Raw genomic sequence first — 50,873 nt, forward strand, 5'->3', positions numbered from 1 at the left:
GCGAGATGCACGAACGCGAGCGGATGGAGCGTCGCGAACACGAACAACGCGAGCGTGATCAACATCTGCAAGCGATGGAGCATGAAATGCGAGAGCTCGAATTGCACCGCAATCGCCTGGAACTTCGCATCGCCGAAATGGAACTTGAAAATCGCTTGTCGCAATCGGTGTCCAAGGCCGATGAGGCGGCATTGGAAGCGATCAAGATGGCGTCGCGATTCATGGAACCCGAGGCGGCCGCCGAGTTTCTCACCGACACGCTCGACCATGTGCGTTCACCGATCGTGCAGCATCAGATGCGTTTGCAACTGGCTGAGCTGCACTTCCGAGTCGAGCAACCCGATCGAGCAGCCGAGCACCTGCGCGCCCTGATCGCGCCCGTTCACCGCGGCGGCCATTGACATTCAGGGTATGGGTCGAGAAACAACCCTCCCGTGTGCGGGAGGGTCGAGCGCAGCGAGGGGAGGGTTTCCGCTGGCCCGCAGCCACCGATGCCAAAAACGACGCCAAAGCACCCTCCCCGCTCCAGGCGCAAACGCCTCCGCGACCGTCCCAAAGGGCATCGGTATCTACACATCTTTCACATATCTGGTCTGGTTTGAGTGGACGGTTTCGGGCAACGGCCGTTTACATCCATAGCCTGGGCAAAAGGCGATTCACCCGGCATGCACAGCCTGCCCTACTATTTCACCAATCGCGTGGCCGCCGCCTTCACGACGTCCTCGAGTTCCACGAACCGGCTGACGTTCAACAGATCCGGTGCGTCGCGATTTCGCTGGGGCAGGTTTTCAAGATTCAGTTGATCGATCCCGTCGACGAACAATGAGGCATAGAGGCCCCAAACGGCAGCGTCTCCCTCGGCCTGGATCGAGACCACCGACTTTTCCAATCCTGGCGTTTGCCGCAACGCTTCCAGACCGCGAATGACATCGTAGATCTGCATGCCCGCCAGGGTTTGACCGAGCAGCATGAAGCGTCGACGGATGTGCGTCTGCGTTCGTTCATCATCGGTCCAGCGGGTCGGTCCGACACCGCGGGGGACGATGACGACCGTGTTGCGGTCCTCGGTCATCCGCCGCAGTGCCGCGGCGACTTCCGGGTCGGGTTTCACGCCGGGCACATGATCGGGAAACAACACGGACAAGCCCGCCGCCCATTGCTTCCAGCCATCCTGGTCCAGGATCAAGACGTTGAGCGGGGCGTTCGCGTCTCGGTCCGGTCGCAGCACATAGATCGGCAATCGGAACGGCGGCTGACTGGTGAACTCGATCACCTGGGCCTGCGAGGGTCCACCTTCGAGTGCAATCGAGTGGACGTCCAACGGTTCAGGCGAATCCGGCCAGCCGCGAAACGTTCGTTGCCTCAGTCGATCGATCAATGCCCGGACCGCTTCGGGAGAGTCCGCATCGAGGTCGCCCGACTCCGCTTTAGGCACAAAGCTCTCGTGGATCGTCGTCACGCGCTGTTCCTCCGGCAGTTCCTCAAAGACTTTCAAGTCTCGCTTTTCAAATAGCGGCTCGGCGGCCATCTCGATCAACGTCTGGTCCTCGCGTAGGAACCGGTTCATCCAACGAAATGCGGCGATGCGAAGTTCTTGCGTGTCCTTGTGTGGACCTTCGGAGATTTGCAGTCCCAGTTTGTCGCGGGCGTCGTACAGGTCGTAAATCTTTTGCACTTTTGCGTAGACGTCCACGACACCATCGAGCGGAAAGATGCGGTCTTTGTCAGAATTGGCGATCAACAGCGGACGCGGCGCGACCAACGCGGCGACCATCGGAAAATCCCAGCGATAGGTGTTGACCATGTACATGCAATCGCAATGTCCCTCGACACAACCGTCGACGACATGGTTTTTCAGGCTGGTGATCCCGGCCACCGGAACCGCCGCGGTGATCCGTTCGTCAATCGCCGCGATCCACCACGAATAAGCCCCTCCGCCGCTTCGTCCGGTGACACCGATTCGATCTCCATCGACCTCGTCGCGAGACTGCAGGTAGTCCAGGGACCGAATGCAATTGAACGCCTCGACGCCCGCCGACGAATACCCGCGATTGTTCCACCACCACATCTCCTCACGATAGGTCCCGTGGTGAATGCCTTCGATTTCCCCCAGTTGGACCGTGTCGATGGTCAGACAGACGTAGCCGTTTCGCGCGAACCACGCTCCGTGGTGTTGATAGTGAGTCTTGTTGCCCAAACTCTTGCCCTCGTGCCGTTCGCCACCGTGACCACAGACATACAGGATGGCCGGCAGCTTTTCGTTTTGCACGCTCGGCCGATACAAATTGGCGGTCACGTACAATCCCGGCATCGATTGAAAATGCAATCGCTCGGCGATCACCCCCGATTCTTCCAGCGTGCCTGTCACGACGGGTTCCAGCGGGGTCTTGGGTGGCATTGGATCCAAACCGAGCATCTCCAACATCTGGCGGCGGTACTCGGGGCGTTTACGGGTCCAATCTTCCAGCGTCTCGATGTCGGCGAACGTTCGGTTGGTCAGCTTTTGTGTCTCGGCGCGAAAATACTCCGCGATCCGTTGATCGCCTGTCGGCCTCGGCGATTCCACCGGTTGGGTAAAACCTGTCTTTGCAAACACGAGCACAACAAGCAGGGCAGGAAAAAGGTAGCGCATCAGACTCGTTCTCAATGTGATTCAATGAGTGGTGCATTTCAGAGAATGCGGGCAGGATGATCGGTTTGATCCACGGCTGGCAAGGCGTCGCCCCGAATCGCACAGTGGATGATTGCGATCCGCGACTCCGTCCTCGCCGGCGAGCTACAATAGCGACTCCAATTTCATTCTGGAGAATCACCATGCGACTCGCGGCCCTATTGTATCTTCTGCTGGCCGGCACGATGTGCTCGGCCGAGACGCTTGTCTATTTCGGCACCTACACACGCGGAAACGCTTCGAGCGAAGGGATCTATGTTGCGACGCTGGACGAGACCACCGGCGCACTCTCCCGGCCGCGGTTGGCGGCCAAAGCGGATAACCCGTCGTTCGTCGCGATTGCTCCTGACGGCAAGTCGCTGTATGCCGTCTCGGAAACGCCTTGGACCGACGAGAGCTCTGTCGGCATCGTCGCGTATTCTATCGGCGACGACGGCGCACTAAAGCAACTTAATCAGCGATCGACGCGTGGCGGGGCTGCCTGCCATGTGGCGGTGCATCCGTCTGGTAAGTCGCTCGGCGTTGCCAACTACAGCGGCGGCAGTTGTGCGTCGTTTCCGATCAATGACGACGGCTCGCTCGGGGAAATCGCATCCTTTCACCAGCACAGCGGCAGCAGCGTGAACCCTCGTCGCCAGCAGGAAGCGCACGCCCACTCGATCAATTACGACGCCGACGGGTCACAAGCCTTCGTCGCCGACCTCGGCATGGACCAGATTGTGATCTACGACGTCGATTCCGAATCGGGAACGCTGACGCCTTCGAAGCAGCCGTCGCTGAAGCTGCCAGCCGGAGGAGGCCCCCGCCATTTCTGTTTCGCTCCCGCGGGAAACGTCGCACTGGCCAACTTGGAACTGACCTCTGAAGTCGCGTTGCTGCGTTACGACGATGCGGCGGGAACCTTGTCGGTGTTAAAAGTCGCCTCGACGCTTCCCGGTGGTCAGGCGGTGCGGGGCAACAGCACGGCGGAATGTTTGGTGCATCCCAACGGACGAACGGCGTACGTTTCCAACCGAGGTCACAACTCGATCGCCGTCTTTCGCATCGACGCGTCCAGCGGTGACATCGAGTGGATCGAAAACGAATCGACCCGGGGTGAAATCCCGCGCGGATTCGGAATCGATCCCAGCGGGAAGTTTGTCGTCGTTGCCAACCAGAATTCCGACAACGTGGTGTCGCTGAAAATCGATCCCGAAACAGGAGCCCTGTCACCGACCGGCAGCGAAATCACCGTCGGCACGCCCGTGAACGTGCGGCTCCTCAAGCGTTAGGGTCTGACGCAAAAACCCCAAACCCCCCATTCCACCAAAAAGGTGTCGGACACCTTTTCCGACGCTTCGGTGCCTTTGACCGCTGCGTCTGGGGTCAGTTGGTTATCGCCTGGTACCCAACATCAGATACGCGAACAGGTCGATGATCTGTTGGTCGGTCATGTCTTTGAAGACCTGTTCGGGCATCAGCGACGTCTTGATCGCTTTGAATTCTTCCAGGTCATCGCGGACGAGAACGACGGTCTGGTCATCGGCGGTGCGGAGGGTGACGGTCTTGGGATCTTGGGCGGCCATCATCCCGGTGGCGACGCGGCCATCGAGTGTCAGCGCCATGTACGACTGAAAGCCTTCGCGGATTTCAAGACTCGGTTCAATGATCGCCGGCAACCAAAACTTCAAACTGCCGCGTTCGTAACCGTCCAATGGCGGACCGATCGTCTTGCCTTCGCCGAACAACTTGTGGCACGTCCCGCACTTGGTCATGAAGTGCTTTTTGCCTGCTTCGGGATCGCCGGCGGAGTGACTCAGCAACTCCGTCAGCCGCTCGATCTCCGCAACTTTCTCGGCCGAGGATACCGTCACGGCCTTGCCGAAGGCTTGCTCGACCCTGGCGATGAAAGCCGGGTCCTCGTACGTCCGCAATCGCTGGATGACGTCTTCTGGGACTTCGGGGACACGAACCCGCCACTGAATCACCTCTTCGAGTAATCGGTCGGCCCAGGCGGCGCGGCTAGCCAGCGTCCGGCAGGCGGCGGCTCGCAGACCATGTTCGCGTGAAATTTTTCCGTAAAACGCGCCGATCAACCCGGCAGCGATTCGGGCATCGTCAAAATTGGCCAGCGTGCTGATCGCGACTCGTTGAAGCGCCGGTTCGCTCGTTTCACGACCGGTCGCCAATCGCAACAGGGCATCCACACTTTTGGGCTCGCGGAGCTCGCCGAGTGTGTAGGCGAGTTCGATCCGCAGTCCGAGGTCGGTCGACGCGTCACGCAACAATTTGATCGCAGCATCCGCGGCGCCCTCGCGGCCGCTGCGAAGTGCCAGCACCGCGCCGGATTCACCGCGTGATTCTTGATAGGCGGACAGCGCGCGGTCGAGACGCTTGGGCAACTCCGGGATCGACCTGCCTTGGAACGCTTTGGTCAACCCGACCAACAAGATGTCGCGAGTTGCGTCGTCCGGGGCAAGGGCAACCAAGTTGTCGCAGTGGTCCATGTCGGCGGCTGTTCCAGCAGCCGCATAGCGTTGGGCCAGACGGCCGAGAATGTGTTGGCGGACCAACGGGCGGTCCCATGACGTGTCGTCAGAGAAGAATGCGTTGACCACATCCCAATCGTCGGCGTGGGCTTCGACCGCCCACCAATACAACAGCGGCAAATGCGGATCGTTTCCGTCTTCGTCGCGTCGCGTCAGGCGGTCGATGATTGCCAACCCCGTCTGGCTGTCGATCCGCTTGGCCGTCGATGCGAGTTGGGCGCGGACTTGTAAATTGGGTTCGTTCTCCGCCAGCGATACCAGCTGCTGATGGCCTTCATGCCGATCTCCCAACAACCGAACGGTCCAACGTCGTATGTGGGGATTGTCGTGCCGCAACCAACCGGCGGCCCGCTCGGTCGAAAGTTGCCCCATCAGATTCAGTGTCCAGAGCGATTCCAACGACCCCGATTGATCGACAAGCTTGACAAGCGTCTCCGTCGCATCGCTGTCGTTGCGCCAACCGAGGACCAACGCGGCGCGACGGCGGAGCCATTTGTTGGGCGAGTCAAACAGTTTGATCAGGTCATCGCTGGACAGTACGGTGAGATCGCCGAAGCGGTAGACGGGCGTGGATCCTTTGGGGCGAATGCGGTAGATCCGTCCGCTGTTCTTGTGCCAGTCGTCGACCGGATTGACGTGGGACAAACGGGTGTCATACCAGTCCGCGATGTAGATCGCGCCGTCGGGGCCGGCGCCGGCGTACACCGGTCGAAACCAGCGATCGTCGGTTTCGATCAGGTTTTCAACGTCTTCGGTACGATAGGTCGATCCATCCGGAATCAGACGACTGTTCCAAACCAGATTGTGCAACGAATTCGGTGCGACAATGGATCGATCAAAGTCGTTTGAAAATAACCCGCCTTCATAGATCATGAATGCTTGAGCAAACCGTCGCGTGTCGCCTTTCATCGGCATGCCGGTGAAATAGCCGAACGCATAGGGATTGATCAACGGACCGTGCTTGCCCCAGTTCTTGTCCGAATAACTGCCTTGCGGATAGTGATAACCGCGTCTACTACCGCCGTTGGTTCCCGAAAAAACTTGTCCATACGAATCGATCTCCAGACTAAACGTGTTCCCGCCACCCTCGGCATAGATTTCGAAGACTTTCGATTCGGGGTGATACCGCCAAATACACTGGCCTTCGAATCGAACGCCCTTGGTCACTTGTGAACTGACCGTTCCTGCCGTGGTGCTGCCGTTGGCACCATACAGCCAACCGTCCGGTCCCCACAACAAGCTGTTGGCCACCGAATGCGTGTCTTGCAGCCCGAATCCCGACAGATGGACTTCCGGATCGCCGTCGGGAACGTCATCACCGTCGGCATCGGGATAGTGCAGCAAATACGGCGGGTTCAACACCCAGATGCCTTTCGGACCGACTTGAACCGAGGTGGCGACGTTGAGTCCCGTGATGACGTCCTTGCTGGAGTCATACAAACCGTCGCCGTCGGTATCGCTGAAGACCGTGATCTTGTCCGCACCCGCGGCGCCGTGCGGCGGCGGTTCGGGCACCTTGTCGTAGACGGCCCGCAGGTATTGATCGAAACGCTCGACCTTCAGCCCGGCAGGGTACTGATACTGGCGGTACTGCACCGCCCACATGCGACCGCGTGAATCCCAGGACAGAAACAGCGGCTGCGAAAGCTCGGGTTCATGGGCGATCAAGTCGGCTTCGACATCGCTGCGGAGCCGAAGCCGGTCGATCATCTGATCCGGCGGCGTCAGCTGGGACGCGTCGCGTTGGGCGCCTTTGGCGGAAAACGTACGAAAGATCTCCGCGACCTTTTCGTTGCCGGCGGGGCTGTCCGTTGAAGTCGTTTGCGCGGCGGCGTGCCGGATCGAAGGGAAGGCCGTGCCCCAAACGGCCATCATCAAAACAACGAATCGCATCAAATTCCCTACGAAAAAAGGTGACAGACGACCGAATGGGCGGTCCCAACAAGCCTTCACGATCATAGCCGACCGCCCCCCGCTTTGCTCGACTTTCGGGAGGTCGGACGCGAGGCACCAAGTTAAGCGATCCGTTCATCAACGAAGTTGTTGTCACCCTCCCCCTGAGCGGGTCGCGGAGGAGTGTGCGCTCGAAGCGGGGAGGGTTGTTGCAACGCCAAAGTTGCTAGCCACGATGGAGCAGCCATGCCGGAAGCCCTCCCCTCGCTCCGCTCGACCCTCCCGCACACGGGAGGGTTGCGGGAGAGTCGAGCGTAGCGAAGGGAAGAGCGATGGGTCTCGCCGGTTGCTATCAATCGGTGCCGTGAAACTGACCTTCCGCTGAGCGGACGGGCTGACGTATGTTTCACGCGCAATGAAACCGCGGGTGTGGACGTCGACACGGCTCTTTCGATCTCGCGGCGCGAAACACTTTCCCAGGGATGGGATCATTCGATGGACGATCGCCGGCGCACCCATTACACCACCGCTCCGCAGGCCTACGACACGCATCCGCTCGGCATGCCCCCCGACGTGATGCATGACGCGGCACGGCTTGGTCTGCCCAGTTGGCCGGCAGCGGATTTCCGTTTGTATCATGCCGAGATCGCGCGTCTGCGTCAGCTGCTCGCGTCCACTCATGCTGCCAACAACCGGCAAGCCGCCGAGATCCGCCGACGGGCCGAGCAAGCGTTCGCGCAACAAAAACAGTTCTTGGTGGGGAAAATCGAAACGCTGCAACAACAGCTCGCAGTGTTGCAACATGAAACGCGGAGCGAGCAGGACAACCATGAACAAGAAATCGCAGCGATCAAGAACCAACTTGCCGAAGCTCGCAGCGCCGCCCAAGCCCTCAACCGGCACGTCGCGACGTTGAAGCATGAATTGAAGCACGTGGCGCTGGCCGCGTCGGCCGAACAACAATCGCTCAAACGCGGCCACGACTCCATCGTCAATCGGCACAACGCTGCGATCGCGGACAAGCTGGCGACGATCAAAGCCTTGCAACAGCAGATGGATGACCAGGACGAGATCCTGGAACATTGGAAAACCGCTCAAGAACAAGCTGTCCAGCTGAGCGAATGGTATGAAAGCGAGCACGAACGAGAACGTCTCCGGTACACGCAACTGGTCGACGAATTCGGCCGATTTCGATCCAAAACTTCTGAAGCGTTCGCGGTCTGCGACGAGGAAATCGAAACACTGGAAGCGACCGTCGGGATCTTGCAAACCGACCACGAAATGGTGGAGCTGATCAACGCCGACCTGGATCATCTGGCGGACCAGCGGGAATCGGAAATCCGGCAATTGCAGACCGAGCTCGAGGCGGTGCTTGTCGAATCTTCCTGTGATCGGCAAGAATCCCAGCGCGCCATCGAGATGCTCCACAGACAACTTCAGGACACCACCGCGCGATTGACGACGGTCTCGGAAGAAAAAACGTCGCTGATCGAGACCGTCGCGAGTTTGAAGGCCAAGTCGGATGACTTCGACGCCTCATTGTTTGCCAAGGATCAAGAGATCGATGCGACCGAGCGGCTCGCCACCGACACGCAGCGGCAGTTGGAACAAACGCGGCGAGAAAACAACGGACTGGTCAGCCAGAATGACCAGCTGAGGCAACGCGTCGCCGATCTGACGAAAGAGATCACGAACGCCCAGAGCGAACTCGCCGACGCCAATCACCGCGCCGACCAGGCAGAGTCGACGCTGTTGGAGCGGGATCACCAGCTTCGCGAGATCCAATCCGCCGCCCGAGCAGCCGACGCCAACGCGCTGTTGCGGGCCAACGAAGCCGAACAACACTATGCCGTGGAACTGCAGCGACTGGAGGCGGAACTGGAGCGGCAAAAACAAGCTCAACACAGCAATTCACAGCTCAGCGACCACGACCGCGCAAAAGTCGCCGAACTTGAGCATGCCCTCGCGGCCAGTCAACGAGCGGTGGTCCTCTCGTCGACGGAAAACGATCGTCTGCAGCAAACCATCGATCAGCTTCACACCCGGCTGGCCGATGTCGAACGCGCAACCGCGACGAAGGCCGATCGGATCGAACTGCTCGAAGCCACGCTGAGCGAATTGCGTCAGGACGCATCGAATCAGCAACAAGAAAACGTGCAACTGCGCGCGGATCTGGCCGAGCGGCGGTCACAGCTGGCGGAGTCTGCTGACCGAATCGCCACCGCACAACACACGATCTCGCAACTGACCGAGGAGCTGGACCAACAATCGCAACAATTGAAACAGCTCGAACAAACACGACAGGAACCTGATTTCGAGGCCGTCCAGTCAGACCTCGAAGCCGAGTTGTCCGCCAAGTGGCGGGCTCAAGTGACCGAGTTGGAGCACAACCAAGTGACACTCCGCGAGCGTCATCATCAAACCCAACTCGCCCAACAGCAAACGATCGAGAGTCTGCAGCAGCAGCTTCTGGAACGAACCGCTCAATGCGAGTTGCTGGAACAACGAATCGCTGCATTGAGTGAGGAGATCCGCACGTTGAAGTCGCAGTCGGAACAGTGGTCGATGCAGGAAAGCCCGATCGCTGAGGTGAAACGCCTGAGCAACGAATTGTCCCGCTGCATCAGCCAGCACGCACGTGAACGGGAAGCATTGCTGTGGCGGATCGAGCAACTGCAGACCGTTCGGGCGCTGAGCCGCGCCGCCTAAGCGGCGGCACGGTTTCGCCATGACAGGCTGGAAGCCTATCCCACTTTAGATCAGATCACCGAAGGCGGCATCGAGGGCATCGATCCGGTCGTCCTCGTCGTCGTCGTCGTCGAATGCGATCAAGTCGATCACGTCACTGACGAGCGCGGCGGGCGCGTCCTGCCCCGTGTTGTCGATGAATCCGACTTGCTCGCCTTCGAATCCTTCCCCTTGACCGCTAACGGCTTGGCGGAGTGCCAGTTCGTTGATCACCGCCAGGGCATCCAGCGGCGTGATCAATTTGTCACCATTGACGTCAAAGTACGGAGGTCCGAAATCGCTGTCCTCGACCGGGATTTCTGACGCGGTGGATCGAGCCAGTCGGTTGATCACCAACAGGGCGTCGATCGGTGAAACATCACCATCGTCGTTCACGTCGGGGTTGAGGTTGGGGTTCTGCAATCGGCTTCCGACCACTTGCACCCGCACCGTTCCGGGGCTACTGACACGCCCAGAGGTATCGGCGATCGTGTAGGTAAAGCGATCGATCCCGAGGAATCCTTCGGCGGGGATGTAGCGAATGGTCCCGTCGCCGAGCGGCACGACGTCGCCGCTAAACGGACTGTCAACGATTTGAATCGATGTCAGATCGAGTCCGCGGTTGGGCGCCCCGGCTGCAGCATCGGGATCCTGGTCATTGGCAGACACGTTGATCACGATCGTTTCATTGAGGAACGTTGCCACCTGGTCGGTGCGAGCGATCGGTGCCGCATTGGCCGAGATGGTCACCAACGTTTCGGCACTGAACTGGCCGTCATTGTCGGCCACGCGATAGCGGAACACGTCCTCCAGAGCGAAGCTTGGCGACGCGATGAAGGTGATGACACCCTGGTCGCTAATCGACAACGAACCGAATGCCGGTTGCAGGGTAATTTCGATCGAGGCGGGATTCAGGGTGCCGTCCACATCCGAGTCGTTGGCCAGCACCTCAATGACCGTCGGCCCGGTCGGATTGAGCGTCGGATTATCCGGACGAGCGATCGGCGCGTCATTGACGCCGTTGACCGTCACCGCCACGGAGACGATGTTGCTCAACGCACCCTGGGAATCGACCACGCGGTAGTTAAAGGCGTCCACGCCGGTGCTGCCCTGCGTCAAGGCTTGCAAGGCAATCGAGGTGGACGGATCGTAGGTAATGACCCCGGTCGCCTGATTGTATTGGACCCGAGCTCCGCTCAGTGAGAAGCTGTCGGCGGGCATGACGATCGTCAGCGTATCACTGGGATTACCGATATCGGGATCGATGTCATTGCTCACCAATTGACTCGCCGTCAGCGTCAGCACGGCGTCTTCGCTGGTCGTCACGCTGTCGGTTACCGCAACGGGTCGATCATTGACCGCCGTGATCACCAACCGCAGCAACTCTGGAGCGCTCGATCCACCCAGGGAATCGATCGCCCTGACCGTCAAGTCGACCGAGCCATTGGCGTTCGCCGCCGGAATGAATCGCAGGGTGCCGTCGTCGCTGATGGCCGGCAATTGTTGGAACAAGCCTTGCGCGCCGACTGGCGTTGTAACTTCAAAGCGAACCGTTTGCGACACTTCGTCGGCCGGGCCCGGGCTGATGTTGGAAGCCCACGGTTGGGAGTACGGGCCGCTGTCCTCGTCGACGGTGATCGGGTTGGCGACGCGATCGAATGTCGGCGGATCGTTCAGCGGATTGACCCTCAGTGTGAAGGTCCGCGGTGCAGTCGACGCCGCCGGGGTTCCATCGGTCGGCACGTCGGTCAAGACGACCTCGAAACTGGCGATGCCGTTGGCGTCACCGGCGGGCTCGAACAGCAGCTTGGCGGTGTCCGCGTCGCCATCGACGACCGCGACCGGTGCCGAAGCAAACAGGTTGGGATCGCCGGCGATCTGGGTGACGGTGAAGAACACGTCTTGGCTGTTGAGTTCATCGAGCGCCGTTCGCGGACCGGGTAGGACATTGACGGCCCAGTCTTCGATCGTCACGGGACCGGCATCCTCGTCGACGATCACGTTGACCGGACCGCTGTATTGCGGCGTATTGTTAACCGGCATCACGTGGATTGATACCGAATTGGCAGCAATCTGGGGATCAAACCGTTCGACGCCCCCGGTCCCGAAGTCCACCGTCGTCCCATCATCGGTCACGGTATAGATAAAGGAGTCGGTTCCGACGAAGTTCGGACGGGGCGTGTAACGCAGGCCGATCAGGGCGCCACCACCGTCACGAATTTGAGTGATCGATCCGCCACTGGCGGTTTGAAGCGGCGTCGGCTCCTTTAATGCCAGCGTTTGATTGCCGCCGGGCGTCAAGTTCTGCCCCTCGTTGGCCGGCCCCACGGCAAACACATCCAACAGACCTCGATCATTGCCGCCGCCCACGCTGAAGATGTCCAGCGTTCCGTCTTCATTGATTGAGAATTCTAGCGGGTCGACATCGGTGCGGACCACCGGAGGATCATTCTGCGGCAGGACGTCGATCGTGATCGTGACCGGATTCGACTTATTCAAATCGCCTCGTGCCAGATCGTCGGCTCCGTTGTCGACCAACACGATCTCAAAATCAAAGCTTCCGAACACGTTCGGTGCCGGCTGGAACGTCATCACGCCGGTCGGCGTGATTTGTGGCGGGGTCGAGAAATAGTCGCCCGCTACGCTTGCGTCGAAGGACAGCGGCGAGACGGTGAACTGAACGGTTTGGCCGTTGATCACATCGACTTCGTCAAACGCGGTCGACGGCGGAGCCGATTCGATGTCGAAGGCGAAGTTGTCAAAAGTGATCGGGGCACTATCTTCAATGACTTCGATGCTACGCAGCGGGCTGTTGGGGTCACCGAGGGTGACGGGCAACAGGTTGACCTCAAACTGAGGCCGGTCATTGACCGGATTGAGGACGAACTGGACAAAATTGGCGGCCGTTCGCGGACTGGGGCTGAAGCCTCCACCCTGGTACGTCGTTCCGTCATCGATCACCGTGTAGGAGAACGAGTCGACCGGACCGATGTTGGCGTTGTAATTGACCGGTGGGTCGTAGAACACACCGGGATTGCCGAACGAATCGACGCCGAGGGTCAACGTTCCGCCCAGATCGGTGCGCGTCGGAATCTGGTCGAGCGACAGGGTTTGGTTGCCGCCCTCGATGTTCGGGTCGGCTTCATTGTCGGGTCCGACGACAAAGACGTCCAGCAAGCCGACGCGGTTGTAGCCGCTGGCGCCCGGATCACGGCGAAGCGGAATGAAGAACGGCGTGTCGACGTCACCGCCTGCCTGCGTGTTGTCCTCCTTCAACGTGTACGTGATCGTCCCGTCGATGATCTGATTGGTGTTCGGATCAATCACCTCGGCGACCGTGTACTGGTCATCGGCGCCGTTGGCATCGGACGTGCCGGTGACGTCCGGATTGAACTGCGGCGGGTCGTTGACCGGGCGAACGTTGACGGTCACGGTCACGTCGGTCGATTTCGGATCCGTCGGGTGGTCGTCGGTGAAGGTGAAGACATAAATCACTTCGCCGACCAGATTCGCGTTCGGGAACACCGTCAATCCACCGCTGGCGGTGACGATCGGCAGATCAGCCATCACGCCGCGTGGATCGGTCACCTGGATACCGGTCATTCGATCGACCGTCGGACGTCCCTGGTCTTGCAACTCGTCTTCGGCGGTCTGCGGGCCGGGCAGCACCGTGGTGAATACGTTGTTGATCGTCGCCTCGGCCGGAGTCGGATCTTCCGGCACATCGACCGAATCGACATGCTCGATGAACGGGAAATCGTTCGCCGGCTCGACCGTGATCGTGACCGTCGCTTCCTGGATGCTCGTCTGCTCCGGCAAACCGAGCACGGTCTGGGAGATCGGCAACGTCGTTCGGCCGTCGTCGGCGATGCCGTAGGTGAACTGATCAGACGGCTGGAACGGCTGCAGTCGGTTGTAGTCGTCTGCCGGCTGGTACGTCCCGTCGGCGAAGGCTCCGTTGACGAAGTTCAACGTCAACAGCCCGCCTTCGGGGGTCGCCAGCGTTTCGGTTCCGGTGAAGCCGCTGGCGACTGTCACGTTTCCGGCCGGTGTGGTGAACGACACGATCCGAAGCGATTGCTCGCTCTCGTCGTACGGTGTTCCCAAATTCACATCGAAATCGCCCGGAACGTCGGGCAATTCCGTCACGACGATCGAAGTCGTTCCGCTCAGCGTGACCGTCGGCCCCGCAGCGGCACCCGTCATCCCGGCGTTGACCAGCAGGGTCGCGAGACGGGTGGCCAGATCATCGGCAAGCTCTGACACCGAGTAGGTCAACAACACATCCGTTCCGATCGAGGCGGTCGCTGACGTGCTCAGCTCGACCACCGTCGGTTGACCGGTTGCGTCGGTGATGACCAGCGTTTGCCCGTCGACCAATGCACTCCCGTCGATCAGCGTGATCGAATCCACGGTGGTGGTGATCGGCGAATCGGTAATCGGGCTGACGCCGCCTAGCAAGTCGGCCGCGGAGAACGTCAGCAGGTTCGGCCCAGCCGGTTCGACCGCTTCGGTCATACCGAGTGCACGATCGTAGGCGACCGGAGCATCATTGACCGGCTCGATAAAGATCGTGCTGGTGATCGTGGCCGTTCTCGGGACCACGTTGCGGGTGCCGTCGAGTTCCTCGTCGACGCCCCTATCCTGAACTTCATAGGTGAATTCGACCTGACCGTAGATGTCATCGGCCGGTGTGAACAGGACATCGCCCGTGTTGGGGTCGACCTCCACGGTGCCGAATCGCGGGTCCATCGAAGCCGAAATGATTTCCAGTGCCCCGTCGTTGCCGTTGACGCCGAGGACTTCATCGGCCGCGACGAAGGGATCAAGAGGATCGGTCGTCACCGCCGGGCCGGCAACATCATTGCCCAGCAGGAAGGCGGCGGGAATGATCAACTGGGTGTCTTCGGTCGGGACGGGGACCTCCAGACTCTGGTCCAGATAGAAGTTGCGGTAGGCATCGTTGGCAGGCGAGACCAACTCGGGCGACAACACCGGATCGCTGTTTCGCGGTGCGACCAGAATATTCGCATCGGCATCATCGGTCAGCGGTGTCCCGGCGACGGGATTGCCGTTTAAGAGCGACCGACCATCATCTTGGATGGTGAACGAGAACGTGTCCAAGATGCGGGGGTCGGCAACATCCCGCAGGTTGTCGCTGTTGAAGTAGTCAGCACCTTGATAGTAGATCTTGGTGATGAAGGTCCGCTCGAAGGTGGTCGGATCGGCGGGATCCGCCGGTTCGGTCGCGAAATCGGCCCAGATCGTTCCGAACTGCGGCGTGGTTCCGATGGCGGACTGATTGTTCGCGTCGATCGTGACACCGCCGACGGTGATCGAGATCACCCGTAGCGAGTCGATTTGATTGGATTCGTCCCATGGAGAGCTGGGGATCATGATGTCGTCATCGGCGATCGCACCGACCAGCAATTCCGAGGCGAGGAATTCCTGAGGCTGATCGGCGGGCGACTGACCGGGCTGGAACTCCAGCGCCACCAAGTTCGCATCGACGGCCAGCGGGGCGTCGTTGATCGGGGCGACGTCGATGTTGACGGTGGCGAACACCGCATTGGCGTCGGCTTCGGGGCCGTCGTTGCGTTGTTTGCTGATCCGATAGCGGAACGAATCGGGTCCGTGATAATCGGAATTGGGCGTGTAAGTGAACAGCCCCAATGCTGCGTCATCGAGACGGACTTCGCCCCACGTCGTTAAGTAGGTGTCTGTCGTGCCTGCTTTCAGCGGCTCGTCGATGACGACCAGGCTGTTGACGAACTCGTCAGCCGGCAGACTGTCATTGGCCATCAACGACGCCTGGCTGCCGGAGGTTCCGTCGACGACCAGAACGTCGTCTTCGTCGACGGTGTAACCATCATGGTCGGGCAACGGTTCGGCGATATCGACGATGTTGACCTGGTAATCCTCGACTTCGCCGCCGATCGCCAATCCGAACGGGTCAAAGCTGCCGGCTGTGGAAATCCGGACTCGGGCGTAGGTCAGGCCCGTAGTGGCGGTGGCCGGCGTGAAGACGCGGACCAGGTTGACGCCATCGACGACGTCCAATCCGGAGATCAGTTTTTCGCCCTGGTCCAAGAAGTCGCCGTCGATGTTCAGGTCGACCCAGATGTCCAGTTTACCGCTGCCGGTCACGGTGATCGGCAGCACGGCGCCGGCGCGATCGTTGCGATCCAGGAACGCGATCACGTCGGCCGAATTGGACGTCGGAGAAACGGTGCCGTCGGCCAGAATCAGCCCGGCGGTCGTCGTCATCCCTTGGAACGATCCGACGGCCAGACCATCGTCGTCGCCACCGGTTCCGGTGAAGTCGTCGCCGACGGCGCCGACCGACGGGTTGCCATCGTCGTCGCCGTCGATCACGACGCCGAGAATCGGCGTGCCGCTTTCGGCGATGACGTGCCGTGGCCCGTCACTGGCCAGCAACGTGCGATAGGTGTCCGGGGCATCACCGAAATCGATTTCCACGTCGGGAATGATGACCGTGAATCGGGTGTTACCGGTGCGTTGGTTCGATCGCAGCAGGTTGCCCGCGCGGTCGGCGATCAACGAGTTGTCCAAGTTGATGATGTACACGCTGGACGGTTCCCAGAGCGTCGACAGCGGTGTCAGACGCAGGATGCCACTGAGTTCGTTGTAGCCGACGACGTAGTCGACGCCCTGGACCAACGGGATCCCATTCTGGGTGATCTCAATCGCCCGGTCCGAGATCGCATCGTCGTTGGGATCATCGACGGTCAAGCCGTCCACCCCGGTGCCTTCGAACGGCGAGTTCGGATCGCGGCCGTCACCCAGGAAGATCGTAAAGTTTTCCAGCAGCGGATCGGTCACCCACATCACGGTGTTACTCGGATCGCGATCGTTGCCTTCGGAATCATTGTCGACCGGGTTCAAGATCACCGCGTACGGTGCATCGACATCGGTGTCCTCCAACGCTCCACGATCACCCAATGCCGACGCGTTCGGGTCGACGCGGAGTTGACCGAACGCATCACGCAGCGGTGCGTTGATCGGAGACGCCGGGATGCCGAGTTCCGTTTTGAAGGTCAGATAGTTTTGGCGATCTTGTTCGGTGTTCTGCGAACTGTCGACCGCTGCCGATGAACTGTCCAGGTAGTAATTGCCGTTTGCGGCATCCACGAACAGCGGTGCGGCGACCGGCGCGGTCAGCGCGCCGCTGCCGGTGTTGCCGTTGTTGGTATTGTTCTGGAAGAAGTTCGAACGGATAACCGTTCCCGTTCCGCCGTCGGTGATTCCTCGATTGAAATCCGTGATCAGGTTGTTCATCAACGTGGGGCTGGCCAAGCCAACAATTTCGATCCCGGTGCCCGATCGCCCGCCGCCGACCAGCGTGTTGTTGATCAGCCGACCGAAGGGAACCGGACGCTGCGGGACCGCGGTGGTCTCACCGGCGAAACGGATTCCGGATGAACCGGAGATCACGTTGTTTTGAATCACGACGCCGGGCACCAATCGCTGAGCATTCAACTGTGGGAAGTTGATCGTCGATCCCGGATGCGGAACGCTGGCGCCGGCTTCGGTCGTTCCCGGCTCGACGTTGATGCCAAGAATGGACGAATTGCTGATGAAATTCGAATCGAGAATCAGGTTGCCCTGAGCACGCTCGCGGTTGCGATCGGCCAGCAGTCCCGTGCCGCCCTGCAGCAGTTGGACATTGTCGATGAAAGCACGGTTGTCGCCCTGCGCCGGCGCGGTGTCGGTGAAGTCGTACACCCACGTGAAGGTCGGATTGCCAGAACCGAACGTGAATTCGGCCGTGACGTAGCCGGTCACACCGGAGGCCAGCGTCGGATCGAGAATCGGTTCTTCGCCCGAGTCATTGACCAATCGCTGCGGAACGCCATCGATCAAGAATCGCAACCCGTGCGTCTCAAGCGCCGAATTGACGTCGTAGGAGAAACGAATGACACCGGCGGTGTCGGAAAACGATCCCAATTCGGCTCGCGTGACCTCGAAGATCGAGACACGATTGGTTCCGACCGGACCGGATTGCAGACTATTGGTGCCGGTGCTCGGATTCACGTTGGTGACCGACCATGGCTCGATTTCCGAAGCGGTGAATCCGCCCAGCACCGTCGTGTCTTGGGGTAACAAGCTGGGGACAAACGTGGCCGGTTCAAAGGTGAGCAGAGCCGTCTCGCTTGCTTCGTCCACGTGCCGGTCATTGGTGTCAAAGATCGCACCGACGACCGGGCCGACCGGGGTCAGCACCACGTGTTCGTCCGTCCGGCGAATCTCCAATTGATACGGCCCGTTGACGATATCGGGGAACTGTTCCGGATCGCGATCGCGGGTCCGGCTGGTGCCGGCGTACAGATTCGTCAGCCCCGTGTCGCCGTTGGTGCCGGTGACCATTTCACCGCGTTCGGCGTAGCCGATGATGAAGTCGTCGACGAAGAACCCTTGATGCTGGTTGTCGAGCGATCGAATCGACCGCGCGTTGTTCGTCGTGCTGACGTATTCGCCGAACGGAGCGACATCGGTCGCGGCTGCGGGGTTGTACTCATTATCGATGCGGCCGAGCGTGGAATCGTTGACTGAACCGGCCGAGCTGAAGTCGAGCCGCAGTTTCAATCCGGAAAGACCGGCGTATTGGGACAAATCCACGCGGGCTTGTCGCCACTGGCCGGTGTTGTCAAACAACTCCTGAACGATCTGCTGGCTTTGTTGCCGCGGCGTCGCGCTATTGAGCCCGGCGTCGGACAGGTGCGACAGGAATCCGGGCAGTTCAGCGGTTCCGCCGAAATCGGTCGGATCGGGATCACTGAGTTGCGAGTTGTTCGATGCCACCAGATCCCAGGTCGCACCGCCGTCGGCCGAGATGAAGACGCGGGCACTGTCGCGGAACGGATCGTCGTCATCGGAATCGATGTCGGAACCGTCGTGACCCTCGGTTTCCAAGAAGTAGCTGAAGTACAACGTCGGGCGATCAGCCGGAACCGACCCGTCCAAATCGAAGTCGCCGGTTTCCAAGGTTCCGTAACCGCCGCCGGGCAGGTTGTACGACCCTTGGACGCCGTTGCCAACGTCTCCCACGATGGCCGGATTGCTGCTCAAGTCGGCGTGGAACGCGGTCGTCAGAATGCCGTACTGGGCGTTCACGCCCGGCAGGTACTGCAGGTAGTGCTCGGAGTCGGAATTCTGGTTCAGGACCCATTGCTCCAGACCGAATTGGTAGCTCACGCCGCCTTCGTCTTGGTCAAAGTTTCGGAAGCTTCCCGGCGTGCCGTAGGCCTCGCTGATGTCACCGGGAACCCGAGTGTCATCTTCGGCTTCGTTGATCCCGTGGCCGGCGTCGGTGGCGCGGAGTGTGGTCGGGTGCCAGAGGTTGAAGTCCAGCGGCGAGAACGCCAATCCGATCGCGTCGGCGCCAAATCCGTTCAATCCGGAAACGTCCATGATGAAGCTACCGGCGACTCCGGATCCGACGGCGGCTTGCTCGGTGATGGCGGCGGCGGTCGAGGGCAGGTTCAGCGAGTTGTCGATTTCCAGCAGGGAGAGATCGACGCCGGCGTACTGACCGACAAAGTTCAACAGGACGCCGTTTCCTGGGGGATTCAAGACGCCGGCGGCCATCACGTCGGCCGGGTTGAACGTCGGCAAATCGATCAGCGCGTCACGGACGCTCAAGATGCCATCGATTCCGGGGGCGATCGGCACGTCGACCGCAATTCCGGCACGGGTCTCGGTGATCGCGGGTGCCGGAGCGTTGCTCGTCTGCACCGTCGCCACCGCAATCGTGGGCGCCGTGCCACCGGTCAACGCGTTGTTGAACGTGAACTGGGCGACGTCGGTGCTCGCCAGGGCTCCCGTGAATTCGATGTTAATTGTGCCGCCGGGAAGTGGGCCCGTTCCCGTGACGATGATGTTGCCGTTGAGTGCCGGAATGGTGTTCAAGGCTGTTGCGATTGCTCCAACAGCCGAATCCCAATTGATCGGAGCCGAGGCGACGACGCTGGTACCGTCAAAGAAATCAAGCGTGAATGTCCCACCGTTGGGCCCGCCGGTGACGTTGAATTGCTGAATTTCGTTTTGCAGCAGATTTTCCGTCGCCGCGGGCACCGTGATCAGCGGCACGTTGCTGTCCTGCAGATCACCGGTGAACCGGATGCTCAGCGGCCCAGCCGCCAGGGTCGTTCCGGTGACGATCACGTTGCCGGGACCGATCGTGGCAAGGTTCTCCAGTTCCGTTTGGACGTCGCTCGCCGATGCATTCCAAGCCAACGGCAAGGTCGTCGCGCCCAGGAAACTCATCACAAAATCGCCGTCGTTGACCCGTGGATCGAGCGAGATTTGCTGAATCTCGTCGCCGACCAATCCGGTGGCGTCCGCGGTCAGCAGTGGCAAGTCTTTGGCCCCCAGCGCGCCGATGAACTCGACGCTGACCGGGTTGGAAACCGCCAGACCGTTCAATGGGCCGCCGGTGACATCCACGTTGCCCAGCCCACCAACGAAGGGCAGTGCTGCGATTGCCGAGCGAATCTGGAAATTCGATGCGTTGTAGGGAATCGGCGCCGTGGTGTCGACGCGAGCCACGTCGGAACCGAAGGCGTGATTGGCCGGCGACGTTCCGTTGGCTCCACGAATCACCGAGAATTGGGCGCCGGAGTCACCCGGGTTCGGGACCACAGCGGTGACTCGCAAGTCTTCGCCGCCGATCCGAATGTTGAACCCGCCGAACGACGGGAACGGGGTCGCATCGAGAACGGACAGTGTATCCGAGACGATCAGGACCTGGCTGAAGTTGCGGTGGTGAGCGGCGGTCGTGCCGTTGTCACCGCGCCGGTCCACCGTCAACTCGTTGGCCAACGTGTCGACCGAGTTGACTTGCAGCTCTTCGTCTTGGATGCGAATCGTAAACGGTACCGCTGGAAATGCACTCGCATCAAAGACCGGAATCGTCAACGTCGTGTCGTTGATCGCCGATGACAGGAAACCACTCGCGGGAAACGACAGGCTGCTGGTGGTCAACGAAGTCACTTTTTCGAACACCGTCGCGGTGTCGGCGTGCGCCGTCGCAAACGTTCCGTTGACACCGCGGGTCACTGTCAGTGCGTTGCCCGCGGCCGAATCGACGCGCATCTGCTCGCTGCCGATTTGGATATTAAACGGGGTGGCCGGGAAATCGGATGCGTCCTGGACCGTGATCAACGTCTGCGTCGCGTCGATATCAAAGGCAGGACTGGTGACAGCACCTTGCTCGACGACCATCGACAACGTGAAGGTCCCGCCGGTGCCGGAACCGGTCGTGTTGATGGACTGCGTTTCATTCACGCTCAAGTAAGACGGAGCGTCGGCGGCGATCGGATCGGTGGTTTGGCGACCAAACAGGCCCGCGTCGGTCGTCAAGGTAAAGAAGCCGCCGTCGGGCCCGGCGCCGGTGGTGAGCAATTGCGCCGCACCGCCGGATTCGAAGGCCAGGAATCCGTTTCCGGAGGTGTCAAAGGCGACGAGTTGGCCGTCGCCGGTGACGGCGAACAGGACGTTCTTGTACGCGCCGCCTTCGACATTTTGAGGTCCGAGGGTGAGACCTTGGAAGTCCAAATTCGGTACGCCGATCGCGTTGGTCGCATCGACGCGATTGATCACGTCGCCGGTGGACGGATTGATCTCCAAAAACTCGCCGGCGTCGGTGACCCCGTAAAGGTTTCCGGTGCCGAAGAAATTGGCAAACGACAAACCGGTGACGCGTCCGGCCAGCGGGCCGTTGGCGCCGTCACTGGCCGCGGTCGTCAAGAACGCGGTGGAGGTGATGGCCGGTGTTCCCGGCGCACCGTTGCCACGGTTGTCCGCGTTGCCGCTGTAGATCACGGCGGTGATCAGTTGGCTGGCGGCCGGGTCGTTGTTGATTTCGTCGACGATGGCCTGGGCGGTCGGCGCGGCGGTGATCGGGGGCCCGCCGGTTCCGCCCAGCGTCAACGTGATGGTGTTGCCGGCAACATTGACGACGGCGTTGGTGTTGTTGGGGCGGAACGGATTGATGACCAGATCAAACGCGCCGGCCAGGCCGGCGATCTTGGACTTGATCCGGATCGTGGTCTGCGGCGTCGCACCGTTGGCCGGAGGCGTGCCGCGAACGGTCAGGTTGTAGGTCTGGTAGCTGACGTCGGACGGTTGAATGTCGCCCTTGACCCCGTAGGTGTTGCGGGCATTGAAGGTCAAGGTTGCGTCACCATCCTCGGTCGCCAGATACAATTTTGACGAGTTGTCCGATTCACGGACGGCATAGTACACGTCGTAAATCGGTGTCGGAGCCGCAGCGGGGCCGGTCGTGCCGACACGTCGGAACGTCAGCGCGTCGACTTCGTCGGATGTCGTGAACTGGTCGGCGCGACGGACCCGCGAAATGTTGTCCTGGATCTGGTTGGAATACGACGACGTGTTCGGCGTCGGGGTCTGCCCGTTGATGTTGTCGACGCCGACCTGCGTGATGTCGCCGGTTTCCGGATCGATGTTGACCAACGCACCAACGCTGGTGGTGTTGTCGTTGAGCCGTTGATAGCCGTACATGCGGCCGTCGGTTCGAATCACCACGTCTTGAACGTCGTTGACGCCGCCATTGATCCCACCGTCATCGGTGACCCGCGTCAACCAACGCGAGCTTTGGAACGGATCGACGGTGTAGAGGTGATCGCTGTTGCGATTGCTGTTGTCGTTTTCCGGTTCGTCGGTTGCGACGTAGAGCGCGACGTCTTGAAGCGTGAATGGTCGCACGTTCATGCCGACGCCGGTCAACGTGTTGATGTCGAACAGCCCCTGTGGCGTCTCCGGCAGGATGTCAATACCGCGCGAGGAATAACCTTGGAATCCGAGGTGATCTTCGACGATTCGGGAAACCGAGTTGACCGGTTCGAGTCGGACCAGGCCGTTGCCCTGGTTGGCCGGATTGGCTTGAAAGACGCCGGTCAGCGCGGTCGGCAACAGCCGATCGCTCATCACGGCGACATAGAATTCGCCGCCGGGTGTCAGGTGAATCGGACCGATGTAAGCATCTTTGGTTCCCAGCGATCCACGGCTCAGATCGTCGATGCTGCCGTCGGCAGACGCGTTGCGATCGTCTTCGACGTTGGACTCTCGCCCGATGAAGACCAGATCACCGTCTTCGTTGAAGACCGCAACGGTGGTGTCGGCGCGGACCGCTTTGTCGGCATAATCCAAATCCAGCACCACGGCAATCGTGCCGGCGCTGTCGTTGACGCCGGGAATCACTTGGACGCCGGTTTGATCCAACCGGAAGCGGTACCAATCCGCGTCGGTTTCGCTGGAGATGTTTCCGGAGATCCCCAGTGCCGCGAGATCGGTTTCCAACAGGTTGACGAGTTGTTGGGCCTGATCGAAGGTCTGGTTCGCGGCATTGGTTTCGCCGGCTTCACCAATCAGCGGGCTGTGGGCGGGCAATCCGCGCACATCGATTCCCGTTTCGGCATTGCGAATGTCGGCGTAACGGACCGTCGACCCCGGGAATTCCTGGACCTGGTCGAGCCGGATTTGCAACTGGTACTCGCCTCGGCTTTCACCGCGAAGCTGGGTGACGTCACCGAGCGTCGCGGGATTGCTGCGGACCCGAACGAAATAGGTGCCGGTCTGACCCGGCGTTCCGGGCAGGGTGTAGCGGAAACCGGGATCGCGGAAATTCTGGGTGTAGTGATCGCCGCCGAGCAACGGATTCTTGGTCAGCGTGTCGGCGTTCAGGTTGCCCGGATCGGCATCACCGGAGCGGACCGAGCGTGCGAGCACGGTTCCGGAGGCGTTGATGATTTCGACGATGGCGTCCAAGTTGGTGTCGGTGCGATCGATGTCCAACCAGACTTCCGTCCCCGCGGTTCCGTTGAAGCTGTAGACATCGACGTCGTCCCGGTTGGTGGGGCTGATGTAGCCTTTGACCACAAAACCGAGCCGACGATTTTCGTCACCGCTTTTCTGGTCCGGTGCGATCACGCCCAGGTTTTGTGCGACGACGACGTTGCTGTTGACATCTCTGCCGTTGGTCAATGGGTTTTCCGCTTCGCGGACGATCGCCACGTTGCGGTCGTTGCTGAATTCATCGAACAGCAATCCACGCCACTGGCCGGCCGACCCGGTCGTGGGATTGGCCGAGTTGTTGGTATTGCTGTTGAGCGCACCGCTGGGAGTGAACCCGGCGCCGACCGAGTCGTCCGCGATCGAGGTCAGCACCACCGGATGTCCGGGGGTTCCCAGCACATGGATGGTGCCGCCGATGCGATCGATGATCTCCTGCGGGCTTCCGGTGGCGGTGAAACCGGCCGAGCCGTTGGTCGCTTTGATGACCAGGCTTTCGGAGTTGCTGCTTTGCAGCGTCAACCCGCTGTAGGTGTGGTGATTGCCGACGATGACTTCGCCGGCGATCACGTGGACCATGTCGGTGTCTTCCCAGAAGGTCTCGGTCGTCAGCAGTTCGCCGCGGACCTGCATCCCGTTGATCGAGTTGCCGTCCAGTTCGTTCAGCCGCACCAACGGGCCTTTGTTGTCATCGAACTGGGAGTAGCGATCGATCCGCCCGGTCGAGCGTCCCGAGTCACGCTGCGTGACCGAGAGCATCGAATTGGCGTTGATGTTGATCGCCGGTCCGCCGTTGTCGATGATCGTGTTGTCGACGATGATCGGTTGTGCCCCGCGGACGTAAATGGCTGCATTGGCGTGCGCGCCGCGTCCGTTTCGTAGTCCGCCACCGCCGCCACCGGCGTTGGACTGCAGCGTGCTGTTGGCGATGCGAACGTCCGCCTGGTGAATTTCGATCGCGTTGAAGGGAGCGGCGTCACCTTCGATCGGTGTCGAACCACCGCCGTAGGCGATCAACGCGTTGTCGATGCTGCCCGAAGTCGATTGGCCGAAGTACAAACCGCCCCAGTCCCCGGCCGCGGGCGAGGGGCTGCTGGTCGGATCGGAGTCAAAGGTCCCGCTTCCGCCGTAACGATCATCGGCGATGGAGGTAAAGATCACCGGGCGATTCAACGTGCCTTCGGCGATCAACGCGCCGGCACCCCGTTCGACTTCGATCCGTGATTGGTCCAGTTTGACGACCACGCCGGGGTCGACGACCAGGCGGCCGGCCGCACGGGCGACCCGTTGACCTGCGGGGGTCAAAACCGGACCGCCGGCGGCGCCGGAGATGATCAGGTTTTCGCTCAACACGTGCGGAATGTCGGTGTCATTGAAACGACCCGAGACCGTCAGTTTGTCGATCGTTGACCCGAGTGACGTCTTGACCCGAACGAACAGACCGTTGACCGCATTGTCGGCGAGGAAGTTGCCACGGATGTCCGGACCGATCCGATCGTTCGAGTCGTCAAACGCATCGGGGCTGGCCGAGATCGCCGGGCTGTTGGCATTGGTGATGCGGTTGAACGAGATCGTCGGTCGCGAGTCGGTCACATAAATCGGCGCGAACGGCAACTCGTTGGCGTCGACAAAGACGTTCCCACCACCGTTGTCAATGTCGGCGTGATTGACATAGTTCAGATAAATGCCGTTGGCATCCAGGTCCGAATCGCTGCGGAACACGATTCCGCCGAAGTCGCCGGCGGAGGTGCCCGGCCCGACGCCGTCGGAATCGCCCCCGACGGAGTCATTGTGATAGGAACGGAACAGGACCGATTGCTCGGGAGTTCCCAGGACTTGGATCGACGCGTTGCTGCGGTCGAGGTTGCCCGACGACGTCCCGGCGTCCAGGTTCGCGCGGCGCATTTTGAACAGGGCGCCGGCTTCGATCATCACGTTGACGCCCTGCGGCACCAGGAACTCCGCCCCATCATCGAGCGCGTTCCCGGAGGTGTCTTGACCGATCAGGTACGGGCGGTTGTCCAGCGCCGTCGCGATGTCTTGATCGTCACCGCCGTTGGCCAAAATCCGCACGGGATTCGGGGTGGCGATCAGCGTGGGCGAACCCGCGATGTTCAGGTTGTTGATGCCCGAGAACTGGACGATCCGCGTCGACACGCTGACGTTGACCGAGGCGTTCAGACGCCCCGCCGTTTTCGCGTTGTTGATCGCCGCTTCGATGGCGGCGGCCACATCGGCTGCGGTGTTGGCAGCGCCGAGGTCGACCGGATCGGTTCCCAACGTGCCGAAGCGGAACGTCACCACGTTGGTGCCGTCATCGATGACAAAGCGTTCGCCCTCGTTGATCGAATCGGCTCCATCGAGCGGGACGACGATGCGGTTGCCCGCCTGCCGCAGTGCGACTTGGGCCGTGTCATGGGGACTCGACAGACGCCCGTCGCCTTCCGGTCCGGGCGTCGTGTCGCTCTGCTTGCCGACATAGATCGTCGTGTCCGGATCGTTGGATTGGAACCAGAACGAGTACACTCCGCCGGGGGTGCCGTCGGCGTCTCCGTCAAAGGCCGTGCCGTCGGCGTCGAGCAACACGCCGTCCTGTTCGGCCTGGAAGGAAAGTTGTAAATCATAGGCACCATCGGTGGTGCCGCCGAAACCGGAATCGGGAACGTTCGGGTCGTAGTCGGTGTTACCGGTGCTGGTGATGCCGATCGAGTAGTTGCCCGCTTCGAGTTGCAACTCCAAGAACGAGTCGGCACCAAAATACTGGTCGTTACGGGCGATCAATTCCCACCGGCCGTCGACTTCCTGGTACAGCGACATCGCGGTATTGAGCAGGCTGGGTGTGGCCAATCGCTCCGCGATCGTCTCGGCACGCAATTGTCCCGGTTGGGCCAACGTGAAGCCGTACATGTCGATGTCGGTCGAATTCGGCGGCACGATTCGTTGCAGGTGCACGACGTCATGATCGCCGGGCAACACGTCGTTGGGGACGCCGCTGCCCATGTTAGAAGGGATGTCATAGGAGTGTCCCAGGCCCAGCGAGTGACCGATCTCGTGGAACATCACAGAGGTGTAACCGTCGCCGAAGAATCGGTTGGCTTGGTTGTAGATGGCACCGTTGGCCAGCGCGAAGCTGCCGCTGGCCAACCCCGCCACACCGTCGTTGGGACCGAGTCCGGGACTGACCGCCCGGAAGTCGCCTTTCCCGATCATCAGCTGATCACCGAAGGGCACGGTGACGGGGGATTCGATGAATTCATAGCCCGAGAGCTGCGCGTAGATCTCAAAGATCTCGCGGATGATCTGTTTTTCCTTTTCGGTGATCAGGTTGATGTAGGGATCACCGTTGGTGTCGACGCCGAGTGTGTCGGGGAAGTAGTAGTTGACCTCGCGAATGGCCGCCGGCACCGTCGGCTGCGTGCCCCGCGCCCCGATGTGGGCTTCACGTTGAATTTGGCGGTGTCCCGGTTCGTCTTCGCTGCCGGCCCGTGGCGGAATCGGGATCGATTGCCGACGGATATTGGAGGTGATCCGCAGATCGGCCGATCCGAGCGTGCCGAGGTCGGTGGCGCTGTCAAACGTCGAGTTGTCGTCGTCGGTCGAAATTGGACTCGCGGTCACCGCGGCGTTGAGCAGGTACGACCCCGTCGAACCATCAGCGCTGGTGATTTCAACAAAGTACTCTCCCGAGACCGGGACTGGGAAGCTCAACACGTTGTCCAAGTCCGGTCCGGCGGTGACGTTGTCGAGTTCGACTTCGGTTCCGCCGGGGAACTGGAGCAAGCGAAGCCGGGTGTTCAGCCCCGCGGCCTGCGGCGAAACCGTAACCGTCAACGTGCTCCCGGCGGAAAGTTGCAGGCTGTACAGATCGACGTCGGACGCGTTGTCGCTGACGCCGCCGGAGTCACCGAGGAATCCGTTTTGGGCAAACGCGTTGCTGGAATTCAGGCTGCCGACCTGAATCGCCGTCGCGGGCGTCGAGTTGTCGCCGCCGGACTGACCGATATCAAGCCGATAGTTGCCTTCGGGGATGGCCGACGCAAATTTCAACGTGACGCGATTGGCATCCGAATCATAGGTGACCGTTTCGGCGAGCATCGTCGAGTCATCGGCCGAAGTCATCGAGCCCGACGTGTTGACCAGACGATAATAAGCCGGGTCGGTTACCTGTGTCGGATCCAAGGGTTGGTCGTCGAAGTAGACGACGATCTCGTCGGAAGCTTGGGACAGCGGGTTGTAACGGATCGGTTGGGGAACGACCGCGACCACCTGCGCACCACGATCCAGGCGGAAGGTGGTGAATTCATCGACCCCGCCGTTGAACGCTTCACCGTTCAGGTTGGTGAGCACGTTGGCACCGGAGCCGAACACTTGGATTTGGTAGGTGTCGTCGGGCAACGCCGCGGCCGGATCGGTCGAGTTGAACGATGCCGAACTGGAGGGCCGGAAGACGATGCGTTGCAGGTTGGTCGGATCGGTATCGCCCGGGGTTTCCAGACCGACGTATCCCATCGCGACGTCGACTTCATTGCCCTCGCTGAACGACCCATCGCCACCGCTGCGGACCAGTTTGACCGAATCGGTCGTGATCGTGCTTTCGTTGATGTCCGCGCCGGCACGGAACTGCAGATTGAACTCGCTCGGTGCGACGTTCAGCGTGTCGCCGTTGCGGAGCAGAGCCCCCGAATCGGGACGGATCGCAATCAGCTCCGGTCCGGCCAGCAAACGCCGGTCTTCCAACTGCTGGACGAGGTTCCGTCGCGTTTGAAAACGCTTTTGCGTGCGCTGCCGATCGTGGCGTCGCTCGGCGAGGTTCCTGACACGGTTACCAAGGCTTCGAAAGCTCATCGGGGAATCCCAAAAATCAAAAATGATAAAACAAGGTGGCTCGACGAGTACTTCATCGAGTGGTGTCGGCGCCGGGCCGCCGACGAAAAATTCGGCTCAAATCCAGCAGGGAGTCTTCAGTCGCTCGGCAAGGCCGAGCTCCAGTGTAGGGGCCTGGCGCGGCCGAAAGGGACGCGCCGGTGGCGGATCGAATTGCTTTGTTGTCGCATCGGGGAATGCAAGCGAGCCGTCACGAGCGAGGCCTTAGGGTGCAAACGTTTAGTATAATAAGGGTTTGTTGACCGACAAACGGCCGGGGAGTGTGTCGGCGAAAACCACCTTGGCGGTTTCCGCCGGCGACCGGGGGGCCGGCCGCACGGCATTCATGATTGTCAAAGTTCGAACGAGTCATCCAGCTCCGCCAACAAGTCGGCCATCGCGTGATCGATCGTTTCGTCGCTGGGCGTTTCGGCCAAGCTTTCGATCAGAATCGCCCCTGCTTGCTGTGACGAAACCGGTTCGATGTTGATGCCGGCGGTCAGCAGGGCATCGGTCGAATCGGCGACGGTCAGCGTTTCTTGCTCTCGCTCGATCGACCGCTGAATATTGGTCGTCGGCAGGAAGTCTGAACTCGCCGCTGCAAAGGAAACGGTGCTGGATGTCGAAAGTTCTCGGCCAATCTGTTCGCCTTCGCCTTGTCCCGCGTTTTGCCGCTGCGCGAGCGTGTTGATCACGAGCAAGGCATCGAAGGGGTTGACGAAACCGTTTCCGTCGACGTCGTAGAAGTCCGGCGGGCCGGCGCCGATTTCGGCGACCGGGAGTTGACCGGAAGGCGGATCCCGTCGTGCCAGGAAGTTGATCACCCGCAGTGCATCGATCGGCGAGATGTTGCCATCAGCCGTCACGTCGGATTCCATTCCCTGGATCGGGTTCTGGTAACGCGACTGCGACAGAGTCAGCGTCACGGTGCGGAATTCGCTGAACCGCGGCGATCCGCTCGCCGGGGCATCGACGACACGGTAGGTGAACGAGTCGACCGAGCCGATGTCGCCGGCGTTGCTGGTGTAGGTGAACGTTCCGTCGGCGTTGAGGTTCAGCGTTCCCAGCGCCGGAGGTGTGACCGTGGCGAGGTCGACCGAAATCGGATCGCCATCGGCGTCGCTGTCGTTTCGCAGCAAGCCATTTGCCGGATTGAGCACGCGAAGGATCGATCCGATCGCGACGTTGTAGCTGTCGGCGACGGCGACCGGCGCGTCCGCGACCGGATTAATGGTGAGGGTAAAGCTATCGCTGACGCGGAACGATCCGTCGCTCGCTTCGATTTCGATGGTGACTTCACCGAATTGATCCGCCTTCGGCGTGATCACGATCTGGTCTCCGTCGAAATCGATGGAGTTGATCAACGGATGGGCGGCGATCTGAGCATCGGAGGGACGAATGATCGAACCGAGCCTCGCGACGTCGTAGTTCAATGTATCCCCATCGGGATCACTGAAGACACTCGTCAGTTCGCGACGGGTCGTTTCGTCTTCGTCTCCTTCGAGCGGATCGAGTGATCCGATGACCAGGGGCGAATCATTTTCGTTGATGATCGAAACGGTGACTTCTTGCTCGGTCGTCACGTTGCCGTCGAAGGCCTGCACGGTCAATGCGACCGAGCCGAACGCGAAGGCCGGGCGAGTCAGCGTCAACGTGCTGCCCTGCAAATTCACCTGCACGATCGATGGATTGCTGCTGGTGACCTGATAGGACAGCGTGTCGTTTTCCGGATCCGTGAACCAAGTATCCAGGTCGTACACCGTGGATTGGGCATTGGGTTTGCTTTCGGCCAACGAGATCGTTTCGACCGGTTCGTTTTGCGCGTCCTTCTGACCGTCGACGCCTTGGAAAATCGGCGCGTCGTTTTCACCGCCCACATCGAGCGAGACCAAACCGGTCGATTCGGCACCCAGGCTATCGACGATGCGATAGCTGAAGCCGTCCGGGCCGCTATACAATCCCGGCGGGGTGTAGAGCAATTGTCCGTTGGTCTGCAACCGAACGATCCCACCGCGATCCGTGGTCAGCGGGAACTGATCCTCGGGTAGACTGATCGTTTGACTTTCCGGCGGATCGACCTCGTTCTGGGGACCGGGGCGGTCGTTGTCCAGAATGCCGACAATGGAACCTCCGCCGTTGATCGCGATCACCAGGTTCTGATCTTCCTCGGCGTTGAAGAAATCGTTGCCGGCGATCGGCGGGTCGTTGACCGCGTTGATCGTGATCGACACGGTGCCCGGCTTGTCCGCGGCTTGAGCGATCAAGTTACCGCCGGGGACATCCGCGACGACAAAATTGAACACATCCGGGATGTCGCCGTTGTAATCGGTCGGCGGTGTGTAGCGGACGCTGCGTCCGTCGGGCAGGATTTCCAAGATTCCCCCGAGCGACGAGATCGAATCGCCCAAGTTCTGGCTGGAGACCGATTGGAAAATCAGCAGTTGGTTCAGCTCGTTGTCCGGTCCGGCCGCGTAGAACGGATCGATCAAGTCTTCGGCGCGGAAGATCGTGATTTGGTCTTCGTCAATCGTCGCCGTGGTGATCACATCGGTTTCGGTCGCGAAGGGTTTGTCATTGACCGGCAACACGTCGATCGTGACGGTGATCGCCGTATCGTTGACCAGTTGCTGCTCCGGATTCGACTTGATGTCCGTCACCCGAGCGAAGAACGAGATGCTCCCGTTGAAGTTCTCTTCGGGTCGGAAGGTGAACGTTCCGTTGGGGTTCAGGTCCAGCTCTCCGGCGAAGGTTCCGTCTTCGGTGAACAGGTCGCGGACCGTGGCGTCTTCGGGCAAGATCGACACGGGGTCACCGTCACGATCAAACACGCCGACCAACAGCCCGTCATCCGAGGGCACCGCCCCGGTCAGGTTGCCGTCGATGTCCAGGGCTTGCAGAACCTGGCCTTCATCGACGGAGAAACGTCGCGTGGTGGTATTGGCATTGAGCTGCGGCGGCTCACCGTTGAGCAACAGCACCTGATAGTCTTCCACTTCGCCGCTGAGTGACAATCCGACCGGCGAGAGGTTTCCGGTTCGCGAGAACCGGAATCGCGCGGTGGTGTAGGTCGGGAACAGCGGTGCGGGGGCCGAATCGGGAACATACGTGTCGAAGGTGAACGAACGCGTCCCATCACCGGTCAGAGCGAGTGAGGTTCGCGACCGCGCGGTGTCCGGATCGGCACCGGGATCGAAGAAGGCAATCGCTTCGCTTTCGCTCCAGTCGCCGTCGCCGTCGTAGTCGATCCAGCCTTGCAGGATGCCGCTGCCGGTGACCGTGAAGGTGATCGGCGTGACGACGTTGGAGTTGAACACTCCGCTGGGGTTTTGGTAACTGGAGAACGAAACGCCGTCTTCGTCATCACCGCTGATCACGATGCTGGTCGAAACGAATTCGATCGCCGCCGGTTCCACGGGACTTTCTTCGATCGCGTCGGCGATGGCCTGCAGGATCGAATCGACCGAAGTCGGATCGGCCGGTTGGATCGCGTAGTGGTCCTCGTCGAAGCGTCCGTTCAGGTCAAACTCCAGCGTCGCGGTCCGGACACCGGTGTTGATCGTGATCGTATCGCCGTCGCGGGTGGTCGGGTCCACGGTCGCGATGTTGACATTCACCGCCGTCGAACCGTTGACCGTGGTCACCGAGAACAGGGTGCCGGTGGTCGAAACACCCGTCAACGCGTCATCTCCATCGGCTCCCACCGACGATTGGCCGTCAAGGTCGGCGTCGATGGTCGTTCCCAGGTACAACCCATCGGTCACCACGTGGCGAGCCCCATCGTTGACCAATCGGGTCGGGTAGCGTCCGGGAATGTTGAGGACGGGGTCGGGTGCATCACCGAAATCCAGTCCGACCGTGGGCATCAAGATCGTGAACTGTGTCGTGTTGTCCGGCCGGTTCGCTTCCAACGCGTTGCCTTGGATGTCGCGAATCGCTGGCAGGAAGTAGTTCGTCAGCGGTCCGTCGATCAGCACGCCGTTTTCGACGAACAAGGTCGCACCGCCGCGGTCCTGTGCGGCCAGGGTCGTGACCACGCCGTCGGGTCCTCGGTTGACCGAGTTGATCGCCGAAAGAATCGCTTGCTTGATGTCGAACGGGCTATCGGCCGGCGAGATGCTGATCGGGATCGCACCACCGGGGACGCCGGTCAAAATCAGCGACGGAGCGGCGGTCACGTCGACGACGGTGCCGGGCAGGTCGCGGAGGGCGACGCGGGGAGCCGGCGGGCTGACCGTGTTGTCGAATTCCAGCGCGGCACTCAGGTTCAATCCACGCGGATTGTTCGTGATCGCGGCGGCCAGGCTCTGCGAAACCGCGAGCTGGGTCGAACCGGGTTCAAACGGTACCGGCACGTTGCTGCCGGTCACGCCGCCGCCGTTGTTGACCGATTCGAATTCGTAGGTCACCGACAGGGTACCCTGGGTGACGGTGACCCGCTCGCCATCGCTGACGATCCCACGCCGGCTGGTCAGTGACGTGTTGGTCACGTCCACGCGGGAAGTGGGAATCAACCCCAACGAGATCGTGCCACCGCCCTGGTTGGTGGCCGTCAATCCGACGGTGGATCCGTTGATCGCATTGACGACCGAGGTGGCAACGGTGTCTTGATCATCAAACCGCGAGAACAGGATTCGAACCGCGTTCGGATTGTTCAAGATGTTGTTGGAATCGAATTCGAAATTGATCGGCGTGCCGGCGTTGTCCAGGATCGTGAAGCTGTCACCATCAGTGGGCGCGGTGAACGGAACCGAGATCAACAGCGGTCCAAAGATCTGCAGCGTTGAAGGCCCGGTCACGTCCGGTGATCCGATGACTTCCAGGCTGGTGCCGGAGACCGACAACAGCAACCCGGGCTGTCCCCCGATCTTGAGGATGCCGCCATTGATCGGATTGACGTCGTTGGCCGACAAGCCCGGAATCGAACGGGCCTGGATCTCGCCGGCCGCGATCGCGGCCAACTCGTTGCCGGTGGTCAAGCGGTCAATATTGATCGGGATGTGGTTCTGGTCGGAAACACCATCGTTGATGATGTTGCCGTTTGCATCTCGCTCGTCGGTGCGGTTGACCTCAAAGGTGACCGTCGCACTGCCGTCGTTGGGCGTGAAGGTGATCAAATCGCCGTCGGCCGGTGTTCGACTGACTCCGACCGGACGCAACTGACCTGACGGAACGGTGGCCGAACCGCTGGCGGGCAAGTCCAGATACACGGTGGTTCCGATGATCGTCGGGGTCAATTCCAAGGCCGAGCTCAGAATTGCATTCTGAATGGCATTGGCGACCGCGTTGGCACCGAGCGGCACCGTCGGCGGACCCGGCAGCGGGTCGATACTGATGCCGATGAAACCCGGTGCCGGCGTCGGACGGGTGGCGTCGACAAACTGGAATCCCTGCACAAACGTGCCGTTACTGATCTCAAACGTTTCACCTGCTTGCACGCCGCCGACATCGGCTCCCGCCGAGGGGACTTGCAATCCGAGCGTCCGCGGTGCGGTCACCAATCCGCTGGTCGCAACATCGACCCGCGTGTTCGGTTCCGAACCGATGATGACCCGTGGACCGTCCACCCGCACATCGACATTCAGGTTCGCTGATTGGGTCGCAATCGCCGCGGCGATGTTTGTGGCGATGGTGTTCCGGAACACATCCAGTTCAGCCGAATCGGAGGGAGTCGGCGTGGTCGGCAGCGTGACCGGAATGCTGCTCGGCAACGACGTGCCGTCCAGGTCGAATTCGAAGACGACGACCGGGTTCACACCGTCGTTGATGGTGAAGACACCGCCGTCGATCAGTCCGCCCTGATTGGTCCCCTCGATCGGCACCTCGACCGTCAAGGCCTCGGGCATCTGGATCACGAATCCGGATTCGAACTCGAACACCACCTTGCCGCCGTTGCTGTCGGTGATTTCGATTTGGTCCCCATCATTGATCTGGTCGGCAGTCGGGGCAATTAGAACCGTGCGGTCCCGATTGTTCATCTCGATCCGGTACGCCCGATCGTCGTTCCAGATCCCCGCCAACGGCGTCAACGTGATGGTCTTCTTCGTTTCGTCATAGTTGAACGTGTAGTCGATGCCTTCGGTCAACAGACGATCGTCTTCGAACAGCGTGACGTTCGCACCGCGGTCACGGATGCCCGGGATTTCGGCGACGACAATCGTGCTGTTGTCGATACCCGAACCGGCGAACGGGTCGGAGGAATCGCCGGAGTCACGGAGTTGGATTCGGAATTGTTCATAGACGCCGCCATCGAGGTTGATGAAGCTGACGTTGGGGTCGGTGTCGATGCCTTCGGCGTCGTTGTCGCGAGGTGCTTCGGCGATCGCAATCGGTCCGACCAGGTCGGCCAATTCGACCGAACCGCGATCACCAAAGATCGACGAGCCTTGACCGGTGTTGGGATACAGCGGGTTGTCGGCTCGTTTGACCCCGGTGACGTCGCGTCGGGGTGCCAGCACGTTGCTGATCGGCAACCCGATCGATTCACGCAGACTGGACAACGCACTTCGTTCACGCAGCGAATCGACGTTGCTGTCGATGACCGAGGAGAACGGTGCGGGCAGGAAGTTGTCGCCGCCCGGATTGACCAGGGTCACCGCGTCGTCGACGTTGGTCAGGTTGAAATCGTCCGTTCCGCCGTTGACGTTGCTGGGCCCTTTGTTGGCATCGGTGGTGTGCCCGACGATGACCAACGGTGCATCGGTAAAGACGGGGGCTTCCGGTTCGTCGTGTTGGAACACGCTGCCGACGACCACGACTTCCATCGGTTTGACCTGTTGGTCGCCCCCGACGGTGCTAAATCCGGGGCTGTGTGTTTCTTCCACGACCACGCTTTCGTGCAAGTTGAGCAGCACGTTGTTCAAGATCGCGGGACTGGCACCGGCGGTCACCATGATCCCGGTTTCGTTGATCACCTGATCGATGTCGAATCCGGGTGCCGGATCGAGTCGCAGACCGGCGGCGAGCGCCTCGGGGCTGAGTTCGATCTTGGCGGCGTTTTCGACGAACACAAAATTTTCCGTGGTTCCGCTGCCGGCCGTCGTTCGGCGGTCGTGACCGTAACCGATCGTGTCTTGATTCAAGACGATCGTGCTGTGGAAGTCGTGATCGACGGTATTGCCGATGCCGTCGCGGTGGGTCATCAGCACGCCGTTTTCGAGCCCGCGTCGGGTCGTGTTGACGATGCCTTGGTTGTCGCTCTCGTAACCGCCCAATGCGGTCGCACGAACACGTGCGATCGGTCCCGGGACTGCCGTGTGGTCATTGTTGGGCAACGGGTGCGCATTGAGCCCGTAATTGACTCGTGCGTTGCCCACCCGTGGTTCGATCGCGTCGCTGATCGCCCGCATGATGTCCGGCAAAAAGTCTTCGGCCTGGTTCGCATCGCCGACCTGGATCGCAACGTTGCCTGGTTGCGCAGCGGCGCCCAGCGGAACAAACTCAAAGGTCCGTGCATTGGTGACCCCACCGACGATGAAGTTCGCCGGCAGGTCGGCAACCTGAGTGATCACAAACGTGGTCCCGATCACATCCGAACCGACCATCCCGGTCGCACGACCGGTGTCGGCACTGATCACGTGCGTCCGCGGTGCGTACGTTTCCAGGTTGATCGTGTAGTCGCCCAGATCCGCCGTGGCACCGGTGCGACCGGAGATGGCGTTGGGATCGAAGTTCAGATTGCTGTCGGCGCTGACCGCGACGTAGTAAACACCCTTCTTGGGTGCGAAGAAGTCGACGAAGGGGTCGCGTGAATTGACGACATCTTGAACCAGTCCGCCGGCCAAACCGGTCGAGGCGGGATCCAGGTGGTCCGGCGCGGTCGCGGTCAGGCTGATCACCGACGCGTTGCCGCCTCCGCCATCAAACGATTGACGTTCACCCAACTCATTGAAAATCTGGATGGCCGTGTTGGCACCGCCGGCGACGGTGTCGATGTCGACAACGAGACGATCGCCGAGGCCCAGGTTGACGCGGTAGAAGTCGACGTCGCCGCCAGGTCCCAGCGGCCCGACGTTGTCGCCCAGCGTCGCGGTGCTGGTGTAGACATTGCGATGGCTCGGTCCGACCTTGGTGTCGATCGCATCAGCCATGACGTCGTTGGATTCGTCATTGGCCTGCGGGAACTGACTCTCCAATCCGTCGGATCCGTAAATCGTGTTGTTGACGATTCGGGCAAAGGGTTGAACCGATTCGGCGACCGGTGCCTGCGTGGTTGTGAACGCGTTTTGGCTTCCCCGGAAGTAAACCTCGCTCGCCCCCTGCAGGTAAACCGCCGCGCTGTCGAAGCTCATCGGCGTTTGCTGCAAGAACTCGAACGCCCGGTTGCGACGGTACGGAGACGGTCCGATCGTCGGCGTGACCAACTCGACCAATCCGTTGGTCACCAGGATGCTGCCCTGGATCGATTGCATGATTGATGTGGCCAACTCGATCGACGAATAAGAAACCCGATCGATCGCGTTGGTGCGGTTGTAACCCGAGGCGGTGTCTTCGCGATAATAGATCGGCACGTGGCCGTCGCGGACACCGTTACCGCCTTGGGTTCCCGAACCGGTCGGTCCGCCGATGCCATCGATTTCCTCGAATTCAAACGTCACTCGGGTGCCGCCGGCATCGATGGTCAGCAAGGCGCCTTCGAGAATCGTTCGGTTGCCCGCTCCGGCGATGTTCGGGTCCAACGCGGCCAATTCGATCATGTCGAAGACGTCCAACACGAACGGTGCGGATTCGCCATCGACTTTGACACCGGAGTAACCCGCCTGATCGATGGTATTGTTGGACACCACGATCCCCGGCGCCAAACCGCCGAGCACCGAATCATTCAAGATCGGCAGATTGCGTACGTAACCCGGATAGGCATTTCCAACCGGCGGGTATTGCAGGAACGGATGGTTGCCGTCGATCAACGGCAGGAAGGTCGGGGTCCCGAAGGAGAAATCGTTATCGCGGACGTCTTCCGGATCGATGTCGCGGACGCCCGGTTCGGCCCAAACGCCGATCGCACGGACATCGCTGATCTTGTTCGAATCAATGATCACTTGACCCTGGGTCCGGACATAGTTCGAGTCGCCGAACCCGTTATGCAGGATCGCGGGCAACAGCAGATGGCCGTCCGTATCTCGTGCCAATGACGTGCCCGACGGAGGGGCATCGGCGACCGAGTCGATCGCCACGAAACTGCCGCGGGCGCTGCCGGCCAGCGACAGACGACCATCGGTCAGCGTCTCGTTGTCTTGCCCGGCGGCCGAGGAAGCCTCGATGTCGATCCCGGTTTGCTGGGTGATCGCGGTGCGGATCGCCTGGGCGACTTGTGCCGGTGAATCGCCTACCCCGTACAACACCGGCGTGTTGCCGAATTGGACGCTGCCCGGCGTGGTGGTGAATTCAAACGTCTGGATCGACGCGCCATCACCGAGGACAAACGTGTCGCCGTCGGAAATCTGGCTGCCGTCCGGAGCGACGATGGTGAACGATTGATTGTGACGGTCATTGGTGTCGAAATCCTCGACCAGTCCCACGGTACCGAATCCGATCGAAGCCGCATACGGAGTGGCCGGGCGTGTTTCGAGTTGATACTCGCCCGCACCACCGTTTCCGAAACCGGTGAATTCATCGGTGCCGCCCGGCGTGTTGAAGATCGTTTCACCGCGTTCGGCGAATCCAATAATAAAGTCATCCAAGAACAAGCCATCGTTCACGAGACTTTGACCCGAGACCGGTGTGTAGGTCACCTCGACGCGGATGCCCGTGTCGCCGGCAAAATCACCGATGTCTTCGCGGAATTGAAACCAGGTGTCGTCGGCCTGCAAGTTGACGTTGCTGGCGATCACTCGACCGCCCGGGTTTTCGTTACTGAAAATCCGGATCTGGACGTCGTCGGAGTTGAGCGTCCCATCAATAAACGGATCGAAGCGATAATTGAAGTAGAACGTCGGCAGGTCAAAGTCGACGTAGCCGCTCAAATCGAAGGGCTGACTGGTGATCGTCGCCGGGGCGGTGTTGTTGAGTCGGTCGTAACGCAGCGTTTGGTTGCCGAACAGCCCTTGCGGCAACAGGTGGTCTTCCACCGAAACGTGCAAGCGGTAGTCGAGCGGGCCGAACAACGGATCGGTGTTAGCGGTCACAATCGCGCCGGTGTTGGCATCGACCGAAACACCCACCTGGGATTGAGCGATCGCAACGACGTACGTCCCGGCCAACAGATTGGGTGTTCCGAACGCGGCGCTATCGAAGAACGGGTCGAGCACACTGTTACTGCCGCTTCGTCCGTCCAGGGTCGACGACAGGGTGTTGGAAAAGACCTGGATGTACCGCCCGGTCACCGGATCCTGGCGGAACAGATACATCGTCGTGTCCACACTGGTCGGATCGGGGACGAAGACGATGTTTTCAGAATCCGGGTCCAGATCGTTGACAAAGCTGTGTCCGTCATCGATGTCCAGGATCACGCGTGCGTTGTCGGTGTCCACCGTGAACTGGTACAGATCCGAACGATCGCCGCCGAGTGAACCGTTGATCGAAACGTGCGGGATCGAGGTGGACGTGTTGTCGGAACTGTTGAAGACGAAGTCACCGCCAATCTCGATGTTGTCATCGAGCGACCAGTTGAGCGCGTCGAGGTCGGCCGCACCAAATCCTCCGAACGCAAATCCGGGTGCGTCACCGCCGGCGACGAAGAACTCGCTGAAGACCTGGCTGAAGTTTTGCGCCGGCCCGCTGGTGCCGTCAAAGTGCCCGGGTTTGCCGTGGCCGAACATCCCGTCGCCGGCCAGTTCGAACTCGCTGGCGCCGATGTCCACGTTGGTGAAAAAGTCCGGAACGACCGGTCCGCCCGCGGTGCTGGGGCTTTCGCCGGCATCAAAACGTTGTTCCACGATCCGCCGCACCGAGTTGATCGGCTCGCGACGAACAAACTGGGACGACGTCAGCGCGACCGGCTCGACGCCGGCGCCGGTGACGGCGATGTAGTAGGTCCCTTCGGGCAACGTGACCGGACCGATCAACGGGTCGCCGGTCGAGATCGAACCGCGTGAGAGTTTTTCCGAACCGTCGTTTTCACCGTTCGGGCTGGTCAGGTCGTCCAGCACGTTGCTGTTGGTGCCGAACAGGACCAACCGCGGCTCGACGGCTTCGCTGAATTCTCCATCGGGATCGTAAAAGACGCTGATGTTGGTGTCGGGCCGGTTGAATCCGGCGGCGTAGTCGATGTCAAAGATCATCGATCGAATCGCGGCGTCGATGTCGTCGTTGAGCAGGTCGATCTGGTAGAAGTCGACGTCTGCCGAAGACGATAATTCACCGGCAACGCTGATCACGTTGTTGCGGTTCTGGACGATATTGCCGAGATACTGAGCGCGTTGCGAGGGAACTTCGGTACTGTTGGTCGTCGTGTCGATCAACACCGGCGGGCTGATTTGACCGTTGTCGGCGTTGAAGGGGTCTGCCACCTCGTTCTCGCTCGCTTCACCGAGCAGCGGGGAGGTTCCCATCAGACCTTGGACGTGAACGCCGTGGTTGGCGTAACGGATGTCGGAGTAGCGCACCACGCTTCCCGGGAATTCCTGGTCTTCGCTCAATCGCACCTGGAATCGATAGCCACCGCGGGTCAGTCCGCCCGAGGCATCATCGGGATTGATCGAGGCACTTCGCACGCGGAAGAAATACGTGCTCCGCGAGTTCGGGTTGGTCGGATTGCCGGTGAGGGTGAAGTGGATCCCGGCATCACGCGGGTTGGTGGTGTCGAAATCTTCGTAGACCCCGCCGACGCCGAAGTTACTGAACTGTGGATCACGGGCCTGAAGCGAGGTCGTGACACCCTCAAGACGCGGATCGAAGACTTCGACGTTGGAACCGTTGGCGATTTCATCGCCGCTGTCGTTGCTGCGGGCCAGCACGTTTCCGTTGGCATCGAGCAGTTCGATCACCGAGTCGAGCGTGAAGCTGGTCTTGTCGATGTCGACCCAGATCTCCGTGCCCGGGCTGCCGGTGAAACTGTAGGTGTCGACGTCGTCGGGATTGCTGAGGAACCCTTCGACTTCGAAACCCAGTCGCAGCACTTCGTCACTGGCGGTCAGCGAGGTGGCCAGTTCACCGAGCACCTGGGCGTTTTGAACGCTGCCGTTCAATCCGGGGGCGACTTCGGTGGCCAGTTCCAATTCCGGAATCACATCGACGTTGCGGTCGTTGCTCCACTGGTCCAGCAAGATGCTCCGCCAATCGTTGGCTTCGGGGCGTGAATTCGATTTGTCGCCGTTGTTGTCGGTGAACTGGGTGCCTTCGGGGGTCAATCCGGCACCGACCGTGTCGTCGCGAAAACTGGTCAAGACGACGGGGGAATCCGGCAGACCGAGGATCGAAATCGAGCCGCCGATTCGATCGATCGCGTCGTTGGGCGTTCCCGAAGCGGTCAACCCCGTCCCGATCGTCGCGCTGTTGGGCGTGCCTTGACCGCTACTCAGTTCGGTCAGCAGCGGGTTGTCCTGGTCGCCGAGTTTGACGACCAGACTTTCGTCGGGCCGGCTGCGAAGTTTCAGCCCGCCGCCGGAGTGAATGTTGTCAACGATGATCGAATCAAAGACGAGGTGAACGATGTCGGTATCGTCCCAAACGCTTTCGGTGGCCAAGGTGCCGCCACGGATTTCCATTCCGGTGATTTGGTCCAGTCCGGGCAGATCGTTGTCGTCGTAACGGTTGAACCGAACCATCGGCCCGAAGTTGTCGTCCAGCTCGCTGATGCGGTTGATCGCCCCGGTCTCGCGTCCGGTATCGATCACCCGATCGCCGGTCAGCGAATCCACATCGATATCGATGATCGACCCGTCGTTGTCGATGAAGGTATTGCCGACGATCACCGGCTGGCTGCCACGGATGAAAATCGTCGAGGGGGCGACCGCGAGTCGACCGAAACGGCCCAGCGGTCCGGCACCGTCTTGGCCACTGTCGTTGAACTCGAATCGGCTGTTGGTGATCCGTCCGTCCGCTTGTTGCAATTGCAGCGGGACGAAGCCGATCGTCTCACCGCCTTCGATCAAGCTGATGCCACCGGCGTAAGAGATCACGCCGTTGTCGATGCTGATCGAGGAGGTCGGTCCGGCGTAAATCCCCGCCCAGTCGCCGTGGCTGGGAGCTTGGAAAACGGGCGAGCCGTCATCGTTGTTGGTGTCGAAGGTACCGCCGGCGCCGAATCGGTCGTCGCGAATACTGGTCATCACAATCGGATTGCTGCCGTCACCCTCGGCCAGCATCACGGCGCCGGGTTGCAGTTCGATCCGTGCACCACTGAGTTTCATCACGATGCCCGGATCCATCACCAACGAACCGTCCAGACGGCCACGCGTTCCGGTTCGGTTCAAATCCAAGGTGACCAGACCCGGCGTGCCGGAATCGAGTGCCAAGTCATCGATGAATGACGCCGAGCTGGCGCCCAGATCCGCGACCAGGCGGAATTCTGGATTGGCCGACGCTTCGGCGCGGTACAGGCGTCGCGACACATAATCGTTGCCGCGACTGATCAACGGCAACGCCGTCAATTCCACGCTGCTGTCGTCGTCGCTGACGGTAAAACTGAATTGATCGGCGCTGGCCAGCGATTCGAATCCGTCATCGTCGACGAACGTCATCTTGTACAGGTAGGTGCCTGCCGCCAGCGACCCGCCCGGCAGCTCACGGGCCGAGACGAGCGACAGTGACGGTGCAAACCCGTCGGTGATCGATCCACCGGGCTTGCTGGCGATGACCAGATTTTCCGGCAATACGTGCACCACGTCGATGTCATCGAATCGTCCCGAAACGGTCATCTCGCGGGGTGTTTGCGTCGCGGTCGTCGGGACCCTGACGAACAAACCGTTGACCGTGTTTTCCACCAACAGGTTGTCGTAGATCTCCGGCCCGATCCGATCGTAATCGGCGGTGAACTCACCGGCCTGTTGGAACCGCGGTGCCTGATAAGACGTTTCTTCGAAACTGTCCGGCGATGCACTGATGGCCGAATCGGCGCTGAAGGTGATCTCGTTGAACGTGATCGTCGGCCGCAGGTTGATCACCAGAATCGGGTTGACCAACTGTTGCACCGAATCGATCAACACGTTGCTGCTGCCGCCATACCGGATCTCGGCGTGATTGACGCGTTGCAGGAAGATCCCTTCGTCTTCCAGATCGCGGCGGCCTTCGAACTGGTCCAAATCGCGACGGAAAATCAATCCGCCCCAGTCACCGGCCTTCGACGTCGGGCTGTCCCCGGCGGCAGCGGCATCGGCCATCCGATCTCGGATGCTGGTGAAGATCACGCTGCCGTCATCGTAACCTTCCAGCCCCGCATCGACATCGCTGATCAGCGTCGTCGAAACCGGATCGCCTTCCAAACTCAATCCGACCAACCGCGGTGCACCGAGCACCTGCAGTGCGCCGCCGCTGCGGTCGACCTGTAAGGTGCTGCTGCCGACGTTGATGTACGAACCGCGGAGTTTCAAGATTGCCCCGGCGTCGATCATCGTCGTGACACCGCGGGGGACGTCCATCGTACGGCCGTCCTCGAGCGATCGGCCGCCGACATCGGTCAGACCGATCTTGTAGCTGAAGTTATCGACTTCGGTTTCCACCAGACCGTCCAGACCGCCGTTGCCGACGATGCGAACGATGTCGCCTTCGATTGCCGAACCAAACGCGTTGGCGACGTCCGGATTGGCGATGTTATTGAACGGATTTTCCAAGCTGCCGTCGGCGTTCGGTCCGGCGGTCTTGTCGACGAAGATGTTGCGGCCGATCGCGACTGCAGCGCGGAATCCGTTGGACAACGCGATCCGACGCTCGCCGGTGAATTCCAATCCGGTGCCGACACGCACGACCGAAACGCCCGTCTCGTTCTGGCGGAAATTGATCGCCGAGGCCAGCGCCGAGGCTAAGTTGCCGCCGGGCGTCGGGAAGCCGCCGGTGCCGTCGCTGTAGAAGACCGGGACATTGCCGGGAATCGGTTGACCGCCGCTGGGGACAAATTGATAGGTCCGAACGATACCGGTACCGGACACGATCGTGATCGTTTGACCGGGGACCACCGCGTCGCCGTCATCGGTAAAGTTGAGGATCCGGTTCTCGGGCCGCGTTTGGAACCAGAAGTTGTTCGCGCCGCCGGGCTTCCCATCGCCGTCACCGTCCAAGGGCGTGCCGGGAACTCCGACGCGGCTGCTGTCTTTGTCGCGGATCACGTCCACTTCGTCGACTAACGGCTCGAATTTCAAGTGCAGTTCGTACGCGCCCTGGGTGCGGCCGCCATAACCGCTGCCGGGGATCGTCGGATCGTATTGATCGTTCCCGCTGGCGGAGACACCGACGTAGTAAACGCCTTCGTCGAGCGACGCGATGATGCGAGAATCTTCGCTAAAGTAGTCGTCGTTCTGCGCGAGTTTGGTCAGACCACCACCCTGCAGCCGGACGGGCAGGGGAGCCGCGGCGCCGATGCTGATATCCGAGGCCGGGTCACCCAGCGTGACCGACGCCCGCAGGATCGAGCTGGCGAAGGGGTCATTGTTGATCGCATCGACGACCTGTTGAGCCGTCACGGTGCTGATGAAGACGCCTTTGCGTGGCAGGTCCAGCAGCACGGCGTTGGCGATCGGATTGCCCGAGCTGTCAAAGACACGATTGACGCGGATTTCGTCGTCACCGAAATTGCGGTCCGATCGAATGAACCGCACCTCGGTTCCGTTGCCCGATCGCCCGGTGATCAAGGCTTCAAACGTGACGCCGAGCGAGGAGCCGAAGCCGAGATCCGAAACCGCCGCTGCCCGCGTTTCTTCGAACAAGGACAGCGTGGTGTCCAGCAGGCTGCTGTCGGGCAAACGCTCGGCAAAGGATTCGGCCGTCAGCGTTCCCACCTTGTCTTCGTCGCCCAACTTGACTTCGAATCGGTACAGATCGATGTCGACGCTGTCGGGGCGGTGCAGGTATTGACCGTGCTGGACGTCATAGTTGCTGGGGAACACCGGTTCCAAATCGACCGCGGCAAGCGGCGTGTCGATGTTCTGGTTCAGGAACAGGAAATCGAGCGCCATCGTGGTTTGGGGTGGCAGCTCCGACGCCTGCTCGAGGCCGAGCAGGAAGCCGACGCCCGCGGTCGCTTTGCGGGTGAAATCCTCGCCGAAGTCCAGATTCAAGTTCGCTTGATTGCTGAACACGATCGCCGACTCACCGAACGTCGGATCGATCCGCAGCGACGCATTGAGAACCGAAGGGATGGCGCCGAATCGCACCAGCGTGGTGTTGGGGCGGGCTTGCAGATTGCCGGTATCACCGACGGCAAACGTGATGCCTTCGTCCAGTGTTTCGCGGAACTGCACGCCGAGCTCGGCCGCCCACAGGTTCAACACTTCACGAATGCGTGTCTTTTGCCGCGCGTTGATCTGGTTCAAGAAGTCCGTCGAACCCTGGCTGTCAAAAATCCCTTGAAAGTTGTAAGCGATCTCGGTGATGCCATCGAGCGTGTCGGGGCCGAAGTTCGAATTGATATGACCGCGCAGTCCGTCGACGCCGAACTCAAGGTCGCGGTGTCCGGGATCGTCATTTCCGCCGGCCAGTTCGATCAGGAACGGTTGCGGGTCGATCGATTCGGCAACCACCACGCTGGTGATCGAGTTGTCCTGCCCAAAAATACCAACATCCAGGGAAGTCGACAGCGTGTCGCCGACAGCGGTCATCTTCAGCGCGGGCGCACCGATGACACTCCGCGGCAATTCCAGTCCGCCGCCGTCGTTCACATCGCCGTTTCGTTCCGAACGAACCGCCAGCACGGCGGCAACCGAAGGCGTGGCCGCAACGGCGGCTTTGAGTTCGTCGACCGTCGGCAGCGGATCCACGGCGGGATCGGCAAGCCCGAAATTGAAAACGACGTTGTTGTTGGCGTCCAAAGAAACCGACAAACCGCCCGACCCGGTGCTTACGAATCGGACTTCGCGCCCGCTGGCCGCTTCACCGATCTGGTTGAGGATAAACTCGACCCGCAGCCCTTCGTGCTGGAAATCGGTCACCGCGGTGGGTTGCACGGACAACTGACGTGGCGGCAGAATCAAATCGACGCGATCGTCGACGGCGGTGCCGATTCGCAACCGCCACGTTCCGCCTTCGTGCAATTCACCGGCGGCAATCGCCGGCAAGGTGTTGATGTCGTCACTGAAGAACAAACGCGCCGTGTGGGTCGCTTCGTCATAGACCACTTCGTCCGGGAAGAACAGCTCGTCATCGGTCGTTCGAACCGTCTCTTGCGTGAACAGCAGCTGATAGAAACGCGGGTTCTCTGCCGACCGCATCGTCGGATTGCCGTTGTCTTCGTCTTCGACAAACAGCGGATCCTCGTTGAAGTAGACGACGATCTCATTGCGGTTTTGCCGGAGCTGGCCATTGGCATCGCGGATCACCGGCTGGGGAACCACCGACTCGACCAGTGCACCGAGGCTGAGCTTGAAATCGATCCGTTCGCTGCGTAGCGCGGGATTGCTGGGAACGAACAACTCGCCCGCGGTGTTGCGGAGCCCGGTGATTCCCAGACCGATGTCATCGAATCCGTAGACTTCGATGCGGTAGTCGTCATCGGGCAACGATTCGGCAAACCGGACGACCACTTCGTTCTGGTTGGGGTCGCCGAGCGTGACCAGGCCGCGTTCGATCGCCACGTCGTCGGCCGTTCCCAATCGTCCGTCCTCTCCGGCGCGACTGATCTGGATGCCATCAAACGTTGTCGAGTCCAGGACCTGATCTTCATCAAAACCGAACGTCAGCACGCGCGGCGACGAATCACGCACGGTCCCGTCGGTGATCAGGGCGCCTTCATTGGGCTGAATCCCGATCAGCTGCGGACCAGCCAACAACTGTCGTGGCTCGAGCGATTCGAGCAACCGACGTCGCCGCAACTCACGCGGCTTGGACGAGCGTCGTTTCTTGGTTCGCCCTGAAACAGCGGATGCGGCAGAACGTGACTCAATGATGTTCGACTCGATGACGTCCTGGGGAGCAATGTTGGACGTTGAGTTCTTTCGCTCACGCGAAGTCATAGACCAGACCTTCATGGGGGCTTCGCTGCATACGTTTAGCTTTCGCTATCCGCGGCAAACCGGCCGGTGGGGTGGACAATCGTGTTGTGGGTCGGGCGATCTCGATTTCAACAAACCGCCCAATAAAACAAGGCAAAATGACAAGCCGTCCCTCAACCTGGAGGACGGTCGAGAAACGAGTGCCGAGTATAGTTCGACCGAAAAAACCCGCAAATAAATGCGTGCTCCGACGGTCAATGCAGTCACTTTTCGGTGGTCGACCCTGCCGATCGTGACGATCTGAACGCCGAAATGAGACAACCAGTACCGGCCCATCCGGGTGGCTGAGGTGCGAAAAACCCCGGGGAATTGGCTTTCCCGGCACATTCCAACGTCGACGTTGGACGACGAATCGCTGTCAAAGTTCCTTAGATTCATGCAGCTCGGGGCGAGTGACTGTTTTGGCCCACCTGATTGGGGCGTTTAGGCGTGAGGGTTTCACGCCAATCGACATTTATTCAGCTCCAATCGTTGCACCGTCCGATCGGTTGGCACGCGGCGACGCCCTGTCATCGCCGCAGAATCCGACTCAGGCCGCCCGGTCGGACGGATTTCGAAAGCTGAACCGATTGCAGCAACCGTGCCGCCGCTCCCCGCTCGCCGGCAGATGCGGGCTTCGCTGGCCGGCAGATGCGGGCTTCGCTGGCCGGCAGATGCGGGCTTCGCTGGCAGCGGCGGGCTTGGAACCCGTGAGCATTTTGTCGCTTTCGATGCTTGACCCCGCGGGTGGGACTCCCTTAGCCTAGACAGCGAGTCTTTTTCGCCCGACCGCCCATTTGAGTGAATTCTCGAGGCCGACATGAGCAACGATTCGCAAAGTTCTCGTCACAGCCACTCGCCGACGACGAGCCCCATTGAGTCCCTGACCCATTCGGTACGCAAACGACTCTGGCTGGCTTCGGTCACCCAAGGCGTGACATCGGGCTTGCTGATCGGAACTGCGGCCGCACTCGTCTTTGCACTCACACGCGCTTTATTAGCACCCGCCACGCACTGGGGATGGGCGTTGGCCCTTTCTCTATTGGGCGGTCTGATCGGATTGCTGATCGGTGCCACGCGGATCCGCAGCGCCCAAGCGGCCGCGCGACTGATCGACGAACACTTTGATCTGAAAGACCGATCGATCACGACGCTGGAGTTCCTCTCCGCCGCCGGCGAAACCTCCGATTCCCATCAAACCGCCAAACGGCTTCAAATCGAAGAAGCCAACACGCACCTCCATCGCGTCGATGCGACTCAGTGCGTTTCCATCCAGCCCTGGAACCAGCCGCTCCGCTGGGCCGCAGGCTTGGCCGCGGTGATGCTGGTCGTCCTCGCGCTCACCAGCGGCGGACTCAATGAGGTCGATGCCAACCCCGTGCTCGCACTGGCGACCGAACAATCGATGGCACTTCGCGAAACGATGTTGCCCGAACTCGAAGAACTCGCCAAAGAGCACGAAGACCCCGAGATCGAGAAGTTGCTCGAGGAGTTGCGTGAGAAAGTCGACGAGATGGAATCGGAATCGATCGACGAAAACGACCTGATGGCTTCGCTTTCGGAAATGGAACAAGCGCTCGCCGAAGCGCGGGAAGCGATGCAATTGGAAATGACCGATGCCACCATGCAAGCGCTCGCCGCCGCCATCAAACCCTCCGATCAACTGCAACAAGCCGCCAAGGCGATGGAGTCGCAGGACTACGAAAAGGCCAGCGAAGAACTGGAATCGGTCGATCCTTCCAAAATCGGTGACAAGCAACGCCGCGCCGTCGCCGACAACCTGAAAAAGATGGTCGCCAAACTCAGCCAAGGAAAGAACGGCCAACTCAGCGAGTCGATCTCGCAACTCGCCGAAGGCCTGAGCAACAAGAACATGAAAGAATGCAAGGCCTGCCTGTCCAAGTTGGCCAGCGAGTGCAAAAAACAGGGCCAGTGCAAAAAGATCGGCCAGTGCATGTCTTGCCAACTCAATCGCCTCTCCGAATGCAAAAGCCAGTGCCGTGGCCAGTGCCAATCGAACATCGCTAAAAAGTCCAACAGCCCCAGCACCAAAGCCGGCATCGCCTCCAGTGGCCAGCCGCTCGGTGACAAGGCGACCAATCTCAACAGTACCCGCAACGAGGAGCAGTTGACCGGCGTTCAAGGCGAAGGTCCCAGCGAAACCGAAATCACGCAGGCACCCGAGGGCGAACAAGACGCTGTTCGCGCCTACGCCGGCAAGTACAACGACTTCCGCCGTCAGGCCGAAGCGGTGCTCGACTCCGAACCGCTGCCCATGGGCGTTCGTGAAACCGTGCGAACCTACTTCGAAGCGATTCGCCCCAACAGCGAAGAAGCCGCCGCAACGGCCGAGCCGGTCACCACGCCTTAAGCTGAGCCGATGCCTTTTGTTTTGGCACTAATCGTGTCAGCGGAACGGCACGAGCGGTCTGTCGATTTAATCGGGAACTGCTGAGTCAATCGTGAGCCGCTGGCCGTAAGGCCTCGGGTGGGCGCCGGCATGCCCGGCCGCTTACGCGTCACGCGGCTCACAAAATCAACAGGCCGCTAACAAATGCTTCACAGCGTCGCCCATCGTTCTGCCCCGTATCATTCTGCCATCTCTCTCTCCCTGACCCGCATTCGTGGCGAAATGGGTTCTGCTACGGACGCACGCGCGGCATCCCCACGCGGATTGTCCTGCTAAATTCGCTCACCTGCAGCACGCGGCCAAAGTCGACAAGCTCAGCCAGCTTGGCGGGACTGCCCGAGTCCTGAATGATCCACTCTGTCATCGCCAAACCTCTCGACTGAGTCTCGTGGTCGGGATTGCCGGCCCTCGCCAGGAACGTCTGCCGCACCTCCCCCAGATCAGTGTTCGGCGCGTGCATCACGATGACACGAATCTGGGACGCATTCGGCCCGCCGATGTTGCTTGGACGCATCGTGTTCATCCTGGATCCGGGGTCTGCGAATCCCGGAGTCGCCCAATCCGGCCGTTGCATCTTCGCCATCGTTTCTTCGTGCCGGCGAGCCATCTCCGCGTCTCGTTGCGAGTTGACCGCTCCGCCGATGATCAACAACAACAGCAGCGTGGACATTTCCAACAGATAACCGGCCGCAATCACGCGAACGATTCCGATCCGTTTCCACAAATAGATGACCAGGGCGATGACGCAGACCGCGACGACTAGCGCCCCGGCCATCGCGCCCAAACTGGACGGATCGAATCCCGAAAAGTCCAAGTTCTCATTCCGGCTACTTCGTCGCGCGATCCGCAATCCGGCTTTCGCACCGATCGCCAAGATCAACAGCAAGACTCCGCCAGCTCCGAGCCCTGCCATTTGACCGCCGACCGCTTTGGCCACGCGTTCGACAAGATGCAAGCGCGGCAGAAACATTGCTCCGGCGATCACCAGTCCCACCGGCAATTGGAAGGCGCAGACCAGCAACAGCGGAGGAAACAAGATCGATGACGCCAACGCGACAAGATTCAGGATGACGATTGCCGTCACCATCTTGTGATTCCCAATCCACGCCAACAGCTTCGTCGCAACCGTTCCGGAGTTCGCCCCAGACTTCGCCCTCGAGTCACCCCTGGACGAGCGTGCCGCAAAGCCTCCGCCGCTCGGTGTCGCCGACGGCGGCAAATCCAGTTGCCCCAGATCGAACGGGTCGGTGGTGACGGGCGTCGGGGGAAGCGACGAAACGGCCGCCGCGGCACTCGACTGCGGTACGGGCGACTGCGGTGCACTCGACTGCGGTACGGGCGACTGCGGTGCGGGCGACTGCGGTGCGGGCGGCCGGGCGGGTTTCCGAACCGGAGAGGGACCCGGTGATCGGGCGGGCAATCGCACCTGCATCTTGCACCGGGGACAGGCCGTCACCGCCGGCTTGGCGAGCAGTTTGACAGACATCTTCGTCTGGCAATGGGGGCACGAAACGATTGTTGATTCGGAAGTCGCCGCGTTCGAACCCGCCGCGTTCGCGGGTCGTGGTGTCGCGGCTGGACGTGTTCCGGCCGCCGGCCTGGTCGACGCGGGGACGACCGACCGTGCCTGGCACTTGGGGCACTGCACCTGTTTTCCAACCGCCGAGGAATCAACGGCCAAAGTTTGCGCGCACGTGCCGCAGGGAAAATTGATTCGACCAGCCACTTCCAACCCCGCAACGAGAAACAAGACGATCAACAACAAACGTTCGCAGAAGACCCGATGAAGAGTCTATCGCTTTGGACTGTCGCTCGCCCATCAAGTTCCGTCAAATCGGTGAGACGAGCGTCTCTTGCGGCCTGTTGATTTATTCGGGATCTGCTGAGTCAATGGT

At 60.7% G+C, this 50,873-nt stretch carries 10 protein-coding genes; 4 read left to right on the top strand and 6 right to left on the bottom strand.

Annotation, left to right across the window (positions count from 1 at the left end; all coding sequences use genetic code 11):
• Positions 1-401 (top strand): hypothetical protein (locus tag NZK35_RS31235; protein WP_259636459.1); only part of this gene is annotated, 401 nt, incomplete at its 5' end.
• A 281-nt stretch (positions 402-682) separates the two neighbouring features.
• On the opposite strand, the gene NZK35_RS31240 is transcribed toward NZK35_RS31235, so the two are convergent.
• A complete protein-coding gene (locus NZK35_RS31240) occupies positions 683-2,632 on the bottom strand; it encodes an alpha/beta hydrolase family protein (RefSeq protein WP_259636460.1) in 1,950 nt (649 codons plus the stop codon).
• Positions 2,633-2,814: 182 nt separating this feature from the next.
• On the opposite strand from NZK35_RS31240, the gene NZK35_RS31245 reads away from it, so the two are divergent.
• A complete protein-coding gene (locus NZK35_RS31245; protein ID WP_259636461.1) occupies positions 2,815-3,942 on the top strand; it encodes a lactonase family protein in 1,128 nt (375 codons plus the stop codon).
• A 102-nt stretch (positions 3,943-4,044) separates the two neighbouring features.
• Here the strand turns inward: NZK35_RS31245 and NZK35_RS31250 are convergent, their stop codons facing one another.
• A complete protein-coding gene (locus NZK35_RS31250) occupies positions 4,045-7,092 on the bottom strand; it encodes a PVC-type heme-binding CxxCH protein (protein WP_259636462.1) in 3,048 nt (1,015 codons plus the stop codon).
• 495 nt (positions 7,093-7,587) lie between these two features.
• On the opposite strand from NZK35_RS31250, the gene NZK35_RS31255 reads away from it, so the two are divergent.
• Positions 7,588-9,801: a coiled-coil domain-containing protein gene (locus tag NZK35_RS31255; protein WP_259636463.1), complete on the top strand. Its 2,214-nt coding sequence runs from the start codon at positions 7,588-7,590 to the stop codon at positions 9,799-9,801.
• 45 nt (positions 9,802-9,846) lie between these two features.
• On the opposite strand, the gene NZK35_RS31260 is transcribed toward NZK35_RS31255, so the two are convergent.
• Positions 9,847-28,497 carry a tandem-95 repeat protein gene (locus NZK35_RS31260; RefSeq protein WP_259636464.1) on the bottom strand — a complete coding sequence of 6,217 codons (18,651 nt, stop codon included), beginning with the start codon at positions 28,495-28,497 and terminating at the stop codon, positions 9,847-9,849.
• Positions 28,498-28,868: 371 nt separating this feature from the next.
• A complete protein-coding gene (locus tag NZK35_RS31265) occupies positions 28,869-46,565 on the bottom strand; it encodes a tandem-95 repeat protein (RefSeq protein WP_259636465.1) in 17,697 nt (5,898 codons plus the stop codon).
• A gap of 823 nt (positions 46,566-47,388) precedes the next feature.
• Here NZK35_RS31265 and NZK35_RS31270 point away from each other — a divergent pair.
• On the top strand, positions 47,389-48,939 hold the full coding sequence (locus NZK35_RS31270; protein WP_259636466.1) for a hypothetical protein: 1,551 nt from the start codon (positions 47,389-47,391) through the stop codon (positions 48,937-48,939).
• Positions 48,940-49,210: 271 nt separating this feature from the next.
• On the opposite strand, the gene NZK35_RS31275 is transcribed toward NZK35_RS31270, so the two are convergent.
• On the bottom strand, positions 49,211-50,065 hold the full coding sequence (locus NZK35_RS31275; RefSeq protein ID WP_259636467.1) for a hypothetical protein: 855 nt from the start codon (positions 50,063-50,065) through the stop codon (positions 49,211-49,213).
• 73 nt (positions 50,066-50,138) lie between these two features.
• On the bottom strand, positions 50,139-50,621 hold the full coding sequence (locus NZK35_RS31280; protein ID WP_259636468.1) for a hypothetical protein: 483 nt from the start codon (positions 50,619-50,621) through the stop codon (positions 50,139-50,141).
• Positions 50,622-50,873 lie beyond the last annotated feature (252 nt).

The sequence above is a fragment of the Stieleria sedimenti genome (genome assembly GCF_025060895.1).
Taxonomy (GTDB): domain Bacteria; phylum Planctomycetota; class Planctomycetia; order Pirellulales; family Pirellulaceae; genus Stieleria; species Stieleria sedimenti.

Excerpts from the sequence above, each read along its gene's own strand:
- NZK35_RS31240 (WP_259636460.1), bottom strand. The coding sequence starts at position 2,632 with ATGCGCTACCTTTTTCCTGCCCTGCTTGTTGTGCTCGTGTTTGCAAAG.
- NZK35_RS31245 (WP_259636461.1), top strand. The coding sequence starts at position 2,815 with ATGCGACTCGCGGCCCTATTGTATCTTCTGCTGGCCGGCACGATGTGC.
- NZK35_RS31250 (WP_259636462.1), bottom strand. The coding sequence starts at position 7,092 with ATGCGATTCGTTGTTTTGATGATGGCCGTTTGGGGCACGGCCTTCCCT.
- NZK35_RS31255 (WP_259636463.1), top strand. The coding sequence starts at position 7,588 with ATGGACGATCGCCGGCGCACCCATTACACCACCGCTCCGCAGGCCTAC.
- NZK35_RS31260 (WP_259636464.1), bottom strand. The coding sequence starts at position 28,497 with ATGAGCTTTCGAAGCCTTGGTAACCGTGTCAGGAACCTCGCCGAGCGA.
- NZK35_RS31265 (WP_259636465.1), bottom strand. The coding sequence starts at position 46,565 with ATGAAGGTCTGGTCTATGACTTCGCGTGAGCGAAAGAACTCAACGTCC.
- NZK35_RS31270 (WP_259636466.1), top strand. The coding sequence starts at position 47,389 with ATGAGCAACGATTCGCAAAGTTCTCGTCACAGCCACTCGCCGACGACG.
- NZK35_RS31275 (WP_259636467.1), bottom strand. The coding sequence starts at position 50,065 with ATGGTGACGGCAATCGTCATCCTGAATCTTGTCGCGTTGGCGTCATCG.